This is a genomic window from Chryseobacterium pennipullorum, assembly GCF_003384725.1.
GTDB lineage: Bacteria > Bacteroidota > Bacteroidia > Flavobacteriales > Weeksellaceae > Chryseobacterium > Chryseobacterium pennipullorum.
Genome location: NZ_QNVV01000006.1, coordinates 173,015 through 216,921, shown reverse-complemented (window position 1 = coordinate 216,921; position 43,907 = coordinate 173,015). Strand labels below are relative to the sequence as shown.

Here is a 43,907-nt window from a genome sequence, read left to right as displayed (position 1 = left end):
AAAATAATAAAAAGTTATTTCCGTAAAATTTTTTGAGCTGTAAGGGCTCAAAATTTTCCAGAATAACTTTTTAACTTACACAGTTAGTGAGATACTACCTTATATCATGACTATTAATCATTTTATATTTTTTATTAACTTTAATGTTGATGTTAGAATTGCAGGAACTTTATCATCAATTAAATCTTGATAACTTATTTCTTGTTTCCCTAGAACATCAATTACAAGACAATTTTGTGGAAATATATAGGAATTTTGATCGAGATTATTTGCTAAGTATATAAAAAGCGCCTCCGCAAACATTCCTAATTCAGCTAAATTATACCCTTCTAATTTAGCTACAAACCAGATTGCACCAACATATTGTTTCCCATCTTTTTCAAATGAATAAATTTGGCTTGGTGTAATCTGTACAGGAATAGTTTCAATGTAAATAATTGACTTTTTATTTGTTTTAGATATTATTTCGTAATTCTTTGGTAACCAAATTGAAAAATCAAAATCCTCGTAATTATAAAGGATATTTAAATTTCTTTGGTACATATCTTTTGTTTGGTTTGTTAATGAAGGGACAAAAAGCCCTAAAAGTTCAGTAATTTTGTCTTTAATCGGTTCGGTAGAATTTAATCTAATGGCATTATTCATTGCACTTAAGCTTCTTACCCAATAGTTTCCTCCACCTTCAGATTTTATTTCGACTTCTTTGCTTATAGTACTTAGAAACCCTTTTTGACTTTTATCTGATTTTAGCCTAAATTTAATAATATTGTTTATTGAGATTTTTTTCATGTTATTGTTTTATGTGAAGTTAAAGAAAAAATTCTATTGTTAAACTATGTTGTAGAGACAATGAAATAGAATCTAGATATGTTATTTTAAGTTCCAATTTTATTAGCAATTTAAAATATTGTATAATTTCTTCCTTACGGGAAACCGTACTCTATATAAACAAAAAACCGCCTTACAATAGTAAAGCGGTTAGTATATTAATTTGCCTCGGTCGCTGACCGTTACATCATTCCTGGCATTCCACCACCCATTGGCATAGCTGGTTCAGCACTCTTTACTTCAGTGATAACACATTCAGTAGTAAGAAGCATTCCAGATACAGAAGCTGCATTTTCAAGGGCAACTCTTGTTACTTTAGTTGGGTCAATGATTCCTGCTTCAAGCATTTGAACATACTCGTCAGTTTTAGCATTGTATCCGAAGTCACCTGTTCCTTCTGCTACTTTAGCAACGATTACAGAACCTTCACCACCTGCGTTAGCAACAATTTGTCTTAATGGCTCCTCGATAGCTCTCTTAACGATTTTGATCCCTGTGTTTTCGTCAGCGTTAGCACCAGAAAGGTTGTCTAGAGATTTGATTGCTCTTACTAAAGCAACACCACCACCTGCAACAATACCTTCTTCAACAGCTGCTCTTGTAGCGTGAAGGGCATCATCAACTCTGTCTTTTTTCTCTTTCATTTCTACTTCAGAAGCAGCACCTACATAAAGTACAGCAACACCACCAGCTAACTTAGCTAATCTTTCCTGAAGTTTCTCTCTGTCGTAGTCAGAAGTTGTAGTTTCCATCTGAGCTTTGATCTGAGCTACTCTTCCTTTGATTTTCGCTTCGTCACCACCACCGTTTACAACCGTTGTGTTGTCTTTGTCGATCGTTACTTTCTCAGCAGTTCCAAGCATATCTAAAGAGATGTTTTCCATAGTGAAACCTTGCTCTTCAGAAATCACTTGTCCACCTGTAAGGATTGCGATATCTTCTAACATTGCTTTTCTTCTGTCTCCGAATCCTGGAGCTTTTACAGCAGCAATTTTAAGAGAACCTCTTAGTTTGTTTACTACCAAAGTAGCTAAAGCTTCACCTTCAACTTCTTCAGAGATAATTAATAGAGACTTACCACCTTGTGCAATTGGCTCAAGAACTGGAAGTAATTCTTTCATTGAAGAAATTTTCTTCTCTACTAAAAGGATATATGGGTTTTCTAGTTCAGCTAACATTTTCTCAGGGTTAGTCACGAAGTAAGGTGACTGGTATCCTCTGTCGAACTGCATACCTTCTACAACGTCAACTGTTGTATCGATACCTTTAGCTTCTTCTACAGTGATTACCCCTTCTTTTCCAACTTTTCCGAAAGCTTCAGCGATTAAAGCACCGATCGTTTCGTCGTTGTTAGCAGATACAGAAGCTACTTGCTTTACTTTATCTGTAGAATCTCCAACCTCCTGAGACTGTGTTTTAAGGTTTTCAACAACAGCAGTTACTGCTTTGTCGATCCCTCTTTTAAGATCCATTGGGTTAGCACCAGCAGCTACATTCTTAAGACCTTCTCTTACGATAGCTTGTGCCAATACAGTAGCGGTAGTAGTACCGTCTCCTGCGATATCATTAGTTTTGGAAGCAACTTCTTTTACCATTTGTGCTCCCATATTTTCTACTCTATCTTCAAGTTCGATTTCTTTTGCAACAGAAACACCATCCTTAGTTACGTGTGGAGCACCGAAAGATTTTTCGATTACTACGTTTCTTCCTTTAGGACCTAAAGTTACCTTTACTGCATTTGCTAATGCATCAACACCTCTCTTTAGAGCGTCTCTTGATTCAATATCGAATTTTATTTCTTTTGCCATAATTTTTTAGCTTTAGGCTATAGGCTTTAAGCAATAAGCTTTTTACCTTTAGCAATTAATTATTATTTAATAATTTTTTTCTAAGTTGTATAAGTTTTTGTCTGGTTAAATTCAGTGTAGCATTAAGGTCTGTTATTTTATCTTCAGAAGTAAAACCTAAATCACAAGAAAGTAAAAGAAGATATTCGGTTTCATTTGTTGAACCTATACTTATTTCTATAAATCTTGCGAATTCTTTGTCTGTGGATCTTCCACAACCCTCCGCTATATTTGTAGGAATAGAAACTGCGGCTCTTCTTATTTGAGAAGTAAGACCAAAAAGTTCTGACTTAGGAAAGTTTTCAGAAATAATATAAATTTCTCTTACCAGTTCATGGGCAATTTTCCAGGTGTCATATTTTTTGTAGTCTCTCATTGCCTACTGCTTATAGCTTAATGCTTATTGCATTTTATCCAATAATTCCTAATAGATCAGCTTCTTTTACAATTAAATAATCTTTACCTTCCAATTTCAATTCGGAACCTGAATATTTCCCATAAAGAACTTTGTCACCTACCTGAACAGTGGTAGGTTCGTCTTTTTTACCAGGACCTACTGCCACTACAGTACCTTCTTGCGGCTTTTCTTTTGCAGTATCCGGGATAATGATTCCTGAAGCTGTTTTAGTTTCTGCTGCGATTGGCTCTACCAGAACTCTGTCTGCCAATGGTTTAAAGTTTACTGACATAATATATTTATTTTTTAATTATTTCTGTCTTGTAATTCTCTAAATGTATGCCATGAGACACCGATGGATGAAATGGCAGAATTTTAAGGACGAATGTGAAAATTTGGCAGAAAAATTATTTTTTGCGTGCAGGAAATCCGAAGAGATAGCTGGTCGCTACAGGCACTACAAACAGAAGAACGGTAATGGCGGAAACCAGAATTTCCATCGTATGGCTAGCTAAAAACTGAGCGAAGGCTGTACCAGGGTAGAAGTGTTCATATAGTGACAGACTGAGTTTAAGTCCTAAAATAGCGATCACAATGAAAGCGGCTGTTTCCAGGAAAGGAAATACCTGCATCAGACGGACAAACCATTGTGCAATAAATCTCATGGCTAAAATCCCAATAAAAACACCAAGCGTAATCAAAAGCAAATTGTCTGAAAACGCTACCGCAGCAAAAACATTATCAATAGAAAAAGCTAGGTCCATCACTTCCACAATAGCAACCGTAGCCCAGAACTGTCCCAGCAGCCCTATGGAATTTTTGTACAGCCAGCCAGATTCTTTGTCAGTATTTTTCTCCTGAATTTCATTATCATCACTGCTTTTAATTTTTTTGATCAACCAGTCAAAGGATATATAGAGCAGATACAACCCTCCCAGTGGCTTTAGCCACCATACGGAAATGAGTACGGAAGCGAAAATAAGAGCCAGTCCGCGAAAAACATAAGCTCCAAGGATGCCGTATTTTAAAGCTCGCTTCCGTTGGTGTTCCGGCAGATCCATGACGATGGTTGCCAATACTGCAGCATTATCTACAGAGAGCAGGCTTTCGATCAGGATGAGATTGCCAATAATGGCTATTGATTTTGCGGGATTTTGTAAAATATCATTTAAAAGATGGGTGAAATCAGGAAATATCATTTTTTATAGAAATAGTGTTTTGGTTAAGTTTTGAAATAATGGCCGCAGAAACTGAAATGCCTATGAAATTGGTAACCGATCTCGCTTCATTCATAAAGCGGTCTACACTGTATAACAGGGCAAGGTCTGTGGTGGGGATTTTTCCAAACCGGCTTAAGGTGAACATCAGAGCAAGGAAGCCGGATCCGGGTACTCCCGAAGCCGTTTTTGAAGCAATTGAAATGGTGATAAAAAGCCATAAATAATCTGTTGCCGTAAGAGGAATATTATAAAACTGGATGAGGAAAATGCATGAGATGGAAAGGTAGATGCAGGCTCCGGCGAGATTAAAATTATACCCGAGAGGAATAATGAGGCGAAGAATTTTGCGGTCGTAGCCCTGGGATTCCATTTTATCAAAAATCATGGGGAATGCCATCTTGGAAGAAGACGTAGCGACCACCAGGATAATTTCTTCTTTAATGCTGATCAAAAAATCCCAAAGGTTAATTTTAAAGTAAGCGGTTACAACACCTAATATTCCGAAAATAAAAAATACACTCGTAAGATATACCGTAGCAACAATCTTACTTAATGGCAGTAAAGTATTAATTCCATATACTGAAATTCCATAAGCAATATTACAGAAAATGACGATCGGAAGAAATAGATAAACATACTTGATGACTTTAAAAAACAGGTTTTTTCCTGCATCGATAACCTTAAGAATGTTATTATTTTTCTTGGAAAGACCAATGAGCACTCCTGCTGATAGGGATACAAAGAGAAACAGCACATAATTACTGATGTGTAAAGGATTCGTGGTCTTTGTTAAAAATCTTTCGGGAAGCGCTTTGTGCGAAGAAATTATAATTCCTGTATTGGCCCCCGGTTTTAAAAGAAGCCCTGAGCCAATTCCCAATAAAATACTGATGGAGGTGATGATGAAGAAATAGATCACCATCTGGCTTACAATTTTAAAAGCATTTTTTGTACTGAAAATATAGCTTACCCCGTAAGTTACTGCAATGAAAATAACGGGAATAATCAAAATTTCAAGCAACATGAAAAAGTAACTGCTTACCGTTTTCAGATGTTTACTGACTTCCGGAAAATAATAGCCGGTTAATGCTCCGCATAGAATAGCCGTGAACACATAAAGCGTAAGGTTCCTTACATACGAGTCTGTAAATGTTTTTTGCTTAAAAGGCTTCATCATCACTTTTTTATATGATAAGATTACAAGATCAAAGATATAACCTTATATAATACCAAGAATCAATGCACTCAGCAACATGATGACTGATGATCCTATAGCCCATTTTAAGGTATATTTTAAATGATCCGAAAACTCAACACCTGCCAGTGATACCAACAGATAGGTAGACGGTACCAAAGGGCTGAGAAGATGTGAACCCTGCCCGATAAGGCTTGCTCTTCCCAATACTTCTGGTGAAATTCCTAATTGATGACCTGTAGCAACGATAATGGGCAATATGCCAAAATAGTAGGCATCGTTGGACAGGAAAAAAGTAAACGGTATGCTGAACAAGGCTGTGACAATATTCATGTATCCTCCCCAGCTCTTGGGAACGATTTCTATCATACTGTTTCCCATTGCCTGCATAATACCTGAACCGTTAAGGATTCCTGTAAAAATACCTGCCCCAAAAATCATTCCTGCTACCGATAAGGCATTTCCTGCATGTTTGGAGATTATTTTCTGCTGGTCTTTTAATTTTGGATAATTGATGATAGAGGCAATACAAAAAGCAATCATAAAGGCAATACCTAAGGGAACAATATCCAGGATCATCACTACTAAAAGAGTGATGGTAAGCGCGAGATTGATCAGGATAAGTTTCGGACGGCGGAGCTTAGGGTCCGCCTCTCCGATAATGTCATTAGTGTTGTAGCCGGTAAATTTTCCATGTTTTGCAATTCTTATTTTTTCTCTTCTTCCCAAAAGGTAGGCAACAAATATGACCCATAGGATGCCTATAGACATAATAGGAATCATTGGGACAAAAATCTCTGTGTGCCCCAGTTTGAGCGAACTCATTACCCTTGCGGTAGGTCCTCCCCAGGGAAGAATGTTCATGATCTGCCCCGCTAGCATAATAATGCAGGTAAGAATTAACGGATTCATACCCTGCCTTTTGTAAAGCGGAAGCATAGCCGCCACTACAATTAAATACGTGGAAGAGCCGTCACCGTCCAGTGAAACCAAAGCCGTAAGAACAGCTGTTCCTATTGTTGTTTTGATGGGGTTGTCTCCAACGGCTTTTAAAATTATATTAACTAAGGGCTCAAAAAGCCCCGTGTCTATCATTAAACTGAAATAAAGGATCGCAAAAATCAGCATAACACCGGTAAGCGCTATTTCTTTGACACCGTTTTTCATCATATCTCCCAGCTGAGGGCCAAAACCTGCCAAAAGAGCTATGGTTACAGGTACGATGACCAGGGCGGTAAGCGGAGTCATCTTTTTGTTCATGATGAGAATCATGAAGATGAAGATCATTAAAAAACCAAGAAATGTAAGCATAGTTTATTGTAAATATTAATGAGGTTATTGTTTCTTTTTTCTCCAGTCAAAAGTGTTTCTGAAACCTATAAATCCGTAATTACTGGTTTTTCCGGTCTCCATCTGATTGATAAAGGCAAGTTCCAAAGCTGAATTTTTTCCTGTTTTTATGCCGATGCCTGCCGTAAGACGGTTGCTGTCAAAGGGTTCTGCTTTATCAATATTCATTCTTATTTCATTTTTAAGAATGCCGTAAAGTTTTTCCTTTTGGCCCTTTTTATTGAAAGGAATGCGGACAGAGATCAGATACCGGATTCTTACCTCAAATTCGTCTGGGTTGCTGATAAAACGCTCCTCCACCCTAAGACGGTTGGAAATTGATGTTCTGCCAATGTAGTAATCAGCAGTTACCTGTTGAAAAGGTCGTTTTTCATATCGTATTCTTTTGGAATCATCAGCATTATAAGATTCAAGAGTTAAAAACATGGCGCCTGCAGCAGGCCTTATATTCTCAGCCACCTCATAATCTACATAAGCATTAACAAGGAAAAGTCTGGTATCATAAGCCAGATCGAAGGAACGGTACTGGGTAAGTGCGGTTAATGTACTTTTATCCGTAATCTTTGCTGACATCAGGTACTGAAACCACATATTGTAATTGTCTTTACTCTGACTGTACAAAAGGCTGCTTACCATGCAAAATGATAAAATAAGCGTTAATTGTATATTAAATTTCATGTAATATTTGATTAATATTGCGGTTTATCAAATATATTTATTCGGAAGAGCGGGGTTGGATTTTTTCAATCAATGACAGTTTTTCTCAACGAACTGCATTTTAAGGCAAAAAGATATTATATTTGATTCGTTTCAAAATAAGGGATGGACTATGTTTTTAATCATTAATTTTATTATTATATTATTGATTATCAGGATTTTATTTAGCGGTAAGGTTCTGGAAAGCCTGATGAAGTACCGTTGGAAATTTTTGTTGAGGTTTCAGCATATTTTTTTCCTTTTTATCTTCATTTTGATGACTTATTTCACCGAAAACTACTTCCTGGATTCAACTCAGCTGGTGATAAGTATTATTTTGAATATAATTTTCAATGTTGGAATTTATTACCTGGTCTACTATTATCTTGTTCCCCGGTTTTATTTATCCAATAAGTATCCGGAGTTTATCCTCTATGCTTTGATCTGTTTTTTGGTATCCAGTCTTTTCAGAATTTTGTGGGAGCCGGCCGTTTTTCAGATGGATTTAAGCAGAAAAGATGTTCATGCCGGCTTTCTGTATAATGTATATATTTCGCAGGGGATTATCATTCTGGTAGGATCTTTTCTGGGAATTACCAAAGACAAGTTTTTAATAGAACAGGATGTGATCAGCCTGGGAGAAGAGAAAGATCAGCTGTATCTGGATTTACTGAAGTCCAAACTTAATCCCCATTTTTTACTGAATACTCTTAATAATATATATGCGAACAGCTTTACCCATTCTGAAAAGACATCAGATTCTATCTTGCAGTTGAGCAGGCTTCTGAAGTATATTATTTATGACAGCGGAAAAGAAAAAGTGGCGGTTTCCCAGGAATTCTCTTCACTAAAAGCACTTGCCGCTTTGTATCAGCTTAAGTATAATAACAAGCTCGATATTGTTATGGATATTGAAGATCAGGAGGATTTTGACATTGCTGAAATTCCGTCTGCGATACTTCTTACTTTATTTGAAAATGCTTTAAAACATTCGGCCATAGGAGAAGATGCTCATGGCTTTATAAAATTATTCTGTACTGTTGAGCGCTCTGAGCTGTATTTTGAAATTATAAATTCTGTAGGGAAAGAGAGAACTCATCAAGCTGAATCTAATTATCACGGATTGGGTAATGAAGCAATTATTCATATCTTGGAAAAATTTTATCCGGACCAGTATGAATTTTATTCCGGACCGAAAGAAAATGATCAATATAAAATTGCTTTAACAATTACTATCAATGGCTAACCTGACTATCGTTAATGTAGATGACGAATATCCTGCATTGCAGCTTGTAAAACAATATTGCGATCAGCTTGAAGAAGTTGAACTGCTGGCTTCCTTTCAGAAACCGGAAGAAGCACTGGCTTTTCTTAAAGCTAACAGCGTGGATCTGGTTGTTTTTGATATCAATATGCCCGGCATCAATGGAGTGGAACTTTTGGAGCAGCTTCCAGATCCGCCACTGTGTATTTTCCTTACCCTTGAAACAAAATTTGCGGTGAAAGCATTTGAGCTGGATGTCGTTCATTATCTTATAAAGCCTGTCGATTTTGATACCTTTAAAAAAGCGGTAAACAAGGCAAGAGATTTTGTTCAGTTTAAAAGTTCGGCAGGCAATAAACAGCAGGAGGACTTTATTATGTTCAAATCCAATTATGTGATGAATAAAGTTTTTCTTAAAGATATTCTTTGGATACAGGGATTTGGGGAATATATTGTACTGATGACAACATTGAAAAAGTATATGATTTTGGAGAGAATGTCAAATTTTGAAGAGAAATTTCAGCATTTGGGATTTATCAGAATTCATAAGTCTTATATTGTATTGTCAGATCACATCAACTCTTATAATTCCGGCCATGTTTTCCTGAAAAATGGAGAGGAGCTTCCGTTGGGAAGAACGTATAAAAAGAACTTAAAAATTCATTTTAGCTAAAAGATAAAGCCGGAAAATTCCGGCTTGTATTGATTGTTATGAGGTAGTTGGATTATGGGCAATGCTGTCCCGGTCCGATCCATAGGATACACTGTCCTTTGTAATTGTATTCACAGCAATACCGTCCGGCGGCACCTCCGTTGATTGATTTTTGAGCATCTCTGCTTAATGACTTGGCATTTTTCATAGTAGTAAGTTTTTGGTGTACAATTCCTGAACATTTAAAGTCAATCAGGTTTTTGACTTTTGATGTTGAAGTCTTAATTCAAATATAAAACTTTTTCCTTAATACGTGATATATTTTTAATAAAATTTTAAAAATAAATGTTTGATTTTCAGTGGATAGTGGTATGATCTTGTTTTTTTGAATGATGGAAAGTATTTTTGTTGGGCTCTTATGCAGCGGTTAAATGAGCATTCCAATCAACTGATCAATTTGAAAAAAGAAAAAAACCGGAAAACTTCCGGCTTTTATTCTGAAAATTATCAAAAGGATCAATTATGGACAAAATTGTCCCGGACCGATCCAGCGGATACATTTCATATTGTCGTCGTAATCACAGCACACAAGTTTTGCAGCAGTTCCTCCATGGATGGATTTTTGAACTTCTCTGCTTAAAGGTTTAGCATTTTTCATAGATAATATTTTAGGTTTGTGAATTTTAAATTGTTGACACCTGTCAGGTTCAGATAATAGGCCTTTTTTTACTATTCCAAATGTAATGAATTTTAAACCAGATTGTTATGTTGATTGTAGACAGAAACAGGGTGTTTATACTTGAGAAGAACTATTTTTAGAACATGGGTTCCATTGACATTTTGCTTCCTTGTATATCCATATCCTGTTTTACTATTTTTCTTGTCTGTGGATCGATGTAATATGTTACAGAAGAAGATTGATCTGAGATGTCATCAGTAGTTTTTACGATCCATACCGGTTTTCCTTTGTATTCAGATTTCTTGGTGTCCAGGATGTATGCTTTCATTATGCCCTTTTTGGCCGTATTGGGATTATAATCGAAAATGGAAATTTCAGCAGTATAATCTTCTTTTAGAGGAAGAAGTCTGATGAGGATAGGGTAGATACTGCTGTCGAAATAATTGGATGCTGCGATATTAATATTTTCTTTTTTACCGCCATTTCTGTCGCTATGATATCCGGTTACATGAGTTTTCCCAAACTTTAGCTCCATCGCTCTTTGTGGGTTAAAAGATGAATGATAAACGGGTTGGAAATTGGCCATTTTTACCACACTGGAATCTACATATTTGACATCACGTTGAGGTTTCATTTTTACATTGGTTTTGATCAAAAGATCTGTAGAATTGAGTTTTCGGAGCTCAGTAATTACTCTGCCAAATTCCAGCTTTTTTCCGTCACGCTCCAGATACCATATAGATTCTGATACTTCGTTTTGTATGAGATTAGGATCAATTTTAATATTTTTCGGACTAAGAAGATTCTGTGAAAAAAGATGAGCAGTACCTGACAGTAAAAGAAAAATAAAAGTTCTCATGGCATTTTTTTATAATAAGTAGTAGTATCCTTGTGGAAAGTTACAACCATTTGATTTATAAATATTTCCTGCAAGCGAGTTACCGTTTTATAGAAAAGAAAAAGTTCACCATGCGGGTGAACTTTTGATTTGATCTCATTTACAGGTTTGCTTATAATCATCAATGAGCTTTTTATACATTTTGGTGTACAGCTCGGTTTTGAAGTGCATATTGATCTTAGCTGCTTCTGCGCCTTTTTTTCCTTTAATCAGAGCTTTTCTTTCTGGTTCAGATTCTCTTTTATTTTCCTTAAAGGTTTTATTGGAGAAATAATCATTTTTTCTGGCTTCCTCTACTTTTTTCAGGAACTCAGGACAATCGGCTCCAACAATTTCGTAAGCCTTATAAAACTTTTTATAGAGCGTTTTCATATTGAATAGAGCTAAAGGACTTAATGAACTGTAGTCTACCGGAGCAACGGCAACGGTTTCATCCGGCTTGCTAAGATAAATCATGACATAAGTCAACTGACAGCTGTCTTCATTTCCGTCAAATCCTGAAGAAAAACTATTCCCGAAATTGGCTTTGCACATCATGCTTCTGTAGCCATAAAGATTGATGGGCCCCTTCTCCATTAAAGGAAGCATTAATACTCTTCCTTTCGATTCCATTTCCAGATCATTATTGATTTCCTTTACAATTCGTTTATCAAGTTGCAAAACTTCATTCGTATCCTCGTTGGTATACATAAGGCTTTTAATATCAGATACCGGAATCAATTGTATGTTTGTATCGTCTTTTGAAGATTTAAATCTGACTTCTTTTCTGTCTAAATGAGCACTTTTCTCACTGTTATTACCTATAAACTGGAACGTTGCCACATCAGGAAGCATAAAATCCTGAGCAAATCCTTTTTTGATATTTCCATCTTCCATAAGGATTTCAATTGGGAGGAAGTCCCTTTTACCCGTATAAAATTGCAGGGATTGGGCATATAGAGTAGTGGCTGTTACAATGAACAGCAATAATGCAGTAAGTTTTTTCATGGTTGTCTTAAAATTATATTAGCTTTTTCCTGCCGCCTGCATTGGGTTTACCTTTCCGTTGGCACCTCCTCTTACGGAGCCGCCTTCCTGTTTTTGTTTAAAAAGTTGGAACTTTGAAGTTTCCGTACCGGATCCGGCACTGCTCCAGAAATTATTGGTGGTATCGATGTCTGCTGTTTCTCTCATGGGGTCCAGCTGGATAGATTTCAGTTTCTTATCAAAATAATAAGTCTTTGAAACCTTTTGCTCGTTCAGCCTCCAGATTTGCGCTGCAGATTTATCATATAATTTTGAGCCGTCTTCAAAGGTAAATTCAAGAATGATTGGCATTACCAGCCCGCCTTTGTTCACGAAATCAATCTGATAAGCCGTCATATTTTTGAATCTATCTTTGTCCCTGGCATCCAATGGCAGAGTGGCTTCTTTCTTTGTCGTATATTCCTTGGTACTTACTTTCTCCTGGCCTCTGTCATATCGGTAGTAAAAATCCTGAACATCCTTATCCTTGTCAACATAGAAAGTAATGTTTTTATCTTCTCTGTTCCTTATTTTTGAAAGATCTTCAAAGCTGTTGACCAAAGGCTTGTCGACTTGATATTTTATTTCTTCAGCTACTTTTGGATGGGTTTCCAGATTGGGTGTTGCTACCGTTACTTTATCAATGGCAATATCCACAGGATCTGTTCCATAGAACCAGCCTCTCCAGAACCAGTCAAGATCTTCACCGCTGGCATCTTCCATCGTTCGGAAAAGATCTGCAGGTTCAGGATGCTTGAAGGCCCATCTTTTTGCATAGGTTTTGAACGCTTTATCGAAAAGTTCCCTTCCCATAATGGTTTCACGAAGGATATTCAGACCTGTAGCGGGCTTAGAATAAGCGTTCGGTCCGTACTGAACAATGTTTTCAGAATTGCTCATGATGGGCTCCAGCTGATCTTTAGGAAGTTTCATATAATCTACAATCGTCCATGCCGGTCCTCTTTTGGACGGGAATGTATTATCCCATTTTTCTTCCGTAAGATATTCAGTGAAGGTATTCAGTCCCTCATCCATCCATGCCCATTGTCTCTCATCAGAATTGATGATCATCGGAAAGAAATTGTGTCCTACTTCATGGATGATCACTCCAATCATTCCGTTTTTGGTTCCTTCGGAATAAGTTCCGTCTTTCTCCGTTCTTCCGAAATTGAAACAGATCATCGGATATTCCATTCCATTGGCCGCTTCTACAGACTGTGCAACGGGATATGGGTAAGGAATTGTAAATTCTGAGTACGTTTTTATCGTATGGGCTACCGCTTTTGTGGAAAACTTTCTGTAAAGACCATAAGACTCTTTAGGATAGAAGCTCATTGCCATCACCTTATTGTTGTTTTCAGGGATGGTCACGCGCATTCCGTCCCAGATAAACTTCCGGGAAGAGGTCCAGGCAAAGTCTCTGACATCCTTAGCTTCGAAGTTCCAGGTTTTTCTTTGTTTTGAATGATTTTTTTCAGCTTTTTTAGCTTCATCGAGGGTGACAATTTCCACGGGTTCAGATGCATTTTCTGCTTTTCTGTATCTTGAAAGCTGGTCTGGTGTTAAGACCTGGTCATAGTTTTTACATTCTCCGGTTCCGCCTACCATATGGTCAGCAGGTACGTTGATGGAAACTTTAAAATCTCCGAATACCAAGGCAAATTCTCCTCTCCCTGTAAACTGGTGGTTCTGCCAGCCCTGGAAATCACTGTATACACACATTCTCGGATACCACTGGGCCATGGTGTACAGGTCATTGCCATCTTCCGGGAAGTTTTCATAACCTCCGCGGCCACCCATTTTGATTCTGTTTCCGATATTGTAATTCCAGTCTACTTTAAAGATCAATTTCTCTCCTTTTTTCAACGCTTTCGGAAGATCGATTCGCATCATGGTTTTGTTGACCGTGTACTTCAGTGGATTTCCTGCGGCATCCGTTACTTTTTCAAGATTGACCCCATAGCCGTTGTCCTTTACCGGCAGTTCAGTTACCTTGAGCTGCTGATCAGTTGTTGAAGGGCGAAGTACAGAAGATGTATCATACCCTGCATTTTTTATATTGGAATGTTCGTTTTCATCAAGCTGCAGCCAGATATAATCCAGCTCATCAGGAGAATTGTTATAATACGTTACGGTTTCAGAACCTTTCAGATTTCTTTTATCCTCATCCAGGTAAGCCGTGATGTTGTAGTCGGCCCTGTTTTGCCAGTATCCGTGTCCCGGAGCTCCGGAAGCAGTTCTGTACATATTGGGCGTGGGCAGGATAGTTCCCAGCTGCTCAAACCTGTTTCCATGGTTGCTGCCCGGGTTATTCTGAATATTTTGTGCGGTGAAACCTGTATATCCGAATACAGAAAGTGAGAATATGACAACTTTTAGTTTCATAACCGAAAAGATTTAATAATTCTCAAAGATAGCAATAAGCTATTGAAATAATCAAAGTATTTTATGCTTAAAAAGGAATTCTTTCTAAAGCCATCTTTAATGATAAAGCGAATACGCCGGAAGAAACAAACAGGATCCAGTCTTTTTTATTCACTTTGAAAATATTGAGAAGGATAAAAAGAATCACCAGAATAGCAGCCACGATAACCATCTGTCCCAGTTCAAGTCCGATATTGAATCCTAAAAGCGGGACGGCAATGCTCTGACTTTTGGCAATCATTACCCTCGCCGTATTGGCAAATCCCATTCCGTGAATCAGTCCGAAGATCAGGGCCAGATAGTAATTGGCCCGCATCAGCGTCTGCTTCTGGTTTTTCATAATGATATTATCCAGGGATGTCAGAACAATCGTTAGAGGAATTAAAAACTCAACCCAATCTGAAGGAACCCTGAAGACATCGAGGATGCTTAAAGCCAGTGTGATCGAATGACCGATGGTAAATGCGGTGACGAGGATCAGAATTTTTTTCCAGTCACTGTAAGAATAAACGGCAATTAGTGCGAGAACAAACAACTGATGGTCCAGGGCATCTAAGGAGATAATATGTTCCCAGCCGAGGTTTAAATAAAAAAGGAAATCCTGCATCATAGCGTAAAAGTATAATGCGTACGAAAATAATGATTAATTTCGGACAAAATTTATTTTAATGTCCGGGTATATGAAGAAATTATGGCTGTTTTTGATTCCTGCTATTTTTTTACTGTCTTTTACAGCGGTGAAACACCCGTATCACGTAGGCTCAGTGGAGATTAATTATAACCCTAAATCGAAGACATTTGAAATTACGGGCCGTTTTTTTCTGGATGATATGGAAAATGGTCTTGGGAAAAAGTATGGAGGTTCTTATCATTTTAATGATGAAAAATACAAAGCCAGAATTAATGACGTTCTGCCAAAATACTGCCTTGAGTATTTCAGGCTAAAAGCAGATAATCAATTTTTGAAAGTCAATTATGTCGGATATGAAGAAGATCAGGAGTCTGTGAATGTCTTTCTGGAGTCGGAACCTGTAGTACATCCCAAAAAGATAGAAGCTGCGGTAAGCTTCCTGTATAATCTGTTTGACGATCAGATTAATATTGTTCATATCATTGTCAACGGAGAAAGAAAAAGTGAAAAGCTTTCTTATCCTAACCGGTACCTGTATAAACAGTTTTAAATACCTTGTCTGTTATTTCTTAAACAGCTCCTGAATTAATTTTCAACCTGAAGTAATGCATTGATGCCTCGTGCATGAGCCAGCAGATCAGGAAAAAAATCATTATAACATTGTTGGAGGAGATCTTTGTGGTCTAAAAAAGCTTCATAAACAGGAATATCTTTATCCAGATACTTCGCTTTGTTGAGAACATTCTGAATACTGAACTTGATGCCCCAGTTCTCACGGTAATTATACAGCCAGTCATCCTGTTCCATTTTCACCAGCATTCTTTTAAAGTTTTCGGGAAGCCATTCGTGATGGGTGTTCAAAACCTGGTAGACATGCAGAGAGTGGGCCTTCCATTCTGCCAGTGAATGCAAAGACAAATCGTTTGCCACAAAATAATCCATTGATACATCCACAAAAGCACCGGCGTACAGCCGTACCAGAGGGGAAAATACTTTTTTTGCCTCATGGATCGCGGGATGTGAGTCTGTAAAGGTATCAATAGCGCGGTGAAGCGTTATTCCATCCTGAATGCCTTTTGGAAAAGAAAAACGATCCCTGTTCCGGATAAAATCTTCGAGAAACTGCCCTACAATTTGTTGATCTGTAAAAGAAAGAAATGAGTGCGCTAAATAGTTCATATGATAAAAGGCTGCAAAAATAAAAACCTTCAAATAAAGTTAACATATTTGAAGGTTTATAAACTAATTAAATATAAGAAATTATCTAACGATAAACTTTTTATTTTCTATCATGATATTTTTGTCATTATAAATATTTAAAAAATATTCTCCTGATAACAATCCTTTTAAATGAATTGTTCTGTCGGAGGTGGTTATTATATTCTGGCCTGATGAGTTGTATATTTTAAATGAAAATCTTCCAGATTCGCTTCCTGAGATATTAATGACCTCATGAGCCGGATTTGGATACAGAGTGAATTTTTGTGGTGCAAGAATTTCATCTTTAGGAGCCTGGAACGGTTGGGTCTCAGGCATAAAATTAGAAACGGCACAGGCGAAACGCGCAAATCCAAATGCCTCATTGGCAGGCTTGGCATTTCCAATGGCAACTCCCGTAGGATCACTGTTGTAGTTAACACCTGGATTCGCCCACCGATTGATCCTTGTACAGTTAAATCCTTTGGATGAACATTCGTCATTATAAGCCATAATGGTTCTCCATCTCTGGGAAGAGGTACTGGCTGTACCCAGTTCGATCGCTTTTTTATTGGTATATCCATGGTGATGATCACATGGAGTGGTGCTCGTATCTACATACCAGTCATGTCTAAGCCCCATATTGTGGCCAAGTTCATGGGCAAGCGAATAATTGGATACGGCACAATTGTATAAGCTCACACAAAACCCTGAAGAGCTGGAATAGTTTGTCGCACTTGTATTGACATATCCCAAACCACAGGTATTGGTGGGGGTAGAGGTCACCAGTGCACATAAGTCGGCTCCGTAAGTTGTTCTTAAACTATGCACACTGTCCATAAAGCCATCATTGTTGTTTCTGAGACGGGGCAGATCGGTGCTCAGGCTTCCTGATTCAGTATAAGCGATCTCCCCTGAGTAGACCAGATTGATCGTTACATTTGAAACTCCTGAATTGGTTAATGCCGTATTGAAATTGGTAATGGCAGTGGCAACAAAAGAATTGCTCTGGGAAAGCCCTCCCCATGCATTTTTGGCGGCTGTGGTAAAAACGATCATTACATCGATTCTCGTGGCAGGGCATACAGGTGTTGAAGATGAGCATACATTGGAGTTCGCTCTGTTAAAACTTTCTGTCTTATCCAGAATATAATCATCTATGCTATCCTGATTAATAATTTTAGAATCACTTACGACAGAAAGTGCAAAAACAGAAGCATCTGTCTGATGAAACATAATCTTTTCGCCGGTACCTGAAGCATACATTCCTGTGATAGTGTTGTCATATTTGGAAAGGACAAGTTCTGCTTTCGGGTCGTTTTCTACAGCATAAACATAAGATTCGCTTTTGTTGCTGTAGGAGTAAGTACGGATAAATTTTGCAGTAATTTCGTTGCCTGTAGGAAGTGTAATCTGCAAATCGGATCTTAAATTAAAAGAAGGTTGAGAATAATACTTTGTCAGTAAATAAGTGGATGATAATTCGCGGCTTACTTTCTGATTTGTTTTTAAAGTACTTTCATTAATGGGATTTTGAAAAACTCTGTTTTGTGCATACAATAAGGTAGCACAAAACAATACAAGAATTGCTAATTTTGTTTTCATTTTATTTGTTTAAGTGGTGATAAACAAATTTATGCAAAAAAATCAATAATTGGTGAATTTTATTATTTCATTAATGATTGTATATGGAAACGCCTTTATTTGTAAGGGTTTTTTATCTTTAAAATAATTGTGTTGTTAATTTATGATCCTCCGATTCTTCGTGCGGTGAATAAATACACGATCAATATACAATACCATCTATTAAGAATACACTTCGGGATGTTTAAAAAATGGGGTTGTGTTTTTATTAAAAAAGCCTTTCGTGAAAATCTTCAATTTTACTTACCTCTTCAATTTTGATCCCAAATTTTCTTTTAGGAATTTTATTAAGGTTTGAGATAAATATTTTTTCATAGCCCAGTTTTTCTGCTTCAGAAATGCGCTGCTCCGCTTGTGCTATCGGCCGGATTTCACCGCTCAGTCCGATTTCACCCGCAAAACAGTAATGTTCTGATATGGCAATATCTTCATTGGAAGAAAGTATGGAAGCTACCACCGCGAGATCCAGCGCCGGGTCGTCGGTTTTGATTCCCCCCGTGATATTCAGGAAAACATCCTTAGCCCCCAGCTGAAACCCAGCGCGTTTTTCCAGAACGGCCAACAACATATTGAGTCTTTTGGCATCAAATCCTGTCGAACTTCTCTGAGGAGTTCCATAAACAGCAGTACTTACCAAAGCCTGGATTTCCAAAAGCATTGGCCGGTTTCCTTCAAGCGTTACGGCAACAGAGTTTCCGGAAAGCTCTTCAAACTTCTTGGTAATCAGGATTTCCGAAGGATTTTTAATTTCCTTCAGTCCTTGTGAAATCATTTCATAGATGCCAATCTCGGAGGTGGAGCCAAAACGGTTTTTGTTAGCCCTCAAAAGTCTGAAAAGGTGATTGCGGTCACCATCAAAATTCAATACGACGTCCACCATATGTTCCAGGACCTTAGGACCGGCAATCTGCCCATCTTTGGTAATATGGCCGACAAGAAATACCGGTGTGTTGTTTTCTTTGGCGTACTTGATAATCTCGTTGGAGCATTCCCGGATTTGAGAAACCGTTCCCGGTGAGCTTTCGATCAGCTGGGACTGAAGAGTCTGGATAGAGTCTATGATCATGAAATCCGGTTCCAGTTTTTTGGCTTCGTGAAGAATTTTTTCAAGGGATGTTTCCGTAAAGAGAAAGCAGTTGGGATTTTGTACGTCGGTCAGCCTGTCTGCTCTCATTTTAATCTGAGAGGCACTTTCCTCACCTGAGACATAGAATACCTTCTTTTTCATCTTTAAAGCCAGCTGTAGAAGAAGGGTAGATTTTCCGATTCCCGGCTCACCACCGATCAGGGTAACTGATCCCAGAACAATACCGCCACCCAAAACTCGGTTCAGTTCTTCGGAAGGGGTTTTAATTCTCGGTTCCTCACTGGTCTCCACCTCAATAATGTTGATGACATGTTGTTTGGTTTTTGAAAAAGGAGGTGTTTTATGAGAAGTTTTTTCCACGACTTCTTCTACTAAAGTATTCCATTGCCCGCAGTTTTTGCATTGTCCCATCCATTGAGAATATTGGGATCCGCAGTTTTGACAGAAATATGCTGTTTTCAGTTTTGCCATACTGCGAAGTTATAAAAAAATGCATTTTTCTTCCGAACTTATCTTAAGGGAATCGTAAAAATAATTATAGATTGTTGTCGGAATATCTTTCATATATTAGCTTTGTTAAATTAAAATATTAATTAAAAGATAACGACAATGAAAAAACTATTTTTATCCTTTGTATTGACGTTCCTGAGTGTGATGGGTTTTGCTCAGAACAATTGGGAAATAGATCCGATGCATTCCTCAGTGAACTTTAGTATCAAGCACATGGGAATCAGCTTTGTCCAGGGAAGGTTTGATAAGTTTAATGGAAAATTAACGACCAAGGGGGCTTCTCTTGACAATGCAGCACTTACCGTAACTATTGCAGCCGAAAGCATCAATACAGGAGTTGATATGAGAGACAAGCATCTTAGGAGTGATGATTTTTTTGGAGCAGGCCAATATCCTGATATTACATTTGATGGCGCATCTGTTTCCAAAGATAAAAACGGGGGCTATCTCTTTACAGGAAAACTGGTCATTAAAGAGGTAAGCAAAGAAGTAAGCGTACCGGTAACTGTTGGAGGAACCACTAAAAATAAGGATGGAAAAGAATTGATGGGGCTTCAGGCGAAATTCACCATTGACCGTCTGGATTATAATATAAAATATGATCCTACAGGAAAAGGCGTTGCCAAGGACGTTGATATTACCGTATATCTTGAACTGGTAAAGAAATAGTTATACCTATATTTTAACAGAAAAGGATTTCCAGCTGAGATGGGAATCCTTTTTTTTGTGGTTATGTTTTCAGTGCCGGATATTCATGTTGCCGGCTGAAAGGTGAAAATTTCAAAATTATTGATCAGCACATCTCCTTTTGAAATCGTATTGATGAATATAATCCTGTTCAGAATCATACACCAATTAATACAGTCCACAATATTGGGGCGATAATCATCTGATTGAGTTTGCCGAAATCGTGATGTCTATTAGTTTGTGTCATTGGTTTATACCCCATATAAATATTTTTTTTAATCAGGTTTTATAATTGTTTGAACGGTGTTTTTTCATTTTCAAAATGTAAATAATTGCTTTGTGTTTCTTTTTCCCATAACTTTGCACAAACCTAATCTAATGAGTAAAAAGAATACAAAATACATCTTTGTGACAGGAGGTGTAACTTCATCTTTGGGAAAAGGAATCGTTTCTGCTTCTCTGGGACTATTGCTAAAATCACGCGGTTTTAACGTAACGATCCAAAAACTTGATCCTTATATCAATATCGACCCGGGAACATTGAATCCTTATGAACACGGAGAGTGTTATGTGACTGAAGATGGTGCGGAGACGGATCTGGATTTAGGTCACTATGAGCGCTACCTTGATGCGCCAACATCCCAAAACAACAACGTTACTACAGGAAAAATCTACCAGACGGTTATCGAAAAAGAAAGAAAGGGAGATTTCTTAGGGAAAACCGTTCAGGTCATTCCTCATATTACGAACGAAATTAAACGCAGAATCAAAATTCTTTCAAAACAGAACTACGATATCATTATTACGGAGATCGGAGGTACAGTGGGAGATATCGAATCTTTACCGTACATTGAAACCGTTCGCCAGCTGAAATGGGAACTGGGAGAGAAAAACTCTATGGTTATCCACCTTACATTGCTTCCTTACCTGGCCTCCAGTGGAGAATTGAAAACAAAACCATCGCAGCATTCTGTGCGTCAACTGATGGAAAGCGGAATTATGGCTGATGTCCTGGTATGCAGAACAGAGCATAAGATTCCTAAAGATCAGAGAGCAAAACTGGCTCAGTTCTGTAATGTTCCTTTGGATAATGTGATAGAATGTAAAGATCTGGAAACGATCTATGAAGTGCCAATGTATCTTCAGAAACAGAACTTTGACGACGTAGTGCTGAAAGAACTGGATCTGAAAAGTGATAAAGATGCTGATCTAAAGGACTGGAAGAGTTTCCTTAAAAAATTCCAGAATCCTAAGAAGAAAGTTGAAATTGCATTGGTAGGAAAATATATCTCTCTTCAGGATTCTTATATTTCTATTGCTGAAGCGTTTAAACATGCAGGAGCTGACCTTGAAACTGAAGTGAAGGTAAGATGGGTATACAGTGGAGATATTACAGAAGAAAATATTAAAGATACCTTAAAAGGAGTGAACGGTATCCTTGTGGCACCAGGTTTCGGAGACAGAGGGATCGAAGGAAAGGTTCTGACTGCAAAATATGCAAGAGAAAACAAAATTCCAATGTTGGGAATCTGTTTGGGAATGCAGATTATGACGATTGAGTTTGCCAGAAATGTTTTAGGCTATACCAAAGCCAACTCAATGGAATTTGATACGGCAACACCAGATCCTGTTATTTCCTTAATGGAGGAACAGAAAAATGTAATTGACAAAGGAGGTACCATGCGACTTGGAGCGTGGAAGTGTGCGCTTAAGAACGGTTCGAAGCTATATGATACCTACGGAACCAAAAATATTACTGAAAGACACCGTCACCGTTATGAATTTAACAGTGATTATCTTCAGGAATTTGAGAAGAATGGCTTCCTTGCTACAGGGACAAACCCGGAAACAGGATTGGTAGAAGCTCTCGAGCTTCCTGATCATCCATTCTATGTTGGAGTTCAGTATCACCCGGAATATAAGAGTACGGTAGCAACGCCACATCCTTTATTCAGAGCTTTCATTAAAGCCTGCGAAAAGAAATAAGGTAAATTTTTATCATAAACGTCTTGTTATAAACTCAGGCTGATTATTCTCAGCTTGAGTTTATTATATAGTAACGTAGTAAAGCATAGAGTTTTGATAAAAAAACAGTATTTTTGTCAGCTCAAATTACGTACGCAAGTAGGTACATTTTAAATTTAAAATTTTAATATAAAATAAAATGCAACAAAACAACGGAATCGATAAGAAGCAAATGATTAGTTTCGCGGTTTTATGTCTGGTTCTCTTTGGCTTTATGTTCTATTTCCAGAACAAACAGGCGGGTGAGGAACAGTTGAAAGCTCAGCAGCAGAAAACTGAACAGGCGAAAACTGCCGTAAAACAAACTCAGGCAACGAATATCAATCCAAATGTAACTCCTAATGCTATTCAGACGGCCAGTCTGTCAAACAAAGAACTGAATGTAGAGTTCTCAAGTTTAGGAGGTCAGGTTTCTAAAGTTCAGCTTTCAGAGTATAAAGCATATGATCACAAAACAGATAAGGCTGATCTTCCGCTTTACCTGATTAATAAAAACAATTCCAACTACGGCTTTCAGTTTAAAGATAAAACAGGAAAAGTAATCAATACGAAAGATTTGGTTTTCTCTCCTTCCGTAAACGGGAATGCGGTAACAATGACAGCCAATTATAATGGTGCCGTTATTCAGTTTATCTATACATTACTTCCTAAATATACACTGGATTTTAAAGTAAGAACTCAGGGGCTTTCTACAGTTACTTCTGATAATAAAGCAGATTTCATCTGGGATTATAATGTAAGAAACCTTGAAAAGGGTAGAGCTCAGGAACAATCTCACTCGGAATTCTCTTATGCATTCAATAATTATAAAGATTATGATTATGATGGAAGGACAACCATGGAGGAAGAGAAAGAAACACTTAACTGGATCGGGGTAAAGCAACAGTTTTTTGCCTCTGTTATTGAAGCTAAAAATGGCTTCACCCAAAGTAAAGGAAATCAGGAGAATGTTGAAGAAGGAGAATATCTTAAAAAATTAAACTACGAAGGTTTTGTTCAGATGACCGGAAGTGAGCTGAATCAGGATTTTATGTGGTACTTTATGCCATTGGATCTTCCGTTGCTGAAGTCTTATGACAAAAATTTTGACGAGATTCTGCCATTAGGATGGTCTTTTATAGGATGGATGAACCGTGGGTTCTTTATGCCGATGTACAATATCATTGCAGATTGGGGCTTAACGGCAGGTTGGGTGATCTTCCTGATGACCATTATCGTTAAACTGATCTTATCTCCTATTATGTATAAGCAGCATAAGCTGAGTGCGATGATGAAAGTGATTCGTCCTGAGATTGATGAGGTCAATGCCAAGCTTAAAGATGCAGATCCGATGAAGAAACAGCAGGCTACTATGGAAATTTACCGGAAAGCCGGAGTGAATCAGATGGCAGGATGTCTTCCGGCATTGGTTCAGATCCCAATCTTCTATGCCCTGTTCCGTTTCTTCCCGAACTTTATTGATCTGAGAGGTCAGGGATTCTGGTTCGCTAAGGACCTTACAGCTTATGATGATTTGATTAAGTTGCCATTTAAGATTCCGTTCCTTGGAGACCACTTAAGTGTTTTTGCTTTGGCATGTACGGTAGTGATCCTTATTTATACGATAATGACTTCCGGAAATATGCAGCAGCCTCAGCAGGAAGGGATGCCCAATATGAAAGTGCTTATGTATATCTTCCCGATTACATTCCTATTCTTCCTAAATACTTCAGCATCTGGTCTTTCATGGTACTACTTCGTATCAAATGCCATCAACATCCTTATTATCCTTGTTATTAAATACTGGATTTTGGACGAGAAAAAGATCCATGCGCAGATACAGGCCAACAAAGAGAAGCCTAAAGCAGAAGGTAAGTTCCAGAAGAGAATGAGAGAGATGATGGAAAAGGCTCAGGAACAACAAAAAGCTCAGGAGCAGATCAGAAACAAAAAGAAATAAAATCTTGACTAGTCCTAAATAAGCGTTACAGATTAATAGGATATAGTTATTAATAATTTAAGAGATAGTTGTCGGTTTATTTCGGCAACTATCTTTTTTTTATTTTGCTTTTAAAAAATTAGTTTACTCTTTTTACAAGAGCTGTAAAGCTGGAACCTATTTTTTTAACGCAGCGTTCGCAAGGTTATTGGTGTTGTGTATGATTTTCGTTCGCAGTGGCACTTCGTTCGGCAAGGGTTTTCTGCTGAGTGAAACGCCTTATCGATCGTTTTTGTATAAGAACTAAGAAAATTTAGTGTTCCTTTGCGTGGTAAAACTCAGGTACTTCATTATTTTTTACAAGAGCTGTAAAGCTGGAACCTATTTTTTTAACGCAGCGTTCGCAAGGTTATTGGTGTTGTGTATGATTTTCGTTCGCAGTGGCACTTCGTTCAGCAAGGGGTTTCTGCTGAGTGAAACGCCTTAGCGATCGTTTTTTGTATAAGAACTAAGAAAATTTAGTGTTCCTTTGCGTGGTAAAACTCAGGTACTTCATTATTTTCACAAGAGCTGTAGCTTGAACCTGTTTTTTTTTAACGCAACTTTCGCAAGGTTATTGGTGTTGTGCATTATTTTCGTTCGCAGTGGCACTTCGTTCAGCAAAGTTTTTTTCTGCTGAGTGAAACGCCTTAGCGATCGTTTTTGTTTAAGATCTAAGAAAATTTAGCGTTCCTTTGCGTTGAATTACAATAAGATATCCTGCTATTTTGTTTTAATCATATTTGAGTCTGAAAGACTGTCTGTGATGTTTTGTAGGTCCATGTTTGATCAGAGCTTCCTGATGTTTTTTGGTCGCATACCCGAAATTAGTGTCCCATCCATATTCGGGATGTTCCTCGTGAAGTTGGATCATAAGCTGATCTCTGTAGTTTTTAGCAAGAATAGACGCTGCCGCAATAGACAGTACTTTTGAATCGCCTTTAATGATGCATTGATGGGGAATATAATTATAGGGATGAAATTTATTACCGTCAACAAGAATAAGTTCAGGAACAATGGTAAGCCGGTCTAAAGCACGGTGCATCGCATGAATACTGGCATTAAGGATATTATGCTCATCTATAAATGTAGGTGGGAGCTCTGCAATGGCGTAAGTCTTTACATTGTCTTTGATATAGCTGTCCAGCTCCATCCGGGTCTTAAAAGTCAATTTCTTTGAATCATTCACCAGGTTCTGTTGAAAATGATCATCCAAAATAACAGCTGCAGCCACCACCGGCCCGCTTAGACAGCCTCTTCCTACTTCATCACACCCGGCTTCGGTATAAAGGTTGGACCAGCTCTTAATGAGTTCAATATTTATTTCTGCCATTTCATTGGTAAAATTAAAAAAAAGAAATTGATTAGACTTTGTTTTCCCAAATACATCCTTGTAGAATACATTAATTGACTTTATTTTTTTTGTTTAAAGTAAGTTACTTATTTACATTTTTTAATTACAATTTTAATTAGGTTAATATTAATTTATAATATCCTCTATTTGTATTATTATATTTATTCATTTTCAATTTATTCTTTACAATTATATCATGTCATTCGTCATTTGTAGATTCTTTTTCTCTTAACGGTGATGAAAAAAAAATTATGCAGTGCATTGCATGTTTTCATGTTTTCTTTGTTTTTCTAATTGTTGTAATTCGTATGTATTTGATTATGTGTATTTTGCGGTTGGTTTATGACGGGTCTACCATAGATGGTATCAATAATTGGGATCGTTGATATTTCTGAAATAAAAACATTTAATTAATTTTTAATTTTTGTTAAAAATTACTTTTTTAACTTATTTTAATATATTATTTGTGGTTAAAATTTTCAATCTTTGAATATTTTATATTTTTTTAAGAAATTCCTTTGTGATATTAATAAAGTTTTACAAATTTGTACGGATACAAAATTAATTTGATATGAAGAAACTAACAACGAGTCTTCTTGTTTTGGTCTTGACTTCTTCTGTGGCAATCGCCAATGCCCAGCAGACAAAGAACGATACGATAAAAACAAAAGAAATTGAGGGTGTAGTCGTTACTGCACTCGGAATCAAAAGAGAGAAAAGATCTCTCGGTTATTCAACAACAGAGGTAAAGGGAGATCAGATTTCAAACGTTCCCGTTGCCAACGTTTCTGATGCCTTAGCTGGACAGGTTGCAGGTTTGAATATTACCCAGTCGGGAACGATGGGTGGTTCTGCCAACGTGGTTATTAGAGGGATAAAATCTCTTACATCCAGTAACCAGGCGCTTATTGTAGTTGACGGTACTCCGGTGAATAATGATACCTATAATAAATCAGGTATGGCCTCAGGTGGGGGTGGGTATGACTATTCCAACGGTATGGCAGATATCAATCCAAATGATATTGAAAGTGTAAACGTTCTGAAAGGAGCGGCAGCATCTGCTTTATATGGTTCCAGAGGAATGAACGGGGTCATTATGATTACTACTAAAAAAGGTAGAAGATCCCAAAAGATTGGAGTAGAGTTTAACAGTTCTATTACCATTGGGACAGTTGATAAAACGACACTGCCAAAATATCAGAATGAATATGGGGGTGGAACTTCCGGAAATTCATTTTACAATACAGACCCGGCAAATGGCTATCCTGACATTAACGGAGATGGTATTATAGATAATAATATTGTAAATACCTATAATGACAGTTCTTTTGGGACAAGGTTTGATCCAAACAGACTTGTGTATGACTGGGATTCACAATACAGCAACTTACCAGGATATCTGAAGCCAACCCCTTGGGTGGCGGGAAAGAATCCGAATTCAGTGTGGAATACTTCTACAACCTATCAGAATTCCATCGCTTTTTCTGCGGGAAATGATAAAGGAAAATATAGGGTAGGCTATACCAACTTCTTTCAACAAGGAGCCTTGGTAAATAGTGAACTGAAAAAAAATACACTTGACTTTTCAGCCGATTATAACTTTACAGATAAGCTTAATGTATTTGCTAATATATCATACATCAATACCAAAGGAAAAGGTAGAGCGTATACAGGCTATGAATCCAGAAACCCAATGCAGTCTTTCAGACAGTGGTGGAATATGTCGGTTGATATGGATAAGCAAAGACAAGCCTATGAGCTAACCGGAAAGAATATGACGTGGAATATTCAGGATTGGGAGACTCAGAAAGTGGGATATACAGATAATTTCTACTTCAACAGATACGAAAATTACCAAACTGATAATAGAAATCGTTATTTTGGTAATTTTGGTTTGAATTATAAATTTACGGATTGGTTAAGCTTCATGGGAAGATACACCTTTGATACCTTTGATGATTTAAGAGAAGAAAGAGTGGCTAAAGGGTCATCAGATCAGGGTCGCCTTAGTAATGGAGGGAATGGTGAATATTATGTGATGATGCAAAAAGTTTATGAAATGAACTATGACGGTATCTTTAATATTAACAAGGATCTTGGAGGTGATTTTAACCTTAATGGTAATGTTGGATTCAATTTAAGAAGGAACAGAAGGTACGGGATGTCTGTAGTGACGAATGGAGGTTTGAAAGTAGCAGGTCTGTATTCCATTACCAATTCAGCAGAACCATTAACAGAAAATAACTTACTGGATTTTGATGAGAAGAAGACTACAACAGGTTTATTTGCTCAGGCAAGCTTAGGGTATAAGAATATGCTTTTTGTAGATGGTTCATATCGATATGACAAATCATCAGCATTACCAACAGCCAATCGCGGATATGATTATTATTCAGTGTCTGGTAGTTTTGTCTTTTCTGAACTGCTACAAAGCAAAGATAAAATCAACTTTGGTAAATTGAGATTGAATTATGCAGAAGTAGGTAATGACACAGGTCCATACAATCTGGTTAATACTTATGTATTTAACCCTGTCTTTAACGGGTCGTTTAATGCGACTGCTCCTGCGACATCGGCAAACCCCTACTTAAGACCTGAAAGAATGAAGGAGCTTGAAGCGGGACTTGAAATGGGTTTCTTCAGAAATCGTCTGAATTTTGATGTATCCGTTTATAAGCAGAAAACTGAAGACCTTATTACGCCCACAGATATTTCTGGTGCTTCCGGATTTACAAGAATGTGGGTGAATGCTGGAAATATTGAAAATACAGGTATCGAAACCAGATTAACAGTTGTACCTATTAAAACATCTAATTTTACCTGGGAACTGACAGGTAACTGGTCTAAAAATAAATCAAAAGTAACCCATATTTATGGAGATAATGACTTCTTACAATTTGCATCGATGTGGAATGTAACCACAGGAGCTAAAATAGGAGAGTCTACCGGAACCATAAGAGGGACAAACTTTGTCTACCTTAATGGAGAAAAAGTGGTTGGAGCTGATGGAAGATATTTGGTAAGTGATGATCCTCAGGAGATTATTGGTGATGCGGTTCCTGACTGGAGAGGGAGTATCATGAATACGGTCCGATATAAGAATTTCAGTTTGAGCTTCTTAATAGATATTAAGCAAGGGGGTGATGTATATTCACAGGATATGGCGTTTGGTCTAGGGAGTGGCTTGTATCAGGAAACTGCAGGTTTAAATGATTTGGGTAATCCTCTTAGGAATTCTCTTGCTAATGGAGGAGGAATTATTTTACCTGGTGTAAAAGCTGATGGAACACCCAATGATATTAGAACTGGCTTTACCAATGTGAACAACCCGTATGGTTACAATAGAGCTCCTGAAGCAATGCATGTGTATGATGGATCTTTTGTTAAATTGAGAAATGTTTCGCTTTCCTATAAACTACCTAAAGAAATGCTTGGCAATAGTTTTATTGACAGCATGACGCTTTCTATTATTGGAAGAAATTTATGGATTATTCACAAGAATTTACCATATTCAGATCCTGAATCATTGATGACAGCAGGAAATGCTTCTGGTTTCCAGAATGGTGCTCATCCATCATATAGAGAGATTGGTGCAAGTATAAAAGTAGAATTTTAAAAAAGAAGAATTATGAAAAAAATAATAATAGGATCTCTCATCGCCTTTTCTCTGGCTTCATGCTCTGAGAGTTTTGATACTATGAATGTAGATCCTAAAAATGCAAACGAAGTACCTGGTAGTTTTCTGTTTACCAATGGAGTAAAGAGTTTATTTGATCAAATGGGAAGTACCAGTGTTAACAATAATATTTTCAGATTGGTTGCACAACACTGGACAGAAACTCAATATGTTACTGAAACCAATTATGATATCAGAAACAGAGGTATTCCTGATGCGCACTGGAATACCATGTATGGGAATGTCCTGTATGACTTAAAGAAAGCAAAGGAGTCTGTGATGGCTGATGACGTTCTTACACCCGGTGAAAAGAAGAACCAGGCTGCATTTATTACTCTTGTCGAGGTATATACCTGGCAGCAATTGGTAGATTTGTTTGGAAATATTCCTTACTCAAAGGCTCTGCAGGGGGTTGAAAATACAACTCCGGCATATGATGATGCCTTTACGATTTATAAAGATCTTTTATTAAAAACAAAAGCAGCTTACAATGATATTGATCCGGCTTATTCAGGGTTGGGTGTAGACTTTATTTATGATGGAGATATGGCTAAGTGGAAAAAATTGGCTGCGTCCCTTAGGTTTAAATTGGCTATGAGAATTGCTGATTCGGATCCTGCTTTATCTAAAGCAGAAGCAGAAGCAGCATATAATAATGGATTGATTGCTTCTAATGAGGATAATTTCATTCTTAAATATGAGGCCAATACTGCTAATGCCAATCCATTATATGCGGATCTGGTTTTAAGTGGTAGACAGGATTTTGTACCTGCAGATACATTTGTTGATTATTTAAATGGATTGAATGACCCAAGAAGAACTGTATTCTTTGATAACAATAAAACACCATATGTAGGGGGGGTATATGGCAGCCTTAATGATTATGCTGATTTTACGCATATTGGTACAGGCTTCTTTTTACAAGATCTGAAAGGTGACCTGATGGATTACTCTGAAATATCTTTCTTATTGGCTGAAGCTAAAGAAAGAGGATATAATGTGAGTTTATCTTCGGCAGATTATTATAAACAAGCAATTACAGCGAGTATGGAATATTGGGGCATTGCAAAAGATGATATAACAACCTATCTTGCAAGGCCGGATGTTAACTATGCTACTGCAGCAGGTACCTGGAGAGAAAAAATTGGAAAACAGTTTTGGATTGCCATGTACAATAGAGGTTTTGAAGCTTGGTCTGTCTATAGAAAGTATGATGCTCCAGCATTAAGGCTTCCGGCAGAAACCGAAAGGCCTGTTCCTAAGAGATTCACGTATCCTGTGACTGAATCGAATTTGAATGGTGCTAATTATCAGCAGGCTTCTTCTGCTATTGGAGGAGATCAGCAGCAGACAAAACTGTTCTGGGATAAAAACTAATCCATTATTTAACATTCATATTATATTATACCGCCTTCGGGCGGTTTTTTGTTTTTGTATAGCGCGGTATTTTATTTTTTTTTCCGAAAATAAGGGAATTGGCAGCGTATTTAGCTTCTATAACTCTTTTTATTGTGATTTATGGTTTTTCAATGTTTTTACTCTTATACTGATAATAGATTATTTTGATTAAATTATTTTTTCAATATTGCTGAATTGATAGTATTTTTTTTACTTATGTTATTTTTTTAGTTTAAAATTTTAATTGATTTGTATTATCTCTTGTATATAATTGCGAATTCGATATATTTTTTAACATTTATGATTGAATTGTTAAAGAAAATTGGCAAATTTGTGCGGATATAAAATTTAATTGATATGAAGAAACTAACAGCAAGTCTTCTTGTTTTGGTAGTAACCTCTTCTATGGCTATTGTAAACGCCCAGGAGAAGAAGGATACAATTCAGGCAAAAGAGATCGAAGGAGTAGTGGTAACTGCGCTGGGGATTAAAAGAGAGAAGAAATCTTTGGGATATGCTTCCCAGGAAATCAAAGCAGGTGCCCTTTCCGATGGAACCACTAATACCGGGAATATTGCAGCACAATTGTCAGGTAAGGTGGCAGGTCTTAATGTTACGACTAATAATAACTTTGGAGGATCTTCCAATTTGTTGATCAGGGGTGTGAAATCGTTACAAGGAGGTAACCCCCTAATTGTTATTGACGGATCTCCTGTTAATAATGCTAATACTCAGGCCAATTCAATAGATTATGGAAATGCCTTGTCTGATATTAACCAGGAAGATATTGAGTCGATTAACGTACTAAAAGGAGCGGCAGCATCTGCTTTGTATGGTGAAAGAGGGTTAAATGGAGTGATTGTAATTACCACTAAGAATGGAAAAGGTAAAGATGATGGATCATGGGGAGTAACATTTTCTTCCGCAATACAGGTAGGATTTATTGATAAGTCTACGTTCCCTGAATATCAGACCAGATATGGTGCTGGTTATAAGCAAGAATTTGGATCAAAAGCCAGTGACGGCTTGTTTAATGCCAATTTTGGCGCAGATGCCTCCTGGGGCCCAAAATTTGACCCAAATTTATTAGTTCATCAATGGGATTATTTTGATCCTTCATCGCCTAATTACAAAAAGGCAACACCTTGGGTAGCTGCAAAAAACGGACCTATCGAATTTTTCAATAATCCAGAGACTTACATCAACAGTGTAACATTGGAAAAAGGTCAAAAAGGAAAAAATATAAATTTTACTTATGAAAATATGATGTCGGATGGGTTAATACCCAACTCTCATCTTAATAAGAATACTTTCTCCTTAAAAATTAATTATGATCTGACTCCTAAATTGCATTCATCCTTTTATTCTACACTGACTCTGCAGGATACGAGAGGTCGAAGCATTACGGGATACTCTAACAACCCGATGACCGGTTTCAGACAATGGTGGCAGACAAATGTAGATCTTAAAGCACTTGAAAACTCATATTTTGCAAATGTTGATCCTAATGTGGCCAGCGCTGCCAATAATTACGGTAATGTGACCTGGAACAGAAAGACGGCTGAAAATGGAGCTCCTGCTTATTGGAATAATCCTTATTTCCAGGCTTATCAGAATTATACTTCAGATAAAAGATACAGAAACTTCACTTATGGCCAGTTAACATATGATCTATTAGATAATATTAGTGTTACTGGAAAGGTTTCTTATGATAGAACAAATCTTATGGCTGAAAACAGACTGGCTGTAGGTTCACTTCCGCAAGCTTTCGGACAGTCCAATAACTCTATTGGCTCCGGATACGCGAGACGTGATATCCTTCAGACGGAAACCAATTATGATTTGATGGTGAATTATAAATTTGATATTACGGATAATATTAATATTTCTGGGGTTGTTGGAGGTAATATACGAAGAAACCACTTTAACTCTGTCTATGCTTCTACGGAAGGAGGATTGATAGTACCAGGAATTTTTGCTCTGTCAAATTCTAAGAAAGCGCCGCTTGCACCGGACGAAAATGAGTATACAATACAAACTAATTCATGGTATGGTACCGCGTCATTTGATTTTTACAAAAAATTCTATTTAGATGCAACATGGAGAGTTGAACAAACATCAACATTGCTACAAGGTAATAATGTCTTTAATTATCCTTCCATAACAGGATCATTAATTATGTCTGAAATTCTTGACACCAAAAGCTGGATGAATTTCTGGAAAATAAGAGCGAATTATGCGCAGGTTGGTGGAGCGGCATCTTCCTATCAATTATACAATAATTATAGGTCTGCCGGAATCTTAAATGGCATGGGAATCTATAACTCTATTTTGAATGAACCGTTACCAGGGCTGCAACCTCAAAAAGCTAATGAATTTGAGGTTGGAACTGAAGCACATTTCTTAAGAGATAGAATAACAGTTGATTTTGCTTATTATAAAACAAGAACGAGTCCTCAGATTCTTTCACCATTACCTACATCTGCAGCTATTGGGTATACAGGTAAAGTATTTAACGCTGGTAGAATAGATAATAGTGGGGTCGAAGTGCAGTTAGGTCTTGTGCCAATCAAAACAAAAGACTTTACGTGGAATATTGATGCTAACTGGTCTAAAAACCAGAATAAAGTAGTAGAACTTTATCCGGGGATTCAAAATTATTTATTAAATAGCTTTCAGGGAGGTGTATCACTAAATGCCAGAGTAGGTGAGGCCTGGGGAACGTTAGTTGGGGCTGATTATACTTATGTAAACGGACAAAAAGTAATCGATCCAAAAACAGGAAAATATTTACAAAACCCTAATCAGGTAATCGGTAACACGACTCCTGACTGGATTGGAGGTATCAGAAACAGCTTCAATTATAAAGGATTCTCTTTAAGCTTTTTAATTGATGTGCGTAAAGGCGGAGACATTTTCTCAACGGATATGTACTACGGGCTTTCTTCCGGCCTATATAAAGAAACTGCTGTTGGAGGTTACCGAGATAATCCTATTGTTCTGCCTGGAGTCCTTCCTGATGGTACTCCAAATAATATCCAATTATCTGCATTTGACAATAATGCTGCCATGGGATATAAAACACAACCTGCCAGCGAATTTGTGTATGATGGATCTTTTGTCAAATTAAGAGAAGCAAGTATTGGCTATACCCTTCCAAAATCTTTATTGGCAGGTACAAAGATCTACGATGCAAAAATTTCAATTGTAGGGAGAAACTTATGGATAATTCATAAAAATCTACCATATGCAGATCCGGAAGCCATGGTAGGCGGAGGTGTGAACTCTTATGGGTGGTCAATCGGTGCAATGCCTACGACAAGAGACCTGGGTGTCAATGTAACATTTAAATTCTAAAAAGCGTAAAATGAAAAATATTATAAAAATAAGTTTAGTATCTGCATGTATTGGGTTAGCTTTAAGTTCATGTCAAGGTGATTTAACTTCTCTGAATGATGATCCTAAACATCCGTCAATTCTTCCGTCTGAAAATTTATTAGCTACCGCTATGTATCAGTCGTCTTATTATATGGATAATCCTAGTGTGAATTTTAATAATTATAGGTTTTTTACTCAGCAATGGGCAGAAACTCAATATCCGGATGAAACACAATATAATCTGGTAACGCGTAATCAGCCCCGTAATCATTTTAACAGAATGTATGTTTACAGTATTAATAATCTGAGACAGGCAAAAGCAAATCTTAAAAATGAGGTAGAGACCGATGAGGTCCGAGCCAACAAATTGGCAACATTGGAAATAGAAGAAATTTTTATCTGGGAAAATATTGTGGATACGTATGGGGATGTTCCTTATTCTGAGGCATTTAAGCCAAATGAAATTTTAACTCCAAAGTATGATGATGCCAAAACAATTTATGTTGATTTAATTAAAAGGATTGATGCGGCTGTCGCCTCAATAAAACCTGGAAGCGGGTACAGTGATCTGGTTTATGGTGGTGATATGACGAAGTGGAAAAAATTCGCAAATTCTATTAAATTAAGACTGGGAATTAACCTAGCAGACATTGATCCGGCATTAGCAAAAACCACTGTTGAATCTGCGATTACATCAGGTGTAATCTCTTCAGATGCAGAAGCCTATAAATTTAAATATGATGGGAATACATTCTCAAATCCTGTTTTTGACAATTTAGTGGCTTCTAATAGAAATGATTTTATACCAAGTGAGTTAACCATTAAAACGATGAGTACACTGTCAGATCCAAGAATGGACGTATGGTTTACAAAAGTTGAAGGCGTTTATAAAGGCGGAGTTTTTGGAGAATTAAATGACCCCTACACTAAATTCTCTCAATTAAGCTCTTATTTCAGAAGCGCAACGACAGCCTCAAACCTTTTAAGTTATGCAGAAGTAGCATTCTTAAAGGCTGAAGCTGCAGCTAGAAATTTTGCTGCAGGAGGTACTGCTGCTGAACTTTATGTAACTGCTGTAACAGAATCTATGAGAGAGAATCAGGTAAGTACAGCGAATACAGCAACATACTTAGCCGCTAATCCTTTTAATGCCGCGAACTGGAAACAATCTATCGGTACGCAGGCTTGGATTGCCATGTTCAACAAAGGATTTGCCAGCTGGAACTTTACCAGACGTCTGGACTATCCGATTCTTGTAAACCCACCGAAGTCCAATTTGTCTTCAGTACCGTACAGAATGCCTTATCCCGATCATGAATATGTGCTGAACGGAGCAAATGTTCAGGCTGCCGCTGCTAAAATTGGTGGTGATAAAGCGACTACAAAACTTTTCTGGGATAAAAACTAGTATATATTTTAGCAACATTCATATTTTACCGCCTTCGGGCGGTTTTTTTATTTCCGTATATTTGTACTCCAAAATGTTGGGGGAAAACAGTTTGATAGAATTGTCCGAAACCCAATTGTTTCAAGAAAACTTTAGAACATGAATAGTAAAGATATAATAGAAGAGAAACTTTCAGAAGTTATTTTAAACGTATATCAGTTAAAAGATATCAAACTGGAGGTTCAGGAAAATAAAACGGAGTTTGAAGGTGATTTTACCATCGTTACGTTCCCGTTGGTAAAACAATTGAAAAAAAATCCTGAAAGAATCGGTGTTGAATTGGGAGAAGCTTTGACAGAACAAACGGATTTGTTCGAAAGCTTTAATGTAGTAAAGGGATTTCTTAATGTTAAACTGAAAAACCAATTGTTTATTGATAATTTCAGATCAGTGAACAGCCGTTTTTCTATTGTAGAAAAGAAGAATGCTACGGTAATGGTAGAGTATTCTTCCCCTAATACCAACAAGCCTCTTCATTTAGGACATATCCGAAACAATTTGTTAGGATTTTCTGTTGCACAGATCTTAAAAGAAGCTGGATATGATGTAATTAAAACCCAGATCATCAATGACAGAGGGATTCATATCTGCAAATCCATGTTGGCATGGGAAAAATTCGGCAAGGGAGAGACTCCTGAGGCTACCCATACAAAAGGCGATAAATTTGTCGGAAACTACTATGTTGAATTTGACAAAAACTATAAAAAAGAAATTTCCGAACTGGTCAATCAGGGTGTTTCTGAAGAGCAGGCGAAAAAAGATGCTCCGATTATAAAAGAAGCACAGAAGATGCTTTTGGATTGGGAAAATGGAGATGAAACAGTAAGAAACCTTTGGGCAGAAATGAATTCCTGGGTATATAAAGGATTCAATGAGACATATAAGAGATTGGGGGTAGATTTCGATCAGGTTCAATACGAAAGCAATACTTATATTTTAGGAAAAGACCTTATCCAGGCAGGTTTGGATAAAGGAGTGCTGTATCAAAAAGAAGACGGTTCTGTTTGGTGTGATCTTACCGATGAAGGACTTGATCAAAAACTATTGCTGCGTTCTGATGGTACTTCCGTTTACATGACCCAGGATCTGGGAACAGCAGTGGAACGCTTCAAGCAGAATAATATTCAAAAGCTAATCTATACAGTAGGGAATGAGCAGGATTATCATTTCCAGGTCTTATTCAAAATCCTTAAGAAATTGGGATACGAATGGGCAGATCAGTTGTTCCACCTTTCTTACGGAATGGTTGAGTTACCGGAAGGAAAAATGAAATCCCGTGAAGGTACCGTAGTCGATGCAGATGATCTGATGCAGGAAATGTATGAAACAGCGAAATCTAAAGCTCAGGAATTAGGAAAACTGGAAACCCTTTCTGAAGAAGATAAAGAAATTTCTTATGAAACAGTAGGCTTAGGGGCATTGAAATATTTTATGCTGAAAGTTGATCCAAAGAAAAAAATGTTATTCAATCCTGCAGAAAGTATAGATTTTAATGGTAATACAGGACCGTTTATCCAGTATACTTATGCTCGTATTCAATCTTTATTGTCAAAGGCAGAATTTGAAGATAAAGAAACTGCTGATATTGCATTGAACCAGTTTGAAAAAGAACTGATTATGCAATTGGCCAACTTTAAAACAGTTGTAGCCAGATCTGCAGAAACATTGAGCCCGGCTTTAGTTGCTAATTATATATACGATCTGGTAAAATCATATAACTCATTCTATCAGAATAATCCGATCCTGAATCAGGATGATGAAAATATCAAGCAATTCCGTCTGAATCTATCCAACCTAACAGCGAAGACAATCAAGAAATCGTTGGAGCTACTGGGAATTGGAACGGTCAACAGAATGTAAAATAAGAACCTCCTGAATATAATTTCAGGAGGTTTTTTTATATGCTGTTATTCACTACTTTTAGCCTGCATCTGGTTCAGACTGTCTGCATAGAGTTTTGCAGGAGTCCATCGTGCATGTTTGGAGAGAACCACTTTATATCCTCTCTTATAGGTATATACCTTTGTGAATTTGGCACCGAAAAAAATCAGCATACAGGAATAATTAATCCACATCATAATCAGAATGACGGTTCCTGCAGCTCCGAAAGTGGAGGTGGGTTTTACCTGACTGAAATAAAGGCTTAGTAAAAACTTTCCCAAAGTAAATAAGACGGTTGTCAAAAAGGCTCCTCTCCATACAGATCTCCAGCCAATCAGAACATCCGGCAATACTTTAAACATCAGCGCAAATAGAAGCATGACAAGTCCAAAGCCAACCGCGAAATTGACCGTTTCTACCAGCATATAGGTTTCGAATCCAAAATATTGGGTGATGATGGTATTAAAAAGGCTGATCAGTGAAGATAAAACCATCGTAATCATAAGCAGGAAGCCAAGAATAAGGATCATTCCCAGGGAATTGGCTCTGTCCAGAAGAAACTTTACCAACGCCTTTTTGGGAGCCGCTTCCACATCCCACAGCGCATTCAGCGAGTGCTGAAGCTGGAAGAAGAGCGTGGTGGAACCATAGACCAATGAGCCGACCCCTACTGCCTTCATGAAAATATTTTTTTTGTCAATCAGGGCTCCGGCCAGCATTCCTTCAATACTTTTGGCTACATCCGCTCCCATAATACCACTGATCTGGGTGCTGATCTGGCCACGGATGGCTTCCTCACCAAAGAAGTTTCCAAGAACCCAAATGATAATAATCAGCAATCCCGGAATGGAAAAGATGGCATAATAGGCCAGGCTTGCCGAATCTTTTGATGCGGAAGAGCTGTTCCATTCTGTAAATGTATCTTTTAGAACTTCCCAGAAAAATTTTGCATTTTTTATCATATTAAAATATTAAAAAGGATATCCGATAGCAATGTTTAATACAAGATTATCTTTTCTCCAGTTGGAATCTCCAAAATTGATTCTGTCGAAAGCCCATCGATCTCCTTTTTCGTAATACGGAACTCTCAGTGGCATCGCCAGATCCAGTCTTAAAATTAGAATAGAAAAATCAAGTCTCAGGCCAACTCCGGCTCCTACGGCAATTTCATTTAAAAAATCCTTTGAAAATTTAGCACCTGGTCTTGTAGAATCATCACGAAGCAGCCAGATATTTCCGGCATCTACAAAAACAGCTGCATTTAAAAATTTGTAAAGATTCGCGCGGTATTCAGCATTTAATTCCAGCTTTACATCTCCGGACTGATCAAAATAAGTACCTGGATCAATTGTTCTTGGGTCAAAACTTCCAGGTCCTAAAGTTCTCGCACGGAAGGCTCTGATACTGTTACTCCCGCCTGAAAAAAACTGTTTAGAGAAAGGAATAAATTCTGAATTTCCGTATGGATAAGCAATTCCTCCGATAAATCTCGTTGCCAGTGAAGATTTTTCTGTAAATTTATGATAGAACCTGAAGTCGTTTTCAATTTTTACGTACTGGCTGAAAGGAATCCCGAAAATTTCCTTTTGTTTATCTTTTTTGGCATTGGCACCAGTAACGAGGCCTGTAATATTTCCTGCCAGATCCAAAGTTCCTTTATAATAAATGGTATTGGTTTTCGGCAGCATCGTATTGGTATAAGTATAGGAATACGTAGGACCAAAAATAAGCTGTTTATCAACAATCCTTTGCATAGCAGGATTTTTGGCGGATTTAGCCCGATATTCTTCCGTAACATTTGCAGGTGAAACCAAGGTGATATCAATGACTTTCAGATCATGTTCTTTCCTTGCATTTTCTTTCCATATATATCCAAATGATCCGGTGAAATTGTTTAGGGTATAATATTTTGTTCTGTTCTGGAATTCATATCCCAATGTGATATTCGTTCTTGGAACAAATTCACTGGAAGAATGAAAACGGAACGGCGCCACAATTCTTGGGATGGAAAGTTGTACATTTCCCCCTGCCCGGAAAATATTATTGGCATCCTGGGCACCTCCCATCTGGAAATCAAAAGCTCCGAAAATTGCGGCCTTAAATTGTTCCGCTCCCTTGAAGAAGTTTCTGTGTGTCCAGTTCAGATTCAGCTCACTCCCTGCATAATTGGCAGAGTTTGTTCTTCCCAACGCTTCAAGACGAAGTGATTGGACCTGTCTTGGCGTTAATAAATAGTAGGCATCAAATTTATGGCTCAAAGAATCCGATACGATGAACTCATTCTTTACGAATTTGAAGACACCTAAGCTAATTAATCGGTTCAGGGTCAGATTGTGGTTAGAACGGTTATAAAGATCTCCCTTTTTAAAATATAATGCCCTGTCGAAGATCTTAGGTTTAAATTTATGCTGCGGATCAATCACGTAGATGTCATCAAAAGCGTATTTAGAAAGAGAATCTTTATCCATTGGAATGCTGTACTTCCCGTCTTTTACATCCTGAATGTTATAAGTAGGGAATACAATTACTTTGTCAATGCTGAATTGCTGGGTGGACAGATCCGGAGTGTTGTCCTTCAGCTTTACATTAAGCTCAACTTTGTGATTTTTGCTTACTGTACTGTCTGCCTGTACAATGATATTGTCAGGATGGAAATAATAAAACCCTCTTTCTTTTAATCGGTTGTCAATTCTTTCCCGTTCTGACTTGATGACATCCAGATCAAAAGGGTTCCCATTTTTCAATAATGTTCTGTCCGTTAAATTTTGGATTTCCTGATTCACCACCGTAGAATCTTTCTGGAATTTTACACCATCGATCAGGTATCTGGCTCCTGGTCTTACCGTATAAATAACCTTGGCTTTTTTATTTTTTGCAACCGTATCATACGTCGCTTTTGCATTGAAATACCCTTTATTTTCAGAATAATTTTCAATAATATCCTTGTTGAATTCCCGGTCTACATCTCCTAGCAGGACGGGTTTTTCCCCAACTTTATATTTTAGCCAGTAATTGAAACCTTTGTCTTTCTTAGGTTCCTTGGCGATATTATAGAAATACAGCTTCGGACGTAATCCTAAAAAGGTAGAATTGGGTTTGGGTCTTAGATTGCCTTCCAATCCTGCCTGAAGGTCTTTTTTTTCCTGTTTGGAGATCGTGTCATTTTCAATTTTTACTTCCGCTCCGGTGTAGAGCATCTGTCCTTCTTTCAAAAATCGGGTATTGCTGCACGAAATAACACTGGATACCATCCCGGAAGCCAACAGATATTTACAATATGTATGAAACTTATTATTCATTATTTAAATTCTACCACTTGGTTATTTTGATTTTTTTTGGTCTTCTTTTCTTTTGATTTTTGGAAAATCTCCCGGAATTGGTCATAATCCAGAGTAATGATAAATCCAAGTCCGGTTTCTATAATCTGCCCCTGAAGAGCCACCTGATATTCATCTTTACGATAAGCACGCAGCATATATCTTCCGTCTTTGGATAGACTGTAATCTACAGAAACATTCCCTGCAATATTGGTCATGTTTTCATTCTGACGGGCCTGGCCTTCCAATCCGAAATTGCTTCCCACCGTTACTTTTAACCGGTCATTTAATAACTTTTTACTGATATCTACATTCAGGTCGGTTCTTGTATTTTTCTGTCCTGTAGAATAATCTTCTGAAGAATCAAGCCCAAAATTAAGATCGACCCCTTTGATCAGTCCGGATGCAAGATTATTTAATTGCTGCGAAAGGATTTTACTTACACTTTGTCTCGCCATGGTTTCGGCAGACATTCCCGCGCCGCTTTCAAACGGATTTTCACCAATGAAACGGTTTAGGAGAAGTAACGCAAAGACCTGCTTATTCATTTCAGACTCCTGCGTTCTGAGCTGGGCCAGCTTTTGATCAATCAGATCCTTCACCGTAGAGGAGATAGCGTTGTTCTTTTCTTCAGTAGTAATATCAAAACTAAGCTGAGGTTTCAGCAGTTCACCTTTCATTTTTAATAAGGTGTTGAAAGGTATCCTCTGCTTATACTGGTTCATCTCGGATGCACTCTGACCGGTAATCTGTTGTTCAACGAGATCAATAGGTGGTGCTTCGGTTTTATACACAGCGGTAATGTCCATCATAGCCATCGTAGGCTCACCGGTCCATGTGATTGTACTCCCTTTCTGGATATCGAATTTCCGTTTCAGGAAACTTACAGTAAGGTCATAACTTCCTTTTTCAACTTCATAAACGCCCACCAATGTCATTTTTCCTGAAGGATCAATTCCTCCGGTGAGTTCTGCTTCTCCCTGCAGCTGTACAAAGTCACCATTTGCTTTGTCAATAATAACAGAAAGTTTGGCCTCTTTGCTTACCTCAATATTCACACTTACATCCATTCCTTTAACACGGCTTTGGGCATTAAGAGAATCTGTTTTGATTGTTTTATTGAGAACCACCTGATCCTGATCCACAAATTCTACAATCCCGTCTCTCTCCTGTAGGGTAGGACTGGATTGGGGCAGTACGAACGTAAAATCGGTATTATCCGCCACACTTAACCTCCCGTCTACTTTCGGCAGATCGAGATTTCCGCGGATATGCAATCCGGCATCTATTGCCAGTACGCCATACATCATCGCATCATTAGATTTCTCAGAGTTAACCACTTTGAAATCTTTGGCATTCACATCAAGGTTAAAGGCAAAATCTCTGTAGGTCTGTGTAAGAACCTGCCCGTCTACAACAAGAGCATTGCCATCTTTATCATTTATTTTAAATTTATTGAATTCAATACCACGGCTGGTAAAATCGATTTCATCATTCAATTTTCTGAAATCACTTCCTGTTTTTGCAATTTCCAGACCTGCATCATTGAATTTTACTTTTCCTAAAATATTCGGTTGGGTAGCGGTTCCTGTAATCTTCAAATTACCTGAAATATAGCCTTCTGTATTGGTAATGGCATTCATTGAGAACCCCTGGATGCTTTTCATCTGAAGCTGGTTGATCGCCATATTCAGGTCAAATGTACTGGAAGACGTGTTGTAATCTCCGAGAATTTTCACATCATTGTTGTTTCCGGAAAGGGCAATGTCAGCATTTAAAACTTTAGGTGAAGAATTATTCACTTTCACGGCGAGGTTTCCAACCGCATTTCCATAAACAATAAGATCCGAGATATTTAAATCAGAAGTGAACGTCATATCCTTCATCATATCCCGCAGCTGAGCTGTTCCGTTGATGGTCCCTCTGGCCAGAACTGTATCCTTTTTGATGAGTTCTGTAATGGTTTCAATTTTAAAATCTTTCAGGGCGATGTTCAAAGGGCTACTTGGGGTTTCGCTTTCCGATTGAATCGAAATTTCGCTTCCGCTATTACTTAATCTGAAATTGTCTGCTAAAATTCCTTTTTTACTGATCTGAATTTTATTGTTTTCAGCGACATTCCAATCCGCATAGTTTAGTTTTAAACCATTTGGATCCAGGGAAACTTCTGTAATGTCATTCAATGATTTTGCATTTCCTGCAATCAGGAATTGCGTAACGTCTTTATCATCTTTTGTAGTGATATTGTAGTTGATTGTATTATCAGCAACATCACCATCGATATTGATTTTTTTCAATGAAAAGCTTGAGCTTTTTAAAGCCGCAACATTCAGACTGTATTGTAGCGCCTGATTTTCATTGGTCACTTTTAATGTACCTTTTTCAATCGTATTTTCACCATACAGCAACTGTGGAATCTGTCCGTCAATTTCTATTTTTTGAGAATCGGCGTCATAGTTTCCACTAAGATTAATGGTTTCAAAGCTTTTAAGGTCAGGAACGAATTTTCGGATCAGATCATCATTTTTTACTTTAGCGGTAAAGGCAAAGTGTTGTCCCGGATCAATCTTCTGACTTTTATCCGGCTTCTGGAACTGATAGTACTGATTAATAGTCTGTGTCAAAGCGCCAAAAACCTGAGTAAGTTTATACTTCCCTTTCAGTTCAACATCTGCAATCTGAGAATTAAAGATAATTTGAGTAGAATCCTGTGTAGATGAAGCTTTAAGATTAACTTCCTGTACCGGGTAAACCTCTTTTGTATCAGAGAATGCAAAATCCTTAAGGTTTAGATAACCATTCAGGTTATTGGGATCGAGGCTTGAGAAATCACCATCGATTTTTCCGGCAATAATCATAGGTTTTTCATAAAAACCGAGTTTGTTCAAATCCAGCTTGATCACCTCTCCGTTTATTTTCACGGTAGGATTTTTCTCATCATAAATTCCGGACGCGGTTAATTGTAAATTGGCATTCGGATCCTGTGAATTTAATACAACATGATAAGCACCTCCTTTAATTTTACCTGTTAAATCCATGTTCTGATAGCGGTATCCTTTATACACGGCAGAAGCAACATGTCCTTTCAGATCTGCATTGGCATTTTTGAAATCAAAGCTTTCCCCTTTTGCAGAGATCTGTGCTGTAATGGGACCGATATCTTTATTCTGAATAATTTTTCCGACCTGTATGCCCTGCAGATTAGCCTTTACATCATACAATTCATGATTTTTCCTGCGCATGTCTACTTGAGCAACTACTGC

General features: G+C 37.6%; 32 protein-coding genes (1 of these 32 cut by a window edge). 11 read left to right on the top strand and 21 right to left on the bottom strand.

Translation table 11 applies throughout. The features are described 5' to 3' along the window. Positions 1-117: 117 nt before the first annotated feature. The 8 genes from DRF67_RS09335 to DRF67_RS09305 all read right to left on the bottom strand — a co-directional run bounded on the left by DRF67_RS09335 (position 118) and on the right by DRF67_RS09305 (position 7,515). Positions 118-789, bottom strand: a complete 672-nt coding sequence (locus tag DRF67_RS09335) for a hypothetical protein (protein ID WP_115928023.1) — start codon at positions 787-789, stop codon at positions 118-120. Positions 790-1,010: 221 nt separating this feature from the next. Beyond that, positions 1,011-2,636 carry a chaperonin GroEL gene (gene groL / locus DRF67_RS09330; protein ID WP_047097700.1) on the bottom strand — a complete coding sequence of 542 codons (1,626 nt, stop codon included), beginning with the start codon at positions 2,634-2,636 and terminating at the stop codon, positions 1,011-1,013. Between the two features lie 55 nt (positions 2,637-2,691). Beyond that, a complete protein-coding gene (locus DRF67_RS21710; RefSeq protein ID WP_194294471.1) occupies positions 2,692-3,051 on the bottom strand; it encodes a four helix bundle protein in 360 nt (119 codons plus the stop codon). Between the two features lie 34 nt (positions 3,052-3,085). Beyond that, the gene (locus tag DRF67_RS09325; RefSeq protein ID WP_045500963.1) at positions 3,086-3,364 is read right to left on the bottom strand and encodes a co-chaperone GroES; all 279 of its coding nucleotides are present in this window, start codon (positions 3,362-3,364) and stop codon (positions 3,086-3,088) included. Positions 3,365-3,479: 115 nt separating this feature from the next. Continuing rightward, positions 3,480-4,271: a TerC family protein gene (locus DRF67_RS09320; RefSeq protein WP_115928022.1), complete on the bottom strand. Its 792-nt coding sequence runs from the start codon at positions 4,269-4,271 to the stop codon at positions 3,480-3,482. After that, on the bottom strand, positions 4,258-5,469 hold the full coding sequence (locus tag DRF67_RS09315; RefSeq protein WP_228435774.1) for a cation:dicarboxylate symporter family transporter: 1,212 nt from the start codon (positions 5,467-5,469) through the stop codon (positions 4,258-4,260). Before DRF67_RS09315 ends, DRF67_RS09320 begins: the two co-directional genes overlap by 14 nt. 42 nt (positions 5,470-5,511) lie before the next feature. Continuing rightward, the gene (locus tag DRF67_RS09310) at positions 5,512-6,798 is read right to left on the bottom strand and encodes a CitMHS family transporter (protein ID WP_115928020.1); all 1,287 of its coding nucleotides are present in this window, start codon (positions 6,796-6,798) and stop codon (positions 5,512-5,514) included. Between the two features lie 24 nt (positions 6,799-6,822). Continuing rightward, a complete protein-coding gene (locus tag DRF67_RS09305) occupies positions 6,823-7,515 on the bottom strand; it encodes a DUF2490 domain-containing protein (protein ID WP_115928019.1) in 693 nt (230 codons plus the stop codon). Between the two features lie 295 nt (positions 7,516-7,810). Here DRF67_RS09305 and DRF67_RS09300 point away from each other — a divergent pair, with 295 nt between their 5' ends. Both DRF67_RS09300 and DRF67_RS09295 read left to right on the top strand, forming a co-directional pair. Further along, positions 7,811-8,779 carry a sensor histidine kinase gene (locus tag DRF67_RS09300; RefSeq protein ID WP_228435773.1) on the top strand — a complete coding sequence of 323 codons (969 nt, stop codon included), beginning with the start codon at positions 7,811-7,813 and terminating at the stop codon, positions 8,777-8,779. Further along, positions 8,772-9,470 carry a LytR/AlgR family response regulator transcription factor gene (locus tag DRF67_RS09295; protein WP_115928018.1) on the top strand — a complete coding sequence of 233 codons (699 nt, stop codon included), beginning with the start codon at positions 8,772-8,774 and terminating at the stop codon, positions 9,468-9,470. The genes DRF67_RS09300 and DRF67_RS09295 overlap by 8 nt, the downstream gene beginning before the upstream one ends. A 52-nt stretch (positions 9,471-9,522) precedes the next feature. On the opposite strand, the gene DRF67_RS21925 is transcribed toward DRF67_RS09295, so the two are convergent. From DRF67_RS21925 to DRF67_RS09275, 6 genes are all read right to left on the bottom strand, one after another. Continuing rightward, positions 9,523-9,657: a hypothetical protein gene (locus tag DRF67_RS21925; RefSeq protein WP_262511403.1), complete on the bottom strand. Its 135-nt coding sequence runs from the start codon at positions 9,655-9,657 to the stop codon at positions 9,523-9,525. Positions 9,658-9,969: 312 nt separating this feature from the next. After that, positions 9,970-10,107, bottom strand: coding sequence for a hypothetical protein (locus DRF67_RS21510; protein WP_165851766.1), 138 nt, complete (start codon positions 10,105-10,107; stop codon positions 9,970-9,972). Positions 10,108-10,264: 157 nt separating this feature from the next. Next, positions 10,265-10,987: a DUF3108 domain-containing protein gene (locus DRF67_RS09290; protein ID WP_115928017.1), complete on the bottom strand. Its 723-nt coding sequence runs from the start codon at positions 10,985-10,987 to the stop codon at positions 10,265-10,267. Positions 10,988-11,122: 135 nt separating this feature from the next. Beyond that, entirely contained in the window at positions 11,123-12,013 is an 891-nt protein-coding gene (locus tag DRF67_RS09285) for a hypothetical protein (protein ID WP_115928016.1), read from the bottom strand. Positions 12,014-12,031: 18 nt separating this feature from the next. After that, positions 12,032-14,416: a M1 family metallopeptidase gene (locus DRF67_RS09280; RefSeq protein WP_115928015.1), complete on the bottom strand. Its 2,385-nt coding sequence runs from the start codon at positions 14,414-14,416 to the stop codon at positions 12,032-12,034. Positions 14,417-14,483: 67 nt separating this feature from the next. Next, a complete protein-coding gene (locus DRF67_RS09275; protein ID WP_115928014.1) occupies positions 14,484-15,062 on the bottom strand; it encodes a HupE/UreJ family protein in 579 nt (192 codons plus the stop codon). 73 nt (positions 15,063-15,135) lie between these two features. On the opposite strand from DRF67_RS09275, the gene DRF67_RS09270 reads away from it, so the two are divergent. Next, positions 15,136-15,636 carry a DUF6702 family protein gene (locus DRF67_RS09270; RefSeq protein ID WP_115928035.1) on the top strand — a complete coding sequence of 167 codons (501 nt, stop codon included), beginning with the start codon at positions 15,136-15,138 and terminating at the stop codon, positions 15,634-15,636. A 35-nt stretch (positions 15,637-15,671) separates the two neighbouring features. On the opposite strand, the gene DRF67_RS09265 is transcribed toward DRF67_RS09270, so the two are convergent. The 3 genes from DRF67_RS09265 to radA form a co-directional block, all read right to left on the bottom strand. Continuing rightward, positions 15,672-16,265: an acyl carrier protein phosphodiesterase gene (locus tag DRF67_RS09265; RefSeq protein WP_115928013.1), complete on the bottom strand. Its 594-nt coding sequence runs from the start codon at positions 16,263-16,265 to the stop codon at positions 15,672-15,674. 81 nt (positions 16,266-16,346) lie between these two features. Next, a complete protein-coding gene (locus tag DRF67_RS09260; protein ID WP_115928012.1) occupies positions 16,347-17,888 on the bottom strand; it encodes a M12 family metallo-peptidase in 1,542 nt (513 codons plus the stop codon). 247 nt (positions 17,889-18,135) lie between these two features. Beyond that, positions 18,136-19,485 carry a DNA repair protein RadA gene (radA, locus tag DRF67_RS09255; protein ID WP_115928011.1) on the bottom strand — a complete coding sequence of 450 codons (1,350 nt, stop codon included), beginning with the start codon at positions 19,483-19,485 and terminating at the stop codon, positions 18,136-18,138. Positions 19,486-19,623: 138 nt separating this feature from the next. On the opposite strand from radA, the gene DRF67_RS09250 reads away from it, so the two are divergent. The 3 genes from DRF67_RS09250 to yidC all read left to right on the top strand — a co-directional run bounded on the left by DRF67_RS09250 (position 19,624) and on the right by yidC (position 24,175). Next, positions 19,624-20,193, top strand: a complete 570-nt coding sequence (locus DRF67_RS09250; protein ID WP_115928010.1) for a YceI family protein — start codon at positions 19,624-19,626, stop codon at positions 20,191-20,193. Between the two features lie 396 nt (positions 20,194-20,589). Further along, on the top strand, positions 20,590-22,197 hold the full coding sequence (locus DRF67_RS09245; RefSeq protein ID WP_115928009.1) for a CTP synthase: 1,608 nt from the start codon (positions 20,590-20,592) through the stop codon (positions 22,195-22,197). 178 nt (positions 22,198-22,375) lie between these two features. Further along, positions 22,376-24,175 (top strand): membrane protein insertase YidC, encoded by a 1,800-nt coding sequence (gene yidC, locus DRF67_RS09240; protein WP_115928008.1) that lies wholly within the window; start codon positions 22,376-22,378, stop codon positions 24,173-24,175. Positions 24,176-24,926: 751 nt separating this feature from the next. On the opposite strand, the gene DRF67_RS09235 is transcribed toward yidC, so the two are convergent. Further along, positions 24,927-25,511, bottom strand: a complete 585-nt coding sequence (locus tag DRF67_RS09235) for a ribonuclease HII (RefSeq protein ID WP_115928034.1) — start codon at positions 25,509-25,511, stop codon at positions 24,927-24,929. 607 nt (positions 25,512-26,118) lie between these two features. On the opposite strand from DRF67_RS09235, the gene DRF67_RS09230 reads away from it, so the two are divergent. The 5 genes from DRF67_RS09230 to argS all read left to right on the top strand — a co-directional run bounded on the left by DRF67_RS09230 (position 26,119) and on the right by argS (position 37,306). Next, complete coding sequence (locus DRF67_RS09230; RefSeq protein ID WP_115928007.1) at positions 26,119-29,163, top strand: SusC/RagA family TonB-linked outer membrane protein; 3,045 nt, start codon at positions 26,119-26,121, stop codon at positions 29,161-29,163. 12 nt (positions 29,164-29,175) lie between these two features. Then, positions 29,176-30,600 (top strand): SusD/RagB family nutrient-binding outer membrane lipoprotein, encoded by a 1,425-nt coding sequence (locus tag DRF67_RS09225; protein ID WP_115928006.1) that lies wholly within the window; start codon positions 29,176-29,178, stop codon positions 30,598-30,600. A 378-nt stretch (positions 30,601-30,978) separates the two neighbouring features. Continuing rightward, positions 30,979-33,978 carry a SusC/RagA family TonB-linked outer membrane protein gene (locus DRF67_RS09220; protein ID WP_115928005.1) on the top strand — a complete coding sequence of 1,000 codons (3,000 nt, stop codon included), beginning with the start codon at positions 30,979-30,981 and terminating at the stop codon, positions 33,976-33,978. Positions 33,979-33,988: 10 nt separating this feature from the next. Continuing rightward, positions 33,989-35,407: a SusD/RagB family nutrient-binding outer membrane lipoprotein gene (locus tag DRF67_RS09215; RefSeq protein ID WP_115928004.1), complete on the top strand. Its 1,419-nt coding sequence runs from the start codon at positions 33,989-33,991 to the stop codon at positions 35,405-35,407. A gap of 138 nt (positions 35,408-35,545) precedes the next feature. Further along, complete coding sequence (argS, locus tag DRF67_RS09210; RefSeq protein WP_115928003.1) at positions 35,546-37,306, top strand: arginine--tRNA ligase; 1,761 nt, start codon at positions 35,546-35,548, stop codon at positions 37,304-37,306. Between the two features lie 47 nt (positions 37,307-37,353). Here the strand turns inward: argS and DRF67_RS09205 are convergent, their stop codons facing one another. The 3 genes in view from DRF67_RS09205 to DRF67_RS09195 are tightly spaced (at most 9 nt apart) and all read right to left on the bottom strand, a layout consistent with a single transcriptional unit that may run on beyond the window. Next, the gene (locus DRF67_RS09205; RefSeq protein WP_115928002.1) at positions 37,354-38,289 is read right to left on the bottom strand and encodes a YihY/virulence factor BrkB family protein; all 936 of its coding nucleotides are present in this window, start codon (positions 38,287-38,289) and stop codon (positions 37,354-37,356) included. Between the two features lie 9 nt (positions 38,290-38,298). Continuing rightward, on the bottom strand, positions 38,299-40,626 hold the full coding sequence (gene tamL, locus DRF67_RS09200) for a translocation and assembly module lipoprotein TamL (RefSeq protein WP_115928001.1): 2,328 nt from the start codon (positions 40,624-40,626) through the stop codon (positions 38,299-38,301). Further along, positions 40,626-43,907 carry the 3' portion of a translocation/assembly module TamB domain-containing protein gene (locus DRF67_RS09195; protein WP_115928000.1) on the bottom strand. 1,746 nt of this gene lie beyond the right edge of the window, so the window shows 3,282 of its 5,028 coding nt (coding positions 1,747-5,028); its start codon lies off the right edge, out of view; its stop codon occupies positions 40,626-40,628. The genes tamL and DRF67_RS09195 overlap by 1 nt, the downstream gene beginning before the upstream one ends.

What these genes read in the sequence shown, in the direction of transcription:
- DRF67_RS09220 (WP_115928005.1), top strand. Translation starts at nt 30,979, where the DNA reads ATGAAGAAACTAACAGCAAGTCTTCTTGTTTTGGTAGTAACCTCTTCT.
- DRF67_RS09335 (WP_115928023.1), bottom strand. Translation starts at nt 789, where the DNA reads ATGAAAAAAATCTCAATAAACAATATTATTAAATTTAGGCTAAAATCA.
- DRF67_RS09270 (WP_115928035.1), top strand. Translation starts at nt 15,136, where the DNA reads ATGAAGAAATTATGGCTGTTTTTGATTCCTGCTATTTTTTTACTGTCT.
- DRF67_RS09290 (WP_115928017.1), bottom strand. Translation starts at nt 10,987, where the DNA reads ATGAGAACTTTTATTTTTCTTTTACTGTCAGGTACTGCTCATCTTTTT.
- DRF67_RS09225 (WP_115928006.1), top strand. Translation starts at nt 29,176, where the DNA reads ATGAAAAAAATAATAATAGGATCTCTCATCGCCTTTTCTCTGGCTTCA.
- DRF67_RS09310 (WP_115928020.1), bottom strand. Translation starts at nt 6,798, where the DNA reads ATGCTTACATTTCTTGGTTTTTTAATGATCTTCATCTTCATGATTCTC.
- radA (WP_115928011.1), bottom strand. Translation starts at nt 19,485, where the DNA reads ATGGCAAAACTGAAAACAGCATATTTCTGTCAAAACTGCGGATCCCAA.
- tamL (WP_115928001.1), bottom strand. Translation starts at nt 40,626, where the DNA reads ATGAATAATAAGTTTCATACATATTGTAAATATCTGTTGGCTTCCGGG.
- DRF67_RS09245 (WP_115928009.1), top strand. Translation starts at nt 20,590, where the DNA reads ATGAGTAAAAAGAATACAAAATACATCTTTGTGACAGGAGGTGTAACT.
- DRF67_RS09300 (WP_228435773.1), top strand. Translation starts at nt 7,811, where the DNA reads ATGACTTATTTCACCGAAAACTACTTCCTGGATTCAACTCAGCTGGTG.
- DRF67_RS09305 (WP_115928019.1), bottom strand. Translation starts at nt 7,515, where the DNA reads ATGAAATTTAATATACAATTAACGCTTATTTTATCATTTTGCATGGTA.
- DRF67_RS09250 (WP_115928010.1), top strand. Translation starts at nt 19,624, where the DNA reads ATGAAAAAACTATTTTTATCCTTTGTATTGACGTTCCTGAGTGTGATG.
- argS (WP_115928003.1), top strand. Translation starts at nt 35,546, where the DNA reads ATGAATAGTAAAGATATAATAGAAGAGAAACTTTCAGAAGTTATTTTA.
- DRF67_RS09260 (WP_115928012.1), bottom strand. Translation starts at nt 17,888, where the DNA reads ATGAAAACAAAATTAGCAATTCTTGTATTGTTTTGTGCTACCTTATTG.
- DRF67_RS09275 (WP_115928014.1), bottom strand. Translation starts at nt 15,062, where the DNA reads ATGCAGGATTTCCTTTTTTATTTAAACCTCGGCTGGGAACATATTATC.
- DRF67_RS09295 (WP_115928018.1), top strand. Translation starts at nt 8,772, where the DNA reads ATGGCTAACCTGACTATCGTTAATGTAGATGACGAATATCCTGCATTG.
- DRF67_RS21925 (WP_262511403.1), bottom strand. Translation starts at nt 9,657, where the DNA reads ATGAAAAATGCCAAGTCATTAAGCAGAGATGCTCAAAAATCAATCAAC.
- DRF67_RS21510 (WP_165851766.1), bottom strand. Translation starts at nt 10,107, where the DNA reads ATGAAAAATGCTAAACCTTTAAGCAGAGAAGTTCAAAAATCCATCCAT.
- DRF67_RS09320 (WP_115928022.1), bottom strand. Translation starts at nt 4,271, where the DNA reads ATGATATTTCCTGATTTCACCCATCTTTTAAATGATATTTTACAAAAT.
- DRF67_RS09215 (WP_115928004.1), top strand. Translation starts at nt 33,989, where the DNA reads ATGAAAAATATTATAAAAATAAGTTTAGTATCTGCATGTATTGGGTTA.
- DRF67_RS09280 (WP_115928015.1), bottom strand. Translation starts at nt 14,416, where the DNA reads ATGAAACTAAAAGTTGTCATATTCTCACTTTCTGTATTCGGATATACA.
- DRF67_RS09205 (WP_115928002.1), bottom strand. Translation starts at nt 38,289, where the DNA reads ATGATAAAAAATGCAAAATTTTTCTGGGAAGTTCTAAAAGATACATTT.
- DRF67_RS21710 (WP_194294471.1), bottom strand. Translation starts at nt 3,051, where the DNA reads ATGAGAGACTACAAAAAATATGACACCTGGAAAATTGCCCATGAACTG.
- DRF67_RS09325 (WP_045500963.1), bottom strand. Translation starts at nt 3,364, where the DNA reads ATGTCAGTAAACTTTAAACCATTGGCAGACAGAGTTCTGGTAGAGCCA.
- DRF67_RS09285 (WP_115928016.1), bottom strand. Translation starts at nt 12,013, where the DNA reads ATGAAAAAACTTACTGCATTATTGCTGTTCATTGTAACAGCCACTACT.
- DRF67_RS09265 (WP_115928013.1), bottom strand. Translation starts at nt 16,265, where the DNA reads ATGAACTATTTAGCGCACTCATTTCTTTCTTTTACAGATCAACAAATT.
- DRF67_RS09230 (WP_115928007.1), top strand. Translation starts at nt 26,119, where the DNA reads ATGAAGAAACTAACAACGAGTCTTCTTGTTTTGGTCTTGACTTCTTCT.
- groL (WP_047097700.1), bottom strand. Translation starts at nt 2,636, where the DNA reads ATGGCAAAAGAAATAAAATTCGATATTGAATCAAGAGACGCTCTAAAG.
- DRF67_RS09315 (WP_228435774.1), bottom strand. Translation starts at nt 5,469, where the DNA reads ATGATGAAGCCTTTTAAGCAAAAAACATTTACAGACTCGTATGTAAGG.
- yidC (WP_115928008.1), top strand. Translation starts at nt 22,376, where the DNA reads ATGCAACAAAACAACGGAATCGATAAGAAGCAAATGATTAGTTTCGCG.